At 72.5% G+C, this 57,044-nt stretch carries 51 protein-coding genes and 1 pseudogene (1 of these 52 only partly in view); 9 read left to right on the top strand and 43 right to left on the bottom strand.

Translation table 11 applies throughout. The features are described from left to right. Positions 1-165: 165 nt before the first annotated feature. The gene (locus tag IEY78_RS19505) at positions 166-1,095 is read left to right on the top strand and encodes a DMT family protein (RefSeq protein ID WP_189099994.1); all 930 of its coding nucleotides are present in this window, start codon (positions 166-168) and stop codon (positions 1,093-1,095) included. Positions 1,096-1,169: 74 nt separating this feature from the next. Here IEY78_RS19505 and IEY78_RS19500 read toward each other — a convergent pair whose 3' ends face one another. The 10 genes from IEY78_RS19500 to rpsB form a co-directional block, all read right to left on the bottom strand. After that, positions 1,170-2,246: an ABC transporter ATP-binding protein gene (locus tag IEY78_RS19500; RefSeq protein ID WP_189099992.1), complete on the bottom strand. Its 1,077-nt coding sequence runs from the start codon at positions 2,244-2,246 to the stop codon at positions 1,170-1,172. Beyond that, positions 2,247-3,914 carry an ABC transporter permease gene (locus IEY78_RS19495; RefSeq protein ID WP_229700050.1) on the bottom strand — a complete coding sequence of 556 codons (1,668 nt, stop codon included), beginning with the start codon at positions 3,912-3,914 and terminating at the stop codon, positions 2,247-2,249. Positions 3,915-3,952: 38 nt separating this feature from the next. Continuing rightward, on the bottom strand, positions 3,953-5,023 hold the full coding sequence (locus IEY78_RS19490) for a thiamine ABC transporter substrate-binding protein (protein WP_189099988.1): 1,071 nt from the start codon (positions 5,021-5,023) through the stop codon (positions 3,953-3,955). A gap of 259 nt (positions 5,024-5,282) precedes the next feature. After that, complete coding sequence (gene rlmN, locus IEY78_RS19485) at positions 5,283-6,389, bottom strand: dual-specificity RNA methyltransferase RlmN (RefSeq protein ID WP_189099986.1); 1,107 nt, start codon at positions 6,387-6,389, stop codon at positions 5,283-5,285. 191 nt (positions 6,390-6,580) lie between these two features. After that, positions 6,581-6,946 carry an RNHCP domain-containing protein gene (locus IEY78_RS19480; RefSeq protein WP_189100063.1) on the bottom strand — a complete coding sequence of 122 codons (366 nt, stop codon included), beginning with the start codon at positions 6,944-6,946 and terminating at the stop codon, positions 6,581-6,583. Positions 6,947-7,546: 600 nt separating this feature from the next. Beyond that, positions 7,547-8,713: a phosphatidate cytidylyltransferase gene (locus IEY78_RS19475; protein ID WP_189099984.1), complete on the bottom strand. Its 1,167-nt coding sequence runs from the start codon at positions 8,711-8,713 to the stop codon at positions 7,547-7,549. After that, positions 8,713-9,270, bottom strand: coding sequence for a ribosome recycling factor (frr, locus tag IEY78_RS19470; protein ID WP_006602824.1), 558 nt, complete (start codon positions 9,268-9,270; stop codon positions 8,713-8,715). Before frr ends, IEY78_RS19475 begins: the two co-directional genes overlap by 1 nt. A 175-nt stretch (positions 9,271-9,445) precedes the next feature. Continuing rightward, the gene (gene pyrH / locus IEY78_RS19465) at positions 9,446-10,216 is read right to left on the bottom strand and encodes a UMP kinase (RefSeq protein WP_189099982.1); all 771 of its coding nucleotides are present in this window, start codon (positions 10,214-10,216) and stop codon (positions 9,446-9,448) included. Between the two features lie 162 nt (positions 10,217-10,378). Next, on the bottom strand, positions 10,379-11,215 hold the full coding sequence (gene tsf / locus IEY78_RS19460) for a translation elongation factor Ts (protein ID WP_189099980.1): 837 nt from the start codon (positions 11,213-11,215) through the stop codon (positions 10,379-10,381). A 108-nt stretch (positions 11,216-11,323) separates the two neighbouring features. Next, complete coding sequence (rpsB, locus tag IEY78_RS19455; protein WP_189099978.1) at positions 11,324-12,244, bottom strand: 30S ribosomal protein S2; 921 nt, start codon at positions 12,242-12,244, stop codon at positions 11,324-11,326. A 339-nt stretch (positions 12,245-12,583) separates the two neighbouring features. On the opposite strand from rpsB, the gene IEY78_RS35170 reads away from it, so the two are divergent. Next, positions 12,584-14,089, top strand: a complete 1,506-nt coding sequence (locus IEY78_RS35170) for a murein hydrolase activator EnvC family protein (protein WP_373294195.1) — start codon at positions 12,584-12,586, stop codon at positions 14,087-14,089. A gap of 371 nt (positions 14,090-14,460) precedes the next feature. On the opposite strand, the gene IEY78_RS19445 is transcribed toward IEY78_RS35170, so the two are convergent. From IEY78_RS19445 to IEY78_RS19365, 17 genes and pseudogenes are all read right to left on the bottom strand, one after another. Next, on the bottom strand, positions 14,461-15,000 hold the full coding sequence (locus IEY78_RS19445; protein ID WP_189100061.1) for a TetR/AcrR family transcriptional regulator: 540 nt from the start codon (positions 14,998-15,000) through the stop codon (positions 14,461-14,463). A gap of 123 nt (positions 15,001-15,123) precedes the next feature. After that, positions 15,124-15,960, bottom strand: a complete 837-nt coding sequence (gene whiG, locus IEY78_RS19440; RefSeq protein WP_189099976.1) for an RNA polymerase sigma factor WhiG — start codon at positions 15,958-15,960, stop codon at positions 15,124-15,126. Between the two features lie 389 nt (positions 15,961-16,349). Further along, complete coding sequence (dprA, locus tag IEY78_RS19435) at positions 16,350-17,639, bottom strand: DNA-processing protein DprA (protein WP_189099974.1); 1,290 nt, start codon at positions 17,637-17,639, stop codon at positions 16,350-16,352. Continuing rightward, positions 17,636-19,288, bottom strand: coding sequence for a YifB family Mg chelatase-like AAA ATPase (locus IEY78_RS19430; RefSeq protein ID WP_189099972.1), 1,653 nt, complete (start codon positions 19,286-19,288; stop codon positions 17,636-17,638). Before IEY78_RS19430 ends, dprA begins: the two co-directional genes overlap by 4 nt. After that, positions 19,288-19,644, bottom strand: a pseudogene (locus tag IEY78_RS35015) (YraN family protein); the annotation flags it as partial. The gene IEY78_RS19430 and the pseudogene IEY78_RS35015, both read right to left, overlap by 1 nt. 381 nt (positions 19,645-20,025) lie before the next feature. After that, on the bottom strand, positions 20,026-20,334 hold the full coding sequence (locus IEY78_RS19420; protein WP_189099970.1) for a DUF2469 domain-containing protein: 309 nt from the start codon (positions 20,332-20,334) through the stop codon (positions 20,026-20,028). Positions 20,335-20,372: 38 nt separating this feature from the next. Next, positions 20,373-20,888, bottom strand: coding sequence for an NUDIX hydrolase (locus IEY78_RS19415; protein ID WP_229700049.1), 516 nt, complete (start codon positions 20,886-20,888; stop codon positions 20,373-20,375). Positions 20,889-20,988: 100 nt separating this feature from the next. After that, positions 20,989-21,717 carry a signal peptidase I gene (gene lepB / locus IEY78_RS19410; RefSeq protein ID WP_189099968.1) on the bottom strand — a complete coding sequence of 243 codons (729 nt, stop codon included), beginning with the start codon at positions 21,715-21,717 and terminating at the stop codon, positions 20,989-20,991. A gap of 54 nt (positions 21,718-21,771) precedes the next feature. After that, positions 21,772-22,737 (bottom strand): signal peptidase I, encoded by a 966-nt coding sequence (gene lepB / locus IEY78_RS19405; protein WP_189100053.1) that lies wholly within the window; start codon positions 22,735-22,737, stop codon positions 21,772-21,774. Further along, positions 22,679-23,815 carry a signal peptidase I gene (gene lepB / locus IEY78_RS19400; RefSeq protein WP_229700048.1) on the bottom strand — a complete coding sequence of 379 codons (1,137 nt, stop codon included), beginning with the start codon at positions 23,813-23,815 and terminating at the stop codon, positions 22,679-22,681. The genes lepB (IEY78_RS19405) and lepB (IEY78_RS19400) overlap by 59 nt, the downstream gene beginning before the upstream one ends. Then, positions 23,808-24,572: a signal peptidase I gene (gene lepB, locus IEY78_RS19395; protein WP_189099966.1), complete on the bottom strand. Its 765-nt coding sequence runs from the start codon at positions 24,570-24,572 to the stop codon at positions 23,808-23,810. The genes lepB (IEY78_RS19400) and lepB (IEY78_RS19395) overlap by 8 nt, the downstream gene beginning before the upstream one ends. Before the next feature lie 95 nt (positions 24,573-24,667). After that, the gene (gene rplS / locus IEY78_RS19390) at positions 24,668-25,015 is read right to left on the bottom strand and encodes a 50S ribosomal protein L19 (protein WP_018087148.1); all 348 of its coding nucleotides are present in this window, start codon (positions 25,013-25,015) and stop codon (positions 24,668-24,670) included. Positions 25,016-25,148: 133 nt separating this feature from the next. Then, entirely contained in the window at positions 25,149-25,958 is an 810-nt protein-coding gene (gene trmD / locus IEY78_RS19385) for a tRNA (guanosine(37)-N1)-methyltransferase TrmD (RefSeq protein WP_189099964.1), read from the bottom strand. Continuing rightward, positions 25,958-26,515 (bottom strand): ribosome maturation factor RimM, encoded by a 558-nt coding sequence (rimM, locus tag IEY78_RS19380; RefSeq protein ID WP_189099962.1) that lies wholly within the window; start codon positions 26,513-26,515, stop codon positions 25,958-25,960. Before rimM ends, trmD begins: the two co-directional genes overlap by 1 nt. Positions 26,516-26,623: 108 nt before the next feature. After that, positions 26,624-26,863: an RNA-binding protein gene (locus IEY78_RS19375; protein ID WP_168481574.1), complete on the bottom strand. Its 240-nt coding sequence runs from the start codon at positions 26,861-26,863 to the stop codon at positions 26,624-26,626. Between the two features lie 2 nt (positions 26,864-26,865). After that, positions 26,866-27,306 (bottom strand): 30S ribosomal protein S16, encoded by a 441-nt coding sequence (gene rpsP / locus IEY78_RS19370; protein WP_006602842.1) that lies wholly within the window; start codon positions 27,304-27,306, stop codon positions 26,866-26,868. A 157-nt stretch (positions 27,307-27,463) separates the two neighbouring features. After that, positions 27,464-28,054: a hypothetical protein gene (locus tag IEY78_RS19365; RefSeq protein WP_189099960.1), complete on the bottom strand. Its 591-nt coding sequence runs from the start codon at positions 28,052-28,054 to the stop codon at positions 27,464-27,466. Between the two features lie 534 nt (positions 28,055-28,588). Here IEY78_RS19365 and IEY78_RS19360 point away from each other — a divergent pair. Both IEY78_RS19360 and IEY78_RS19355 read left to right on the top strand, forming a co-directional pair. Beyond that, positions 28,589-29,449, top strand: a complete 861-nt coding sequence (locus tag IEY78_RS19360) for a methyltransferase domain-containing protein (protein ID WP_189099958.1) — start codon at positions 28,589-28,591, stop codon at positions 29,447-29,449. A 97-nt stretch (positions 29,450-29,546) separates the two neighbouring features. After that, entirely contained in the window at positions 29,547-30,533 is a 987-nt protein-coding gene (locus IEY78_RS19355) for a phosphotriesterase family protein (RefSeq protein ID WP_189099956.1), read from the top strand. A gap of 80 nt (positions 30,534-30,613) precedes the next feature. Here IEY78_RS19355 and ffh read toward each other — a convergent pair whose 3' ends face one another. From ffh to nsdA, 5 genes are all read right to left on the bottom strand, one after another. Further along, on the bottom strand, positions 30,614-32,170 hold the full coding sequence (gene ffh / locus IEY78_RS19350) for a signal recognition particle protein (protein WP_189099954.1): 1,557 nt from the start codon (positions 32,168-32,170) through the stop codon (positions 30,614-30,616). Positions 32,171-32,289: 119 nt separating this feature from the next. Further along, on the bottom strand, positions 32,290-34,848 hold the full coding sequence (locus IEY78_RS19345; protein ID WP_189099952.1) for a [protein-PII] uridylyltransferase: 2,559 nt from the start codon (positions 34,846-34,848) through the stop codon (positions 32,290-32,292). A gap of 214 nt (positions 34,849-35,062) precedes the next feature. After that, positions 35,063-35,401 (bottom strand): P-II family nitrogen regulator, encoded by a 339-nt coding sequence (locus IEY78_RS19340; RefSeq protein WP_189099950.1) that lies wholly within the window; start codon positions 35,399-35,401, stop codon positions 35,063-35,065. Continuing rightward, the gene (locus tag IEY78_RS19335; RefSeq protein WP_189099947.1) at positions 35,398-36,738 is read right to left on the bottom strand and encodes an ammonium transporter; all 1,341 of its coding nucleotides are present in this window, start codon (positions 36,736-36,738) and stop codon (positions 35,398-35,400) included. The genes IEY78_RS19340 and IEY78_RS19335 overlap by 4 nt, the downstream gene beginning before the upstream one ends. A 359-nt stretch (positions 36,739-37,097) precedes the next feature. After that, the gene (nsdA, locus tag IEY78_RS19330; protein WP_189099945.1) at positions 37,098-38,582 is read right to left on the bottom strand and encodes a transcriptional repressor NsdA; all 1,485 of its coding nucleotides are present in this window, start codon (positions 38,580-38,582) and stop codon (positions 37,098-37,100) included. 508 nt (positions 38,583-39,090) lie between these two features. Between nsdA and IEY78_RS19325 the strand changes: the two genes are divergently transcribed. Beyond that, a complete protein-coding gene (locus tag IEY78_RS19325) occupies positions 39,091-39,759 on the top strand; it encodes a bifunctional DNA primase/polymerase (protein WP_189099943.1) in 669 nt (222 codons plus the stop codon). Positions 39,760-39,902: 143 nt separating this feature from the next. On the opposite strand, the gene ftsY is transcribed toward IEY78_RS19325, so the two are convergent. Further along, positions 39,903-41,132, bottom strand: a complete 1,230-nt coding sequence (gene ftsY / locus IEY78_RS19320) for a signal recognition particle-docking protein FtsY (protein ID WP_189099941.1) — start codon at positions 41,130-41,132, stop codon at positions 39,903-39,905. Positions 41,133-41,610: 478 nt separating this feature from the next. Between ftsY and IEY78_RS19315 the strand changes: the two genes are divergently transcribed. Both IEY78_RS19315 and IEY78_RS19310 read left to right on the top strand, forming a co-directional pair. Beyond that, positions 41,611-43,116: a purine-cytosine permease family protein gene (locus IEY78_RS19315; protein WP_189099939.1), complete on the top strand. Its 1,506-nt coding sequence runs from the start codon at positions 41,611-41,613 to the stop codon at positions 43,114-43,116. A gap of 95 nt (positions 43,117-43,211) precedes the next feature. Beyond that, positions 43,212-44,231, top strand: a complete 1,020-nt coding sequence (locus IEY78_RS19310; protein ID WP_229700047.1) for an LLM class flavin-dependent oxidoreductase — start codon at positions 43,212-43,214, stop codon at positions 44,229-44,231. Between the two features lie 129 nt (positions 44,232-44,360). Here IEY78_RS19310 and IEY78_RS19305 read toward each other — a convergent pair whose 3' ends face one another. The 4 genes from IEY78_RS19305 to IEY78_RS19290 all read right to left on the bottom strand — a co-directional run bounded on the left by IEY78_RS19305 (position 44,361) and on the right by IEY78_RS19290 (position 50,912). Next, positions 44,361-45,779, bottom strand: a complete 1,419-nt coding sequence (locus tag IEY78_RS19305; protein ID WP_189099937.1) for a sugar porter family MFS transporter — start codon at positions 45,777-45,779, stop codon at positions 44,361-44,363. A gap of 221 nt (positions 45,780-46,000) precedes the next feature. Next, positions 46,001-49,729 (bottom strand): AAA family ATPase, encoded by a 3,729-nt coding sequence (locus IEY78_RS19300; protein WP_189099935.1) that lies wholly within the window; start codon positions 49,727-49,729, stop codon positions 46,001-46,003. 317 nt (positions 49,730-50,046) lie between these two features. Beyond that, entirely contained in the window at positions 50,047-50,250 is a 204-nt protein-coding gene (locus IEY78_RS19295) for a hypothetical protein (protein WP_189099933.1), read from the bottom strand. A gap of 380 nt (positions 50,251-50,630) precedes the next feature. After that, complete coding sequence (locus IEY78_RS19290) at positions 50,631-50,912, bottom strand: acylphosphatase (RefSeq protein ID WP_189099931.1); 282 nt, start codon at positions 50,910-50,912, stop codon at positions 50,631-50,633. Between the two features lie 132 nt (positions 50,913-51,044). Here IEY78_RS19290 and IEY78_RS19285 point away from each other — a divergent pair, with 132 nt between their 5' ends. Next, positions 51,045-51,965, top strand: a complete 921-nt coding sequence (locus tag IEY78_RS19285; protein WP_189099929.1) for a CAP domain-containing protein — start codon at positions 51,045-51,047, stop codon at positions 51,963-51,965. Between the two features lie 111 nt (positions 51,966-52,076). Here the strand turns inward: IEY78_RS19285 and IEY78_RS19280 are convergent, their stop codons facing one another. Beyond that, positions 52,077-52,667, bottom strand: a complete 591-nt coding sequence (locus IEY78_RS19280; RefSeq protein ID WP_189100049.1) for a flavodoxin family protein — start codon at positions 52,665-52,667, stop codon at positions 52,077-52,079. A gap of 150 nt (positions 52,668-52,817) precedes the next feature. Here IEY78_RS19280 and IEY78_RS19275 point away from each other — a divergent pair, with 150 nt between their 5' ends. After that, positions 52,818-53,243 (top strand): winged helix-turn-helix transcriptional regulator, encoded by a 426-nt coding sequence (locus tag IEY78_RS19275; protein WP_189099928.1) that lies wholly within the window; start codon positions 52,818-52,820, stop codon positions 53,241-53,243. A 22-nt stretch (positions 53,244-53,265) separates the two neighbouring features. Here IEY78_RS19275 and mutM read toward each other — a convergent pair whose 3' ends face one another. The 5 genes from mutM to IEY78_RS19250 all read right to left on the bottom strand — a co-directional run. Further along, positions 53,266-54,192 (bottom strand): bifunctional DNA-formamidopyrimidine glycosylase/DNA-(apurinic or apyrimidinic site) lyase, encoded by a 927-nt coding sequence (mutM, locus tag IEY78_RS19270; protein ID WP_189099926.1) that lies wholly within the window; start codon positions 54,190-54,192, stop codon positions 53,266-53,268. Between the two features lie 92 nt (positions 54,193-54,284). Continuing rightward, positions 54,285-55,160 (bottom strand): ribonuclease III, encoded by an 876-nt coding sequence (rnc, locus tag IEY78_RS19265; protein ID WP_189099924.1) that lies wholly within the window; start codon positions 55,158-55,160, stop codon positions 54,285-54,287. 7 nt (positions 55,161-55,167) lie between these two features. After that, a complete protein-coding gene (gene rpmF / locus IEY78_RS19260) occupies positions 55,168-55,341 on the bottom strand; it encodes a 50S ribosomal protein L32 (RefSeq protein ID WP_003951102.1) in 174 nt (57 codons plus the stop codon). Between the two features lie 2 nt (positions 55,342-55,343). Beyond that, a complete protein-coding gene (locus IEY78_RS19255) occupies positions 55,344-55,940 on the bottom strand; it encodes a YceD family protein (RefSeq protein ID WP_229700046.1) in 597 nt (198 codons plus the stop codon). Between the two features lie 198 nt (positions 55,941-56,138). Next, on the bottom strand, positions 56,139-57,044 hold the 3' portion of the coding sequence (locus IEY78_RS19250; protein WP_189099922.1) for a F0F1 ATP synthase subunit B. Its footprint extends 252 nt past the window's final position; only the last 906 of its 1,158 coding nucleotides appear in the window; its start codon lies beyond the right edge, outside the window; its stop codon occupies positions 56,139-56,141.

Raw genomic sequence — 57,044 nt, 5'->3', positions numbered from 1 at the left:
CCGGCCGCGGGCGGCGGCCGCACTCCCCCGCCGGGCCCGTGGCCGTGCGGGCAGGACGTCCGTACGAGTGTGTTTGGCCGCGGCAGGCAACTCCGGTCCCCGATTGCACGTCTGCCAGTCCGGCAGTGCACGGACAACGGGGACAGCGGGCGAACGGAGCTCTTGGTGATCATCGGTCTTCTGACGGCCGTGGCGGCCTCGGCCGGCTACGGCACGGGATCGGTTCTGCAGGCGCTGGGCTCGCGCAAGTCCGCCCGCCGGGAGGCCGCCAAGGCCTCCGCCTCCGGCGTCACCCAGCACGGCGGCCCCAGCCTGGCGTCCACCGCGAAGGCGGCGGTGACCTGGGAGTTCATGCTGGGCACGGTGCTGGACTTCGTGGGGTTCGGGCTCGGTGCGCTGGCGGCCCGGCTGCTGCCGCTGTTCCTCTCGCAGACCGTGATCAGCGCCAACCTCGTGATCACCGCCGTGCTGAGCGTCAAGCTCCTGGGCCTGCGCCTCTCCCGCGCCGAGTGGACCTCGATCGCGGTGGTCTGTTCGGCGCTGGTGCTGCTGGCGACGGCCGCCGGGCCGGAGGGCGGCGGCCACACCCCGCTCGCCGCCCACTGGTGGCTGCTGGCCGCCTCCGTCGTGCTCGTCGGCGGCGGCACCGTGGTCGTGCGGCTGCTCGGCGCGCGGGCCGCGATCCTCGCGGGGCTCTTCTCCGGCCTGGGCTTCGGCGCGCTCGGCATCGGTGTGCGGGTCCTCAACGGCGTCGAGCCCTTCGACCTGCCGTCGCTGCTCGGCGACCCCGCGCTGTACGCGATCCTGGTCGCCGGTCTCGGCGGGATGTACCTGCACACCGTCGCCCTCCAGCTGGGCTCGGTGAACGGTGCCACGGCGGCGCTGGTGGTGGGCGAGACGGTGGTCCCCGGCGTGCTCGGGGTGCTGTGGCTGGGCGACTCGTCCCGGCCGGGCTTCGCCTGGGTCGCCGTGCTGGGCTTCGTGGTGGCGGTGGCCGGGGCCGTCGCGGTGGCCTGGTTCGGCGAGCCCGAGCCGGGGGCGGGGGCGGACCCGGCGCCGGCCGGTGAGGTGCCCGCCGGGACCGCGGCACGCTGAGTCACCCGGTTTCCGCGGCCCGTACGTCCGTCCCGCGGACGCCCGGGCCCGCCCGGCCCCGGCGTCCCGTGCGGTCAGTCCGCCGGTCCCCCGGCGTCCAGCACCACCACGTCCCGTTCGGCGAAGGAGAGCCCCACCCGCGCGCCCACCTCGGGCGCGTCCCGCAGGGGGCAGGCCGCCTCCAGCCGCGGTCCGGCGGCGGGCTCCAGCAGCAGCGAGACATGGGTGCCGCGGAACGTCCGGGCCTCGACCGTGGCGTTCAAGCCTTCCGGGGCGGCCGTCAGCCGGACCCCGGCCGGGCGGACGAGCAGCCGGCAGGGCCCGTCCGCGGTGCCGTCCGGGACCGGCACCGCGCCCCAGGGGGTGGCGGCCGCCCGGCCCCGCACCGTCGCTTCGACCACGTTGTCGAAGCCGAGGAAGCGGGCGACGAATTCCGAGGCGGGCCGCTGCCAGACCTCCAGGGGGGTGCCGCTCTGCGCGATCCGGCCCTCGTGCATCACCACGACCCGGTCGGCGAGCGCGAAGGCCTCGCCCTGGTCGTGGGTGACGGCGAGCACGGTCGTGCCCAACTCCCGGAAGAGTGAGCGCAGTTCGACGACGAGCCGTTCGCGCAGCCCGCGGTCGAGCTGGCCCAGCGGCTCGTCCAGCATCAGCAGCCGGGGGCGGGGTGCCAGCGCGCGGGCCAGCGCGACCCGCTGCTGCTCCCCGCCGGACAGCGAGGCGACGGCCCGCCGCTGGGTGCCCGGCAGCCCCACGAGGTCGAGGAGTCCGGCGACCGCCCGCTCCCGCTCGGCGCGCGAGACCCCCCGCATCCGCAGCCCGAAGGCGACATTGCCCGCGACATCGTGCTGCGGGAAGAGCTGGTGGTCCTGGAACATCAGGCCGACCCCGCGCCGGTGCGCGGGCACCCCCCGCTGCTCGCGTCCCTCCAGCAGCACCTGCCCGGCGTCGGCCTGCTGGAGACCGGCGACCACCCGCAGCAGGGTGGACTTGCCGCTGCCGCTCGGCCCCAGGACGCACACGATCTCCCGCGCGGCCACGTCCAGGTCCACCGCGTCGAGCGCGGGCGGCCCGGCCGCGGTGAAGCGGACGCTCACCCCGCCCAGCCGCAGCAGCTCCGGCTCCCGTGCGGTGGTGTGCTCTGCCGTCATCTAGAACTCCCCGGAGTGGTCGGCGGGACGCAGGCGCTCCAGTACCAGCAGGGCGCCGGCACACACGACCATCAAGAGGTTCGACAGCGCCATCGCCTGCCCGTAGTTGGTCTCCCCCGCGCGCCCCAGCAGGCGGGCCACGGCGACCGGCAGCGTCGGCCGGTCCGGCCGCGCGATGAAGACCGTCGCGCCGAACTCGCCCAGCGACACCGCGAAGGCGAAGCCCGCCGCGATCAGCAGCGCCCGCCGCACCAGCGGCAGGTCGACCTCGCGCCAGGCCCGCCAGGGCGAGGCGCCGAGCACGGCGGCGGCCTCCCGCAGCCGCACGTCGACGGCCCGCAGGACCGGCAGCATCGTGCGGACCACGAACGGCACGCCCACCAGCGCCTGGGCGAGCGGCACCAGCCACCAGGAGGCGCGCAGGTCCAGCGGCGGGGTGTCGAGGCTGATCAGGAACCCGAAGCCGACGGTCACCGCGGACACCCCGAGCGGCAGCATCAGCAGCACGTCGAAGCCGCGCACGAACCGGCTGATCGCGGGCGTCCGTCCGGACGGGCCGCGGCGCAGCCGGGGCAGCGTCAGCACCGCGGCGGCCAGCCCGCCCACCACTACGGCGATGACGGTGGCCGCTGCCCCGTAGGCCAGGGAGTTCCACAGGGCGTCCAGGGGGGCGACGGAGAAGGTGCCCTCGGCGCTCGCCGCGGAGCGCAGCGAGGTGTAGAAGACCGTGCTGTAGCCGTCCGGCCCGGCGAACGACCGCTCGACCAGTACCACCAGCGGCGCCAGCAGCAGGACGGCGATGACGGCGAGGGTGCCCCACAGCAGCGCCCACTGGCCGCCGCCGCGCGGCCGGCGGGCGGTCCGCGAGGCGTCCACCAGCCGCAGCGCGGACTCCCGGCGGCGCACGGTCCAGGCGTGCACCGCCAGCACGCCCAGGACCGCGGCGAACTGGACGAGGGTGAGCACCGCGGCGGTCGGCAGATCCAGGAAGTCCGCGGTCTGCCGGTAGATCTCCACCTCCAGCGTCGAGAAGGTGGGCCCGCCCAGGATCTGCACCACCCCGAAGGAGGTGAAGGTGAAGAGGAAGACCATCAGGGCGGCGGCCGCGACGGCGGGGCCCAGCGCGGGCAGCGTCACCCGCCGCCAGGCCGCGAGGCGCCCGGCGCCCAGCACCCGCGCCGCCTCCTCCTGCCGCGGATCGAGCTGCCCCCACAGGCCGCCGACGGTGCGGACGACCACGGCGTAGTTGAAGAAGACATGCGCCAGCAGGATCGCCCACACCGAGGTGTCCAGGCGCACCCCCCACAGCTCGTCCAGCAGCCCGCCCCGCCCGGCGAGCGCCAGGAACGCCGTGCCGACCACGACGGTGGGCAGCACGAACGGCACCGCCACCACGGCCCGCAGCAGCTGCTTGCCGGGGAACTCGAAGCGGGCGAAGACATAGGCGCCGGGCAGCGCGATCAGCAGGGTCAGCGCGGTGGAGGCGGCCGCCTGCCACACGGTGAACCACAGCACGTGTGCGATGTCCGGGTCGCCCAGCACCTCGCCGAACCGGCCGAACTGCCAGTGTCCGCCGTCCGTCAGCCCGCGCCCGACGATCGCCACGACCGGATAGGCGAAGAACAGCGCGAAGAAGGCGAGCGGCACGGCCAGCAGACCGAGCCGCACCGCCGTCCCCTTCACGGGCCCGCGGCCGCGGCGGCGGGCTACTTCAGAACGAGCGAGGACCACTGCTTGATCCACTGTTCGCGGTTGCGGGTGATCGTCTCCGGGGCGAGCGTCGCCGGCTTGCCGATGGTGGCGCCGTACTTGGTGAACACCTCCGGCACCGCGGCGTCCGTGCGGGCCGGGTGGACGAACATCTGGAGCGGCTCGTCCTCCTGGAACCGCTTGCTCAGAAGGAAGTCCAGCAGCGCCTTGCCGCCCTTCTCGTTCGGCGCGCCCTTGAGCAGACCGCCGAACTCGATCTGCCGGAAGCAGGTGCCGGTCGCGACCCCGGTGGGTGCCTGGCGGGGCGCCGGCTTCTTACCGAGCACCTCGGCCGGCGGGCTGGAGGCGTAGGAGACCACCAGCGGCTTGTCGCCCTTGCCCTTGCTCGCCGCGGAGCCCGAGAAGCGCTGGTTGTAGGCCTGCTCCCAACTGTCGACGACCTCGACGCCGTTGGCCTTGAGCTTCTTCCAGTAGCCCTGCCAACCGCCCTTGCCGTAGGCGGCGACGGTGCCGAGCTGGAAGGCGAGCCCCGGCGAGGAGGTCGCCGAGTTCTCCGTGACGAGCAGCCCCTTGTACCGGGGCTTGATCAGGTCGTCGAAGGTCTTCGGCGGCGCGATCTTGTGCCGGGCGAAGTAGCCGCGGTCGTAGTTGACGCAGATGTCGCCGTAGTCGAGCGGGGTGACGCGGTGCCGGGCCTTGTCCAGCTGGAGCCCGGCCGGGACGTGCTCCAGTCCCTTGGCCTCGTACGGGCTGAAGAGGCCCTCGTCCAGGCCGCGCGAGAGCAGGGTGTTGTCGATGCCGAAGAAGACATCGCCCTGCGGGTTGCCCTTGGACAGGATCGCCTGGTTGACGGCCTTGCCGGCGTCCCCGCCCTTGAGGACGCGGACCTTGTAGCCGCTCTGCTTCTCGAAGGCGGCGAGCACGGGCTTGGACACGCTGAACGAGTCATGGCTGACCAGCGTGACGGTCTTGGCGTCCGCACCGCCGGGGGCGCCGCAGCCGGCGAGCGCGGCCGCGCCCAGGGCGGCGGCGACGGCCGCCGCGGTGATTCTGCTGGTGGTGCTCACTGGATGTCCTCCTGGCTGGCCAGGACGAGACGCTGCCCTGCCCGCACCCCACGGCTCGTGGCGTACGGGGACGCACCGAGGAGACTGCGGGCAGGGCACAACAGCATGAGTGACGACCGAGCTTCCTACCCGGAATGACCCGGGCGAGGTTCAAGGGTCTGCGGGCACCGTAGGACTACGGCGCTTCCGCACTCTCAGCGCTGTGGCGCTCCCCTGTCGGAATGTGTATGTGTTCGATCACACGGTACCAGCGGGGCGGTCAGCGCTCCGAGGCCGCCAGCTGCCCGCAGGCCCCGTCGATCTCCTGCCCGCGGGTGTCGCGGACGGTCACCGGCACCCCGTGCGCCTCGATGGCCTGCACGAACGCCCGCTCGTCCTCGGGCCGCGACGCGGTCCACTTCGAGCCCGGCGTCGGGTTCAGCGGAATGAGGTTCACATGGACGCGCTTGCCCTTCAGCAGCCGTCCCAGCAGGTCACCGCGCCACGCCTGGTCGTTGATGTCCCGGATCAGCGCGTACTCGATCGAGATCCGCCGCCCGGACTTCTCCGCGTACTCCCACGCCGCGTCCAGCACCTCACGCACCTTCCAGCGCGTGTTGACGGGCACCAGGGTGTCCCGCAGCTCGTCGTCGGGCGCGTGCAGCGACACGGCCAGCCGGCACTTGAAGCCCTCGTCGGCGAACCGCAGCATCGCCGGCACCAGCCCGACCGTCGAGACGGTGATGCCCCGCTGCGACAGCCCCAGCCCGTCAGGCTCGGGGTCGGTCAGCCGCCGGATCGCGCCGACCACCCGCTTGTAGTTGGCGAGCGGCTCCCCCATCCCCATGAAGACGATGTTGGACAGCCGCGCCGGCCCGCCCGGCACCTCGCCGTCGCGCAGCGCACGCATCCCGTCGACGATCTGGTGCACGATCTCGGCGGTCGACAGATTGCGGTCGAGACCCGCCTGCCCCGTCGCGCAGAACGGGCAGTTCATCCCGCAGCCGGCCTGCGAGGAGATGCACATGGTGACCCGGTCCGGATACCGCATCAGCACCGACTCGACGAGCGTCCCGTCGTGCAGCTTCCACAGCGTCTTGCGCGTGGTGTCCTCATCGCACGAGATGTGCCGCATGACCGTCATCAGCTCGGGCAGCAGCGCACCCGCCAGCTTCTCCCGCGCCGCCGCCGGGATGTCGGTCCACTGCGCCGGGTCATGCGCATAGCGGGCGAAATAGTGCTGCGACAGCTGCTTCGCGCGAAACGGCTTCTCCCCCACCGCGGCCACCGCTTCGCGGCGCTCCACAGGGGTGAGATCAGCAAGGTGCCGCGGCGGCTTCTTGGCCCCGCGCGGCGCGACAAAAGTAAGTTCTCCGGGTGCAGGCATGGTGCGTCCAGTGTGGCAGATCGCCGGGGGCCGCCTCGGCGGGTACGGGGTGGGGGCCGTCACCCTCGGACTGCACCATCGTCGCTGGTCGTAGCGGCAACATGACCGTGGGTTCACCGGCCGGGGGTCCGGACCGCGTACTCCATGTGGCAGACCGGTGCGGCCCCCGCCGGGGCGGGGGCCGCGAGGCGTCAGACGAGCCTCCGGGGGCGGGCGGACCGCCCCGCTTCGTGGCGGCTGATCCCCGTGCGCATCACGGCGAGGACCTGGTCGAGGTCGTCGCCCTGGCCGGGGTCGTCGGCCATGCGGTTGCGACGGCGGACGCCGCAGCCGGTGCAGCGGTGGACGATCATGTAGCCCTTGGTGGAGTGGTGGTCGACGGCCTCCGGGCGCATCAGCGCCCGGCAGTCGCCGGCCCGGTCTCCGGGGCTGACGTCCACGTGCAGGGAGTACAGGCACCGCGGGCAGTGGTTGCGGTAGCTCCCGTTGACCAGGGGCGCGACCGCCGTGCCGCAGTTGCCGCAGGTGAAGCCGGTGTTCTCGGTGGTTCTGCTGATGGTGCTGCTCCTCGGCGAGTCGAAGGGATCTTCAACTCGGAGGCGCAGGGTTCCGTTGGCTCTCCCCCATGAAGGGGTCTCAGGCTCGGCTGGTGAGGGACGCGGTTCACCGCTCGCTTCCCGTGCGGGCGATTACTTCCGGCTCCAGCTTCATCAGGGCGTGCTCACATCCCTGAATCCGGACCACGACCGGGTTTGTCGGTTTGTCCCGGTCACTGTCACGCGGGCCTCCCCACGTGCCGCCGGTAGGTGTCGGTCCAGCCTCACTGACGTCGGCGCCGTCCCCCGTCAGGCAGCACCTGCAGCGGTAGAGCGCTTCTTGATCACGCCACCTCCTTGTCCGGGTCGCGGGGTGCGCCGAAGCCGCCGAACGGCTTCGGAGGGTGATGTCCACTTTATGCCGTGACGCCCCGGGACCGGTATGACTTTTCCGAAGGGCTGGGGAGGGCTCCGGAGGGCTGAGGGCGGCGGCACACCCAAACCCCGGCGCCCCGCCCGGCATCACCGGACGCCCACCTGCCCGCACGCCCCGCCCCTGCACACGACAAAGCGGGGGCGGACCGGAAGACCCGGCCCGCCCCCGCCACACCGTCCCGTGCGTCAGCCGGACCCCACGAACACCACGAACAGCAGCCAGACGACCGGCGCGGTCGGCAGCAGGGAGTCGAGGCGGTCCATGATGCCGCCGTGACCGGGCAGCAGGGTGCCCATGTCCTTGATGCCGAGGTCCCGCTTGATCATGGACTCGCCGAGGTCGCCGAGGGTGGCGCTGGCCGCGACCGCGAGGCCGAGCAGCAGGCCCTGCCACCAGGCGCCGTGCGCGATCAGGAACTCCATGCACAGCGCGCCGGCCACCATCGCGAAGAGCACCGCGCCGACGAGGCCCTCGCGGGTCTTGCCGGGGCTGATGCGCGGGGCGAGCTTGGTCTTGCCGAAGCGCCAGCCGACCGCGTACGCGCCGGTGTCGCTGACGACCGTCAGCAGCAGGAAGGTCAGCACCCGCTGCGGCCCGTCCGCCTCGGCCGCGAGCATCAGCGCCACGAACGTCGCGAGGAACGGCACGTAGAACGCGGCGAAGACCCCGGCGGTGACGTCCCGCAGGTAGTTCTCGGGCACCTCGGTCATCCGCCAGACGAGGACGGCGAGCGCGGTGAGCGCCATCGCCACCCAGGCGCCCTCGGCACCGCGGACGTACCCCGCGACGACCATGGCGGTGCCGCCGACCGCGAGCGGCACCAGCGGCACCTTGATGTCCTTGCGCTCGGCCAGCCGCGAGGTCAGTTCCCACAGGCCCACGACCACGGCGATCGCTATCACGCCGATGAAGACGGGCTTGTAGACGAAGAGCGACGCAACGATGATCACGCCGAGCCCGACGCCGACCCCTATCGCGGCACGGAGGTTGCGGCCCGCGCTCTTCTTCTTCGGCTTCTCTGGGTCCGGCGCGCTGTCGGACCCGGAACGAGAGGTGGGCATGGGCTCCTGCGGCTTTTCGTCGCGGAACAGGGGGCCGCTCAGGCGAGCAGCCCCCCGGTCGTCCAGGTGATCCCGGTTTTCCCGGATATCCCGATGTTCCCGGTTGTCGTCCTGGTGTCCGCCTGGCCCGGGCACAACGGGCATGGGCCGAGTCTGCGCCGCGTCGCCCCAGTCGTACACGGGACCCGCCGGGACGGGGGGCGCCACCCCGCGAAGCGAGGAGGCCGGTGCGTGGTCGGGTGGTCCCCATTGACCGGCGCCGGGCGGGGCCCCCCAGGAAGACTCGTTCATCAGACCTCGAGGAGCTCGGATTCCTTGTGCTTGAGGAGCTCGTCCACCTGCGCGACGTACTTCGCGGTGGTGTCGTCGAGCTCCTTCTCGGCGCGGCGCACCTCGTCCTCGCCGGACTCCTTGTCCTTGACGAGCTTGTCGAGGGTCTCCTTGGCCTTGCGGCGCACGCTGCGGATCGAGATCTTCGCGTCCTCGCCCTTGTTCTTGGCGACCTTGATGAACTCCTTGCGGCGCTCCTCGGTCAGCTCCGGGAAGGTCACCCGGATGATGTTGCCGTCGTTGCTCGGGTTGACGCCGAGGTCGGAGTCGCGGATCGCCTGCTCGATGTTGCGCAGCGCGCTCTTGTCGAACGGGGTCACCACGGCCATCCGCGGCTCGGGCACCGAGAACGACGCCAGCTGGTTGATCGGCGTCATGGCGCCGTAGTAGTCGGCCACGATCTTGTTGAACATCGCCGGGTGCGCACGCCCTGTGCGAATCGCGGCGAAGTCCTCCTTGGCGACCACGACGGCCTTCTCCATCTTCTCCTCGGCCTCGAGGAGGATCTCTTCGATCACCACTTGCTCCTGGTCTTTTCGGTAAGAAGCAGAGCCTCGCCCCTGCCGCACGTCTTCTCCTGCACGGTGTCCGACCGGCAGGCCGTTGTCCATCCCCGTACCGGGGTCTGCCCCGGGCCGGGAGTTGCCGCCCGTACCGGCCGATGCCCGTACGGAACCACGGCAGTTGGGGCCGTCAGGCCCGGGTGCCCTGATCGCTGACGAGCGTGCCGATCTTCTCACCCTTCACCGCACGCGCGATGTTGCCCTCGGCGAGCAGTTCGAACACGAGGATCGGGAGCTTGTTGTCCCGGCACAGGGTGATGGCGGTGGCGTCGGCGATCTTCAGGTCGCGGGTGATGACCTCGCCGTATTCGAGCGCGTCGAACTTGACCGCGTCCGGGTTCTTCTTGGGGTCGGAGTCGTAGACCCCGTCCACGCCGTTCTTGCCCATCAGCATGGCCTCGGCGTCGATCTCCAGGGCGCGCTGGGCGGCGGTGGTGTCGGTGGAGAAGTACGGCATGCCCATGCCGGCGCCGAAGATGACGACCCGGCCCTTCTCCAGGTGGCGCACCGCGCGCAGCGGGATGTACGGCTCGGCGACCTGGCCCATGGTGATGGCCGTCTGGACGCGGGAGTCGATGCCTTCCTTCTCCAGGAAGTCCTGGAGGGCCAGACAGTTCATGACGGTGCCGAGCATGCCCATGTAGTCAGAGCGTGCCCGGTCCATGCCGCGCTGCTGGAGTTCCGCGCCGCGGAAGAAGTTGCCGCCGCCGATCACGACGGCGATCTCGTATCCCTCGCGCACCACGGCGGCGATCTCGCGGGCCATCGCGTGCACGACGTCGGGGTCGACGCCCAGTCCGCCGCCGCCGGCGAACGCCTCGCCGGACAGCTTCAGCAGGAAGCGTTGCCGGCCGCCGTGACCGGCATGGTCGGAGTGCGCGCCGTCGGCACCGTGAATCATTGAGCTCTCCTCGTGCACATACGAAGAAGGCCATTGCCGTGGGTCTGGTCCAGATCCCTCTGCGGCAATGGCCTCCTCGTCACATCTGCGGTCGGCCGTTGAGCGGCCGACTGCGTACGACCCTAGCGGGGTCGCAGGTCATTCGCTGCCTTCGCGACAGGCTCAGGCGCCGACGCGGATGCGCGTGAAGCGCTTCAGCGTGACACCGGCCTCGTCCAGAACCTTCTGGACGGTCTTCTTGTTGTCCTTGGCGAACGGCTGCGCCAGCAGCGTGTTCTCCTTGAAGAAGCCGTTGACGCGACCCTCGACGATCTTCGGGAGGGCGGCCTCGGGCTTGCCCTCCTCCTTCGCGGTGGCCTCGGCGACACGACGCTCGTTCTCGACCACATCGGCCGGAATGTCGTCCTTGGAGAGGAACTTCGGCGCGAACGCGGCGATGTGCTGCGCGATGTCCTTCGCGACCTCGGCGTTCTCCTTGTCCAGCTCGACCAGGACGCCGACCTGCGGCGGGAGGTCGGGCATGGTGCGGTGCATGTACGCCGCGACGTAGCCGTCGGAGAACTGCGCGAAGCGGTCCAGGACGATCTTCTCGCCGAGGTTGGCGTTGGCCTCGTCGACGTACGCCTGGACGGTCTTGCCGGCCTCGATCTCGGAGGCGAGCAGGCTCTCCAGGTCGGCGGGCTTGGTGGCGGCGACGTGCGCGACGAGCGCGTTGGCGACGGCCTGGAACTTGTCACCCTTGGCGACGAAGTCCGTCTCGCACTTCAGCTCGAGCAGCACGCCCGCGGACGCGTCGTCGGCGATCACGGAGACGACGGCACCGTTCTCGGCCGTACGGCTCTCGCGCTTGGCGACGCCCTTCTGGCCCTTGACGCGCACGATCTCCACGGCCTTGTCGACGTTGCCGTCGGCCTCGTCCAGGGCCTTCTTGCAGTCCATCATGCCGGCGCCGGTGAGCTCGCGGAGCTTCTTGACGTCAGCGGCGGTGTAGTTCGCCATGGTCTGTGAATCTCTTCTCGAAATCTCGAAGTCGAAAGATCTACGGGTGGACGGCGGGGGCGGCGCCGGTGGCGCCCTCCCCCGCCGTCATCAGCCGGTTACTGCGGGTCAGGCCTGCTCGGCCGGCTTCTCGGCGTCGGCCGGCTTCTCAGCCTCGGCCTCGGCGGGGGCCTCGGCGACGGGGGCCTCGGCGACGGGGGCCTCGGCGGGCTTGTCCTCGGCCTTGGGGGCCTCGTCGTCAGCCTTCTTCTCGCCCTCGAGCAGGTCGCGCTCCCACTCGGCCAGCGGCTCGGCGGCAGCGGTCTTCTCGCCGGGCTTCTGGTCGCCGGTGGCGGCACCGGAGCGGGCGATGAGGCCCTCGGCGACGGCGTCGGCGATCACGCGGGTGAGCAGGGTGACGGAGCGGATCGCGTCGTCGTTGCCCGGGATCTTGTAGTCGACCTCGTCCGGGTCGCAGTTGGTGTCGAGGATCGCGACGACCGGGATGTTGAGCTTGCGCGCCTCGCCGACGGCGATGTGCTCCTTCTTGGTGTCCACGATCCAGACGGCGCTGGGCACCTTCTGCATCTCGCGGATACCACCGAGGGTCTTCTCCAGCTTGGCCTTCTCACGCGAGAGGACCAGGAGCTCCTTCTTGGTGAGGCCGGAGGCGGCCACATCCTCGAAGTCGATCTGCTCGAGCTCCTTCAGGCGCTGCAGGCGCTTGTAGACGGTCGAGAAGTTGGTCAGCATGCCGCCGAGCCAGCGCTGGTTCACGTAGGGCATGCCCACGCGGGTCGCCTGCTCGGCAATGGCCTCCTGGGCCTGCTTCTTCGTGCCGACGAACATGACCGAGCCGCCGTGGGCGACGGTCTCCTTGACGAACTCGTAGGCGCGGTCGATGTACGACAGCGACTGGAGCAGGTCGATGATGTAGATGCCGTTGCGCTCGGTGAAGATGAAGCGCTTCATCTTCGGGTTCCAGCGGCGGGTCTGGTGCCCGAAGTGGACGCCGCTCTCCAGCAGCTCCCGCATCGTGACGACGGCCATGGCCGTACTCCTTGTTGTTCTCGGTTTCACTGCGGCCGGGCGGCCGCGGTGCCTGACGCCCCGACGCGCCTGCCGGGAAGACACCTTGCGGAGCCGTCCGAGGACCGAGGAGCGCGGCCGTCGTGCTGCCCGAACGGGACTGGTGCACTGACGGCGGGGCGTGCGAAGTCGACCCGGTGACCCGGATCGCCACCAGAAGTGTACGGGACGGGCGACGCACCGGGCGACACGCACCTTTTCGAGCCCCGACCGGGTGACACGGTTGTCCACAACCGCCCGCTCGTCCACAGCCCCGGCCCAAGATCCCCACGCCTCCCCGCCCTGCGCCACCGTCGACCCATGCGACGACACACCCGACGAAATCCACCACTTCGATACCCACCGCTCCGATGCGGGCCGGTCGGCGGGCTCTCCGCCTTGGGCGGCTTCGGGCGGGAGGTACGGGCGAGGGTGGCCCCGGCCCGGAGGGGCCGGGCTCGAGGGGGCCGGGCGGGAGGGCTGTGGGTGCCGGGCTTCCGGTCTGCGGGGGCGTGGGCGCCTGGTCTCGGGGGTCCGAGGGCCTGGACGCCCGGCCTCGAGACTCGGGTGGCCGGGGCGCCGGGCTTTCGGTCCGCTGGGACCTGGGCTCCGGGCCTCGGGACTCCGGGAGCCGGGGCGCCGGGGGTCGGGATGCCGGGCTTCCGGTCTGCGGGGGCCTGGGCTCCGGGCCTCGGGATTCCAGGGGCCGGGGCGCCGGGTCTCGGAACTCCGGGAGCCGGGGCGCCGGGCCCGCTGCCCCCGGGAGGCCGGGCGCCGGACCCTCGGCTGCCGGACCCTCGGCCTCCGGTCCCACCCGAGGAACCGGCGGCTCACGGCCCAAGCTGTTTCTTCCCGGCCCGCGCCGTGGAAGTGCTGCTGGCCCCGGCCGCGGCTGCGGTACTCGCCGTCCTGGGCCCGGGCTTCACCACCGCTGCCGCCACCCCGGTGGCAGGTCCGGCGGCGGAGCACGGGGCCGCGGCAGCGGCCGGGCGGAGCGACGGCAACGCGTCCGCCGGCCACCGCGCTGAGCCCCCTGCCGAGGACCGGGCCTGGCCTGTGGCGGGACCGGCGGGGATACGGCCCTCGGTGCTGCGCGGCTGGGATCCTCCTCCGTCTCCCTGGGCAGCCGGGCACCGCGGCGTTGACCTGGGCTCATCCGCCGGCGCCGAGGTGCGGGCCGCCGCTCCTGGCCTGGTGGCGTTCGCGGGGACGGTGGCCGGCCGCGGCGTCCTGACCATCGAACTGTCCCACTCGGGCCGCCCTCCCTTACGCACCAGCTACGAACCGGTGGACCCCACGGTCCGCAAAGGGCAGCACGTCACAGCAGGTCAGAAGGTCGCAGTACTCCAACGCGGCCCGTTCCACTGCCGGGCCCCGTGCCTCCACTGGGGCCTGCGACGGGGCAAGACCTACCTGAACCCCCTGTCACTGCTCCCCCGCAGCATGCTCCTCGGCGGCCCATCACGCCTGCTCCCGATCTTCGGAGTCCCCGTCCCCTTGGACAACGGAGCGGCCAATCGTCCCCGGCCCCCGGAACCACCCGAACCAGCGGCTCACGCCCGACCCTCAACACCGACCCCAGCCGCCCTCCTGGGCACCCTCGGCCTCGCGGCCGCAGCCCTCTGGGCACTCGTCCGACTCCCGTCAACACGGTCCGCGAACAGGGGCGGCACGGGCGGCAGGGGCGGCAGGGGCGGCAGGGGCGGCAGGGGCGGCAGGGGCGGCAGGGGCGGCAGGGGCGGCAGGGGCAAGGAAAGCGTGCGGGCGAGGGCGGATAGCACCAGTAGCGGGGGTGGCGGGGCGCGCCGTGCAGGCGGGGGCGAGTAGGCCAGGGCTGATGCCGGTGGTCGGGATGCCCAGGGGGCGGCTTCGGTACCGGGCGTCGGACCACTGAGCGGGGAGCCACCAGAATGGCCCGGCGACCAAGGGGCGGGGGCACCGACCGGAGGGGTGGGGGCACTGGCCGGAGGGGTGGGGGCACCGGCCTGTGAGGCCGCCGCCGCAACAGGGCCTGAGACGCGAGGCCGCCACCGATGGGATACCGCCCGGTAAACCCACCGTGGTGGGCTGCCGCGGGCCACCACAAGCCAACGCGGGCCAACGCGGGACGGTACGACGTGCTGCCCGCCACTGGACACACGAGTGGGGGTGGGGTGGGGAGGGAGGGGTGGGGGGGCCGGGGGGGGAGGCCCCCCAGGTCAGCCGCGGACTCCGCGGAGGACCATCGCCACCGCCGCCTCCGTGATCTCCCCCGGGTCCTCCGCGGCGCCGAGTTCGATGCGGCGGACCGCGGAGTCGACGACGCCCTGGAGGAGCATGGCCGCGAGTCGGGGCTGCTCGTGGCCGAGGTCGGCGAGCGCTTCGACGATCATGGCGATGAGGCCGCCGTGCGCCGCGCGGATCTTCTCGCGGGCTCCGGCGTCCAGCTCGCCGGCCGAGATGGCGACGACGGCGCGGTGGCGGCGGTCGCCGACCAGGGCGAGTTGCCGGCGCACGTACGCCTCGATCTTCGCCTCGGGCGTGTCGGCCCGCTGCATCGCCGCTTCGACCTCCGCTGCCCATACCGGGAAGTCGACGGCGCACAGCTCCTCGACCACGGCGGCGCGCGAGCGGAAGTACTCGTACACGGAGGAGCGCGCGAGACCCGTGCGCTCGGCGAGGGCGGGGAAGGTCAGCGCTTCCGTTCCGCCTTCGGACAGCAGGGTGCGGGCGGCGTCCAGAAGGGCGCCGCGCTGCATCGTCCGGTGCTCGGCCACGGAGGCCGCTCGAATCCTTGGCACGCCACCACTCTACGGATGGCGCACCGGCCGCGGCACTCCGTATGGCGACATGGCGTGGGAAGGCCCGGCGCGGGAGGGGGATCAGCGTCCGACGTCGGCGAGTTTCGCCCGTAGTTGGAGGACGGATTTGGTGTGGATCTGGCTGACCCGGCTTTCCGTGACGCCGAGGACGTTGCCGATCTCGGCGAGCGTGAGGCCTTCGTAGTAGTAGAGCGTGACCACGGTCTTCTCGCGCTCGGGGAGGGTGTTGATGGCCCGCGCGAGGAGCCGGCGCAGCTCGCGGTCCTCGGCGATCTCCACCGGGTTCTCGGCGGCCGTGTCCTCGAGGGTGTCCATCAGGCTCAGCCGTTCGCCCCCCTCGCCGCCGACGTGCAGCAGCTCCTCCAGGGCGACCACGTTCGCCAGCGACAGCTGACTGAAGACGCTGTGGAGTTCCTCCAGTCCGATGTCCATCTCCGCGGCGACCTCCGCCTCGGAGGGGGTGCGGCGCAGTTGTGCTTCGAGGGTGGCGTAGGCCCGCTCGACGGCGCGGGCCTTCTGACGGACGGAGCGCGGGATCCAGTCGAGTGCGCGCAGTTCGTCGATCATCGCGCCGCGGATGCGGGTGATGGCGTACGTCTCGAATTTGATGGAGCGTTCGGGTTCGAATTTCTCGATGGCGTCGATCAGTCCGAAGACTCCGGAGGAGACGAAGTCGGCCTGTTCGACGTTGGGGGGCAGGCCGACGCTGACCCGGCCGGCGACGTATTTGACCAGCGGCGAGTAGTGCAGGATCAGCTGTTCCCGCAGCCGCCCGTCCCCTGACGCCTTGTAGGAGCGCCACAACTCGTCGAGCGAGGTGGGCGGGGCGGGGCGCACGCTGCCGCGTGCGGCGGGGGGTACCGCCGCACGGTCAGACCCGGAGGTGTGCTGGGGCATTCGTCGCCTTGAGCCGTTCTGCCGAGACACGGGTGGATGGATGCATCTGGGTTCAATTTGCCTGTGAGCGTAGCGTGACCGCAGCGTTGCGGTGTGCGATGACGGCAGGTTCAGGGGGCGCAGATACGTTCCGCTGCCCGCACCCGGGGGTTGCCTCGTACGGCGTGGCGACATCCGGACAAGGGGCCGGTCGCGGCCCTGCGGAGGACGGCGCGGACGGAGGCGGTGGCGCGGCGCGCGGGACGCCGTGCGCCCCTGCGCCGCGCCGCCGGTTCTCCGTGGGTCGGTCGCGTGCACCGAAGCGTGGCAAACCTGGATTCTGCGGTCATTCCCCTCACCCTTTCACCCGTTCGCCCCAGGTCAAGCACCGCCTCGCCGGTAACCGTGGGTCACTCGGCGCGTCGCGCCAACTCCCAGCGGTCGCCGCACCTTTGCACGAATCCGAGGGACAACAGCTCGAAGAGCTTGCCCTGGGTCGCCTCGCGGGGCGTGCCGGCTTCCTCGGCCAGGCGGCCGGTGTCCGCGCCGCCCCGTGCGGGCAGCGCCTCCAGTACGCGGGTGGCGACGGGGTCGAGGAGGTCGCGGGTGAGGGTGGGTCCCGGGCGGCCGGGGGCGAGGTCGCCGATGCTGCCGACGAGCTCGATGACCTCGTCGGCACCGGTGACCACCGCGGCCTCGTCGCGCAGGAGTTGGTGCACACCGACCGACAGGCTGCTGGTGACCGGGCCCGGTATGCCCATCGTGAAGCGCCCGAGGGTCAGCGCCCGCCGGGCGGTGACCAGTGAGCCGCTGCGCAGCTCGGCCTCCACGACGACGGTGCCGCGGGTGAGTGCGGCGATGACGCGGTTGCGCTGGATGAACCGGCTGCGGGTGGGGTGGTCGCCGGGCGGTAACTCGGCGATCACCAGGCCCTGTTCGGTGATCCGGCCCAGCAGTTCGGTGTGGCCGCGCGGGTAGGCGTAGTCGACGCCGGAGGCCAGGACGGCGATGGTCGCCCCGGTCGCGGCCAGTGCGCCGCGGTGGGCGGCGCCGTCGACGCCGTAGGCGGCTCCGGAGACGACCGTCCAGCCGCGGTCGGCGAGGTCCGCGCCGAGGGTGGTGGCGAGGTGCGCGCCGTAGTCGGTGCAGGCCCGGGCGCCGACGACGGCGACCGAGCGCAGTGCCCAGAGTCTGAGGTTGGCCGTGCCGCGTACCCACAGTCCGAGGGGGCGGGCGTCGCCGAGGTCGTCGAGCTGGCCGGGCCATTCGTCGTCGCCCGGGCAGATGAACCGGCCGCCGAGCGCGGCGACGGCGTCGAGATCCGCGGCGGGGCGGGCCCGGGCGGCGCGCAGGCGCAGGCCCTCGGTCTTGGCGGGGCTCGCGCCCGGGGGCGGCGGCGCGTCCGGGTCGGACAGCATGCGCCACAGTGCCACCGGGCCCATTTCGCGGACCCAGCGGCCGGCGGTCTCATCGCCGGGTTCGAGGATGCGGGTGAGGGCGGCCCGTGCGGTGCGCCGGGGTTCGTGGTCCGTGCCGCCGGGCGCGGACCGTGGCCGACTGGGCGCGCGCCGGGTGGTGTCCGGTGCGGTGGTGGACGGGGCGTGTCCCGGCTCCGCGGCCGGTCCGGGGGTGCGGGCCCGGGCGTCCTGGGCGGTGCCGGGCCGGTCCGTGGCAAAGCCCCATGCGTCTACTCCGTTCATCGCTTGCCCCTGTGGGCGCGGGGCCGGGCGGCGGTCTCGTTGCCGTCGGCGCCGGTCGTGGTCAGGGCGCCGCGGCGGACGCCGGTGCGCAGTTCCAGGGCCCAGTTGACGTCTTCGCCGGTGGGGCGGTCGCGGCCGGCGAGGTCGGCGGCAGTCCAGGCGACGCGCAGGACCCGGTCGAGTCCGCGGGCGGTGAGCAGGCCGCATTCGAGGTCGCGTTCGGCCTGGGCCAGCGCTCCGGGGTGGACCTGCCAGCGGGTGCGCAGCTCGTGGCCGGGGACCTCGCTGTTGGTGTTCCAGGGGGTGTCGGCCAGGCGGGCTGCGGCGCGTTCACGGGCGGTGTGCACGCGTGCGGCCACGACGGCGGTGGATTCGGCGCCGCGGCCCAGTGCGAGGAGTTCGGAGCGGGCGACCGGTTCCACGGCGATCCGCAGGTCGACGCGGTCCATCAGGGGGCCGGAGAGCCGTGAGCGGTAGCGCCGGATGGAGGACGGCCGGCATTCGCAGCCGCCGCCGGCGGTGCCGTGGCGTCCGCAGGGGCAGGGGTTGGCGGCGAGGGCGAGGAGGATGCGGGCGGGCATGCGCATCATGCCGCCGGCGCGGGCGACGGTGATGTGGCCGGATTCCAGGGGCTGGCGGAGGGCGTCCAGGACGCGTGGGCTGCATTCCGCGGCCTCGTCCATGAACAGCACGCCGTGGTGGGCGAGGGAGACGGCTCCGGGGCGGGGCAGGCCGGTGCCGCCGCCGACGAGGGAGGCCATGGTCGCGGAGTGGTGCGGTGCGCAGTAGGGCGGCCGGTCGACGAGCGGCTGGCCCGGCGGGAGGGTGCCGGCCACCGAGTGGACGGCCGTGACCTCCAGGGATTCCTTGGGGGACAGCGGCGGCAGCAGCCCCGGGAGGCGTTCGGCGAGCATGGTCTTGCCGGCGCCGGGCGGGCCTTTGAAGAAGATGTGGTGGCGCCCGGCGGCGGCTGCTTCCAGGGCGCGGCGGGCGCCGTGCTGGCCTGCGACGTCCGAGAGGTCGGGGGTGTGGTCGCCGGACGGCAGGCCCGCTCCGGCGCAGGTACCGGACACGGCGAGCCCGGCGAGCAGCGGGTCGGGGCGGCCTTCGTCGAGAGGTTCTTCGTGGGGTACCGGTTCGTCGGCGAGGACGCCGATGAGCTGGCGCAGGCTCCGGACGCCGAGGACCGAGATGCCGGGGACGAGGGAGGCTTCGGCGGCGGTCTGTTCGGGGACGACGACCTGGCGGTATCCGGCGTCGGCGGCCGCCAGGACGGCGGGCAGGACGCCGCGTACGGGGCGGACGCGGCCGTCCAGGCCCAGTTCGCCGATCATCATCAGGTCGGTGAGTTCGCGGGGATCGAGGCGTTCGGCGGCGCCGAGGACCGCGCAGGCCACGGCGAGGTCGAAGCCGCTGCCGCCCTTGGGTACGGAGGCCGGGCTGAGGCCGACGGTGAGTTTCTTCTGCGGCCATTCGGCGCCGGAGTTCACGACGGCGGCGCGGACGCGTTCCCTGGATTCGATGAGGCTCTTGTCGGGCAGGCCGACGAGGGTGAAGGCGGCGACGCCCGGTTCCAGGTCGGCCTGGACCTCGACGACGACTCCTTCGACGCCCACGAGGGCGACGGAGCAGGTGCGGGCGAATCCCATCAGGCCACCCCCCGGGCGTGCTGGACGACGGGGGCGCCGCGGGCCGGCAGCAGGATGCCGATGACGTCGATCCGTACGCCGCCGGGCGGTGGGCCGCCGTGCCGTTCCAGCCAGCGTTCCGCCAGCAGTCGCAGCCGGGCGGTCTTCTCGGGGCGTACGGCCGCCATGGGGTGTTCGTACCGGGCGGCGCGGCGGGTCTTGACCTCGCAGATCACCAGGGCGTCTCCGTCGGCGGCGACGATGTCGATCTCTCCGTCGCGGCAGCGCCAGTTGCGGTCCAGGATCCGCATGCCGGCCTCGGTGAGCCGCCGGGCGGCCAGGTCCTCGCCGTAGCGGCCCAGGGCACGGCGCCGGTTGCCGGTCGGGGCGGCTGCCGAGGGGCCGGTGTCCGGTGGCTGAGCGGCGGTCGAGGGGGTGCCCCTCCTGCGCGCCGCCGCCTTGGGCGGGCACGGTCGGGCTCGCTGTGCGTCCCGTCCTCTTGCCGGCCGCGGCTTCCGCGGCGGGCGGGTGGGCTGGCTGTCCTGTGCGGCCCTGCGGCCGGTCTGCATGGCGTTCATGCGGTACCACCTCCGGCACCGACTGTGACGCGCCCGCACGAAGCTGTTGGATCTTGGTGGACAACCGGCCGCCTGTGGACAACCTGCTCACCCGCACGGGTGACGGCGGGCCGTCGACCGGCAGGCCGCCCGCTCCCACCGGTCGGCTCGACGCCGGTCGGCGGCCCGCCGTCCGCCGGCTCAGCTCGCCGGAAGTTCCAGATCGCTCTTGTTCAGCTCCTCGATGTTCACGTCCTTGAACGTGAGCACCCGCACCTGCTTGACGAAGCGCGCCGGGCGGTACATGTCCCAGACCCAGGCGTCGGCCATCGACACCTCGAAGAAGACCTCTCCCTGCACCGAGTGCACCTGCATCTCGTAGTCATTGGTGAGGTAGAAACGTCGCTCGGTCTCGATCACGTATTTGAACAGCCCGACGACGTCGCGGTACTCCCGGTAGAGCTTCAGCTCCATCTCGGTCTCGTACTTCTCGAGGTCCTCGGCGCTCATGGCAGATCCCCTTCAGCCGTGCGTCCCCCTATTGTGCGTCAGACCCTCTGGGTCTCCAGGAGCACCGGCGCACTAGGGGGCCCGTCGACGAGCAGCGTGCGCAGCAGCTCGGCGAGTCTGGTCGGGTACACCGTCTCATGCGAGGCCGACAGTTCCTGAGAAGTCCACCACCTCAGCCCCGAGACGCTGCGTCGTTCCAGGTCAGTCTGCCCACCGGTGTCGGTGGCAGTCCGCTCCGTGCGCCCCAGGTAGTACCACTCGTCCTGCTCCCAGCGCCGCCCGTCGAACGGGAAGGAGCAGCGGCGCTTCCACAGGACCGGCCCGAGGACGGCGCCGGTGATGCCGGTCTCCTCGGCCAGCTCACGATGGGCGGCCTCCTCGTGGCTCTCCGTGCCCTCCAGGCCGCCCCCGGGGGTGAACCACCAGGTCTCGGTGGGACGGGCCGGTTCGAAGCCGTGGAGCAGCAGGATCCGGTCGTCGGGGTCGAGCAGCACAACGCGGGAGACCTGGCGCACCGCGGCTTCCACCGGCTCGTCAGGAGTCGGTTCCGCCACACGACGGTCAGCCGACCCATGTGTCTCCGCCCCACGACGCTCGCCCGCCCCGTCCGCCCCGGCCCCGCGGCAGCCGTCAGGCTCGTCTGCCTCCGGCCCCTCAGGCACGTCCGCGCGCCCCGCGCCGGGCGATCGGTCCGTAGGCGGCGCCGGCCAGGATGAGGACCGCGCCGGCGACCACGGTGAAGGTGATGGGCGCTATCGGGCCGGGCTGCGAGGTGCCGCCGGGGAGCGCGGAGAAGGCGGCCGGGCGCTGCATCACGCCGACGCTGCCGAGCGGCCAGGCGCGGGCGTCGACCCGGGCCTGGACGGCGCCGCGCGGGACGGAGCCGTGGTCGCCGTCGGTGAGGTGGACCCGCGAGTCCATGGAGTCGCTGCGGTGATCGCCGAGCAGGAAGAGCTGTCCGGCGGGGACCTTCGCCTTGAAGCCGATGGGCGAGGCGGGGCCACTGCCCTGCAGATACGGTTCTTCGACGGGCTTCCCGTTGATGGTCAGCCGGCCCTGCTTGGTGCAGCAGGCGACCTTGTCGCCGCCGACGCCGACCACCCGCTTGACCATCGGGACATCGCCCCACACGGAGTCCTTGAAGACGACGACGTCACCACGCCGTATCTCGGAGCCCTCCACCTTCTGGGCCAGGACCCGCGCCCCCGGGGCGATGGTCGGCGACATCGAATCGGTGGGCACCGTATAGGGGCGGTACGACAGCGCCGCCCATACGAAGCCGCCCAGGAACGCCACACAGCCGAGGGCCACGGCCAGACCGGACAGCGTGCTGCCCAGGGTCCGGCCGCGGCCGGACGTCGTGTGTTCCGTCGTGCTGCTCATCCCAGCGCTCCCACCCCGCGGGCCGGGCCCGCGTCGAAGATCCGGGACGGCACCTTACCTGGGGTTACGCGCTCCGGTCAGCCTCCGGCGACGCCGGATCACGATCGGCACCGCGCCGGCCAGGCCCAGGGCGGCCGGTGCGACCCCCATTGCCTTGTTGATCCCGGGCTGGTTGAAGGTGTCCGGTACGGGCAGGGTCGCCCAGCGGTTGATGGGCCAGGCGATGGTGAACGCCCGGCCGACGACCTCGTCCTCCGAGACCGTGCCGTTCCCCTTGAGGGTCTGGTGGTAGCGGGAGTCGAGGGAGTCGTCGCGGTGGTCGCCCATCACCCAGATCCGGCCCTTGGGGACGCGGATCGGGCCGAACGCGCGGTCACCGCAGGGGGTGGCGCCGGGGAAGATGTAGCTGTCCTCCTTGAGCGCCTTGCCGTTGACCTTGACCGGGCCGGTGCCGTGGCACTCGACGGTGTCGCCGCCGACCGCGATGACCCGCTTGATCAGGTCCTTCTCCTCGGCCGAGGGCATCAGGCCGATGAAGCTGAGGACCTTCTGGACCGGGTTGGGCTCGGGGGTCGGCGTCTCGTTCAGCCAGCCGCCCGGGTCGTGGAAGACGACGACCTCGCCGCGCTGCGGCTTGGAGCCGAACCACGGCGTGAGCTTGTCGACCAGGACCCGGTCCCCGCGCTGCAGGGTGTCCTGCATCGAGTCGGACGGGATGGAGAACGCCTGCACCAGGAAGGTTTTGATCAGCAGCGCGAGGAGGAGGGCGATGCCGATGAGAATCGGCAGCTCCTTCCAGAAGGCACGCGGCTTCTTGGCCTTCTTCATGCCGCTCACCTCGCCACTCGCCGACGTGTCCAACGTATCCGACGCGTCCGCCCCGGCTGCGTGCGGCGCCTGGGCCCGCGCTCCCGCGGATGACTGTGCCTGATGCACGGAACTCGCCGCCGGCTGCGGGGTCTCACCGCGCCGTGCCGGCTCTTCGGGCTCTTCGGTTCCGGACCGCGCGCCGACCGCCAAGTCCCCCACATCTGCTCCTCACTCCACGGACTCGCCCGCGCGTCAACCGGCGCAGGCCCACCACTCCCATAACGAGCGGGAGTTCCGCAGGGGTCGGGAGTACGGTCAAACTCTCGGAGGACACCTTATGCGGCGCACCCGCCGCGGACGCCTTGGCGCCCGGCGCGTCGTGCACCGTCGTGAAGGTGTCCGGCTCTTCGAGGCGCCGCCAGTGCCCGAACGGCCAGGCGATCACCACGGCCCGGCCCACCACACTGTCCTCGGAGACCGTGCCACGGTACGGCTCGTCCAGGTGAAAGCGCGAATCCGCGGAGTTCGAGCGGTGGTCGCCCATGACGAAGATCCGGCCGGTGGGGACGGTGACCGTGAACTTCAGTGTGGACGGCGGATTCCCCGGATGGACGTACGGTTCGGTCAGCGGGGTGCCGTTGACGGTGACCTTGCCCTGCTTGTCGCAGCATTTGACGGTGTCCCCGCCGACCGCCACGACCCGCTTGATCAGGTCCTGTTCATTGGCCGACGGCAGCAGGCCGATGAAGGTCATGGCGTCCTTGACCGGCTTGAAGGCTCCCCCGTCGTCGGTGGGCTTGGTCTGCTCGCCCTTGAGCCAGCCTCCGGGGTCCTTGAAGACGACGACGTCGCCGCGCTCGGGCTTCGACCCGAACCACGGCGTGAGCTTGTCGACCAGCACCCGGTCGCCGATCCGGATCGTCTGCTCCATGGAGCCGGACGGGATGACGAAGGCCTGGACGAGGAAGGTCTTCAGGACGAGGGCGATGGCCAGTGCCACGCCCACGAGGATGGGGATCTCCTTGAGGTAGGAGCGCTGCCGGCGGCGCTTGATGCGCCGGGCCAGGCGCCTGCGCTCGGCCCGCCCGCCGGTCGCCGGGCGGCCCGACGGGCCCCGGGTCGCGGAGCGTCCGGCCCGTGGGCCGGGGACGGTGCCGGGCTCCTGGGGAGCGTCGTACCCGCCGGAGTCGCCGTACGCGCCGTCGGCCTCCGGCTGCGGCCGGGCGGCCGCCCGCCCCCGCCGGCCGGCGTCCTTGCTCCCGTGACGGGGGCGTCCGCGGCTACCCACGTGGGCCTGCCGCGGCGGGTATCCGGTCGGCGGCGCCCGGTGCGCCGAGGGTGCGCCAGCGGCCCACCGGCCAGGTGATCAGGTCCGCGCGGCCGATGACCTTGCCGACCGGAACCGTGCCGCCGCCGGGGTCGCCGAGGTGGTCGCGGGAGTCGCTGGATCTGGCGCGGTGGTCACCCATGACCCACAACCGGCCCTGGGGCACCACGATGTCGAAATCCACCGAGGACGGCGCGTCCCCGGGGTGGAGATACGCCTCGCTCACGGGCTTACCGTTCACTTCGATCCGTCCCCGTTTGTCGCAGCAGGTCACGTGGTCACCGCCGATGCCGATCACGCGCTTGACGTAGTCGGTCCCGGCAGACGGGGCCAGTCCCAGCGCCGCACCGGCGCCGCGCAGCAGTCCCGTGACGGGATTCTCCCCCTGCTCCCTGTGAACGAACGATCCTCTGCCGTCGAACACCACCACGTCGCCCCGCGCGGGAGCGCCGCCGAATCGGTACGCCAGCTTGTTGACCAGCACCCGGTCCCCGATCTGGAGGGTGCTCTCCATCGAGGAGGACGGGATCAGAAAGGGCTGGGCGACGAGCGCGCTGAGCAGCAGCACGAAGGCCAGGCAGAGCGCGAGCAGGGTGGCCGGCCGGCGGTACAGGGTGGCCGCCCAGCCGCGACAACGCGCGAAGCGCGACCCCTGCTCCGGCCCCTGGTCGGGGGTGGGAGAGGGATCGCGCTCCGTGAGCTGTGCGTCGGTGTTCATCGGGCCCTGAGCCTATCCGGCCGGATCCGGACGCCGTACGCGAGCGTCGGTTTGCGTTGCCGCGGCGCAAAAAATCGCGCGCCGGGCGGCCCGGCTCAGTTGTCGCGCTTCTCCTTGATCTTCGCGGCCTTGCCGCGGAGCTCACGGAGGAAGTACAGCTTGGCGCGACGGACGTCACCGCGGGTCACGACCTCGATCTTCTCCACGATCGGGGTGTGCACCGGGAAGGTGCGCTCGACGCCGACGGAGAAGCTGACCTTGCGGACCGTGAAGGTCTCGCGCACGCCGGCGCCCTGGCGGCGGATGACAACGCCCTTGAACTGCTGCACACGGGAGCGGTTGCCCTCGATGACGCGGACGTGGACGTTGACGGTGTCACCCGGGCGGAAGGCCGGGATGTCGCTGCGCTTCGAGGCGGCGTCGACGGAGTCGAGAAGGTGCATGACCTACTGCTTTCTTCGCTGATGCCACAGGTCATCAACGGGATATCGGAAAGGATGTGTCGGATGCCGTTCCGTCGGGCGGGCGTCGTTCCCCCTGTGGCAGGGGCGCGCGCCGGACGCACACAGCAGCGGCCTATTCTTCCACGGCCTCGGTCGTCCGCCCAAATCGGCCGTCGGCGCCCGCCGACCAGCCGAGAGCGTCGAGCATCGCGCGGTCGTGCTTGCCGAACGCGGCGGGGTCGGCGCGCTCGATCAGATCGGGGCGGTTGCGGTCGGTGCGGCGGAACGCCTCGTCCCGCCGCCAGCGGGCGATCTTGCCGTGGTGCCCGCTGAGCAGCACCTCGGGGATGCCGCGGCCGCGCCACTCGGGGGGCTTGGTGTAGACGGGCCCCTCCAGGAGATCGGCCATCTCCCCGGGGGCGAAGGAGTCGTCCTGGTGAGAGGCCGCGTTGCCGAGGACGCCGGGCAGCAGCCGGGCCACCGCCTCGACCATGACCAGGACCGGTGCCTCGCCGCCGGCCAGGACGTAGTCGCCGATGGAGACCTCGCGCACGTCGACGCGGTCGCCGTACTCCTCGATGACCCGGCGGTCGATGCCCTCGTAGCGGGCCGGGGTGAACACCAGCCAGGGCTTGGCGGAGAGTTCGACGGCGAGCTGCTGGGTGAAGGGGGCGCCGCTCGGGGTGGGCACGACGATCACCGGCTCGCCCTCGCCGGACGCGAGGATCTCATCGAGCGCCTCGCCCCACGGCTCGGGCTTCATGACCATGCCCGGGCCGCCGCCGTAGGGGGTGTCGTCGACGGTGTTGTGCTTGTCGTGGGCCCATTCCCGCAGGTCGTGGATGCGCACATCGAGCTGTCCGCGCGCGCGGGCCTTGCCCACGAGCGAGACGTTCAGCGGTTCGAGGTACTCAGGGAAGATCGTGACGACGTCGAGCCGCATCAGCTGTCCTCGTCGGTGATGGCGCGGCCGGAGGCGATCTCGGCCTGGCTGTCGTCGAGGAGGCCGGGCGGCGGGTCGATGACCGCGCGCTGCGCGTCGAGGTCGATCTCCGGGACGATCTCGGCGACGAACGGGATCAGGACCTCGCCGCCGTCGGGCCGCCGGACGACCAGCAGGTCCTGGTAGGGCAGATGGGAGACCTCGGCGATCCGGCCGACGGTGGTGCCGTCGCGGGTGACGACGTCGAGGTCGATCAGCTGGTGGTCGTAGAACTCCTCGGGGTCCTCGGGGACCTCCTCGGGGTCGACCTCCGCGATCAGCAGGGTGTTGCGCAGCGCCTCGGCCGCCGTGCGGTCCCGGACGCCCTCGAAGCGCAGCAGCAGCCGGCCGCTGTGCACCCGTCCGGCCTCGATGGTCAGCGGTCCCACGGAGGACGGTTCGGTGGTGAGGACGGCGCCGGGGCCGAGCCGCAGCTCGGGCTCGTCGGTCCGCACCTCTACCGTGACCTCGCCCTTGATGCCGTGGGCGCGGCCGATCCGTGCCACTACCAACTGCACGCTGTTCTCTCCCTTGCCAGTGTCCGCGGCACCCGTCCGGTGTCCGTGGACGACTACGGGCCGGGGCGGGCCGGCGGCCCTCCCCGGCCCGAGCCGGTGTTCAACTTGTCAGCGGACCTGGTCCACGTCGACGAGGTCGACGCGGATGCCCCGTCCGCCGATGGCGCCCACGACGGTCCGCAGCGCGCGGGCGGTACGGCCGTTGCGGCCGATCACCTTGCCGAGGTCGTCGGGGTGGACCCGGACCTCGAGCACGCGCCCGCGGCGCAGGGTGCGCTCGGCCACCTGCACCTCATCGGGGTTGTCGACGATGCCCTTGACGAGGTGCTCGAGGGCTTCCTCGAGCATGCTCAGGCCTCGGTCGACTCGGAGGTGGACTCGGCCGCAGCCTCGTCCGCCTTCTTGTCAGCCTTCTTCGCCTTCGGGGTGATGGCCTCACCCTTCGGCTCGTCGCCGGACGCCTTCGCGGCGGCCTCGAAGAGGGCGCGCTTGTCGGCCTTCGGCTCGGCGACCTTCATCGGCGCCGGGGCGGGCAGGCCCTTGAACTTCTGCCAGTCGCCGGTGACCTTGAGGATGGCCATGACGGGCTCGGTCGGCTGCGCGCCGACACCCAGCCAGTACTGGACACGCTCGGAGTCGACCTCGATGCGCGAGGGGTTCTGCACCGGGTGGTACAGGCCGATCTCCTCGATGGCCCGGCCGTCACGGCGGGTACGGGAGTCGGCGATGACGATGCGGTAGTGAGGCGCGCGGATCTTGCCCAGACGCTTCAGCTTGATCTTGACTGCCACGGGAGTGGTGTCTCCTGGTCTTGACGTGGTGGGGCACAACGGGATGCCACGTGGGGTTGCGGTACTCGGGATGCCCCGATGGACGCGTCAGCCGGAGGAGAGAGGGGTCCTGTGCGACTGTCGAGTACAGCCAGCCATTCTGCCACACCCGACCGGGTCAGCCGACCGCGGCCACCTCGGGGATGCGGAAGGGCTTCCCGCAGCCGCCGCAGACGATCGGCGCCTGGGCGAGCACGGACGGGACGACCCGGACATTGCGCCCGCAGTCGCAGACGGCCTTGACCCGGACGCCGCCCCCGGAGGAGCCGTGCCGCGCGGCGGGGCCGCGGAAGCTGCGGGTGGTGTCCGTGGCGGTGGCGGCGGTGTGCGCCTTGAGGGCTCTGGCGAGCCGTTCGATGGTGGGGCGGTAGCGCCTTCTGGCTTCGGGGTTGAGCGTGACCAGGGAGAAGCCGCTGCTGGGATGCGGCTCGTCGACGTGGTCCAGGCCCAGCTCCTCGGCGATCGCCAGGAACCGGCGGTTGTGGTAGCGGCCGGCGCGGGAGGTGTCACGGACGCCGCGGGCGGCGGCGATGCCGTGGACGGCCTCGTGGAGCAGCCGTTCGAAGGAGAGTTCGGCGCCGCAGGCGGACGAGGACTCTCCGATCAGGGACTCGGGCGCGGCCAGGTCCGGCAGCTCGGGGTGGTGCCGTTGAATATCGGCCCAGGCGAGTGCCAGCTCGGCGGCGAGGACAGGCGGTGTCGTGCTCACGTCGTGACAACGAGCCGGGGCCGTCGAGTGTTCCGATTCCGGGGCATCTCAAATAATTTGCACGTACCAGTCAGTTTCCGGTCATGAGTCGTGCCGAGGGCGGGTGCGCCGATCTGCGCAGAAGCCACTCACCGGGCCGCAAGCCGGTACGTATCACCGCGTACGCCGCATGGCGTAGCCGGTCGTATACGGCGTGAGGATCACCGCGGCGATCGTACGGGGCGTACCCGTGCCCGCCGACACCGGCCCGTATGCCCGCGGGGCGCCGGCGGACGGGGGTGAACCGGAGGGCGCCCGGGAGCCCGGCGGCGGTCGTTGCCGTGGCGGAACGGCGCCGGGCGGGGCAGGCTGAAACGGCGCTCCAGGGCGCGCGGGCCCGGCGCATGGAGGGGCGCGCGGGAGACAACCCCGGCGCATCCCCTGGACGCCCGGACGAATGCGCAGTTGTCTGGTTCGCGGGGGCGCACCACGCGCGAACACGGGGGCGATCGGTACGGAACAGCTTCGGGTTCTCGGCGAATAGGGGCGCTATCGATGTCACCGACGCTCGTGCGGCACCAGCTTCCGCACTCCGGATCCATGCGCTGCGACGATCCGCCCGCTCCGGTCCGGTCACGGCGTACCCGTGACTGGGCCGAGATCCAGGAGCGGATGCTGATACCGCTGTACGAAGCCGCCTACGACCGCCTGGGCATCGGCTCGGGCACCCGGCTGCTGGGGCTGGGCTGCGGCTCCGGGCTGGCGCTGCTGCTGGCGGCGGGGCGCGGCGCGCAGGTCAGCGGGGTGGACGCAGACGAGTCCCGGCTGGAACTGGCGCGTGAGCGGCTCACGCCGGAGGGCAGGCCGGAGCACACCCGGCTGGTCAGTGGCGGTCTGGAGGCCGCGGCGCCCGGGGATGCCGCCTTCAACGTGATCACGGCGTTCCACCCGGTGGGCTGTGTGAGCACGGTCGAGGGGCTGACGGCCTCGCTGTCCGCGGCGGCCGGGCTGGCGGAGCGCGGCAGCGCGGTGGTGCTGGGCGGCTGGGGCCCGGTGGAGCGCTGTGCCACGGCCGGGGTGCTGCGGGTCGCGCAGCGGCTGGCCGATCCGCGGGGCGGGTGCGCGGGCGGCGCCGGCCTGCGGCCCAGCGGCCGGGACGATCTGGAGGAGCTGGCGGACCGGGCGGGGCTGCGGCCCGACGGTTCGGGCCGGGTGGCCTGCCCGTTCGGGTACGCGGATCCGGCGAGCGCGGTGCGCGGGCTGCTGTCGACGGGGCTGTTCGACGCGGCGCTGGCGGTGACGGACGAGCGGCAGGTGGCGAAGGAGCTGGCGGAGGCGCTGCATCCGTATCAGCGGGCGGACGGGACGGTGTGGATGCCGAATGTGTTCCGCTATCTGATCGCGCGGACGCGGTAGCCGCCGCTTCCCGGTCTTCGACGAGGGAAGGACGGCCGCCCATGGACGCGCAGCTGCCGACCGGTCATCCGCCGCCGGGACGGGGCCGGGTGCCTCGATGAGCGCGCTGCTGCAGACCGTCGCGGGCCCGCTGTCCGTCTCCGACGTGCGCGGGCCGGTGCTCGCCCATGAGCATCTGGCGCTGGATCTGACCCGGGGTGCCGGCAGTGCGGCGACCCTGACGCCGGGGCACCGGGCCGCGATCACCGAGGAACTGGTGTCGCTGCGCGAGGAGTTCGGGCTGGCGCTGGTCGTCGAGCTGACCTGCCGGGGCATGGGGCGCGATGTGGCCGCGATGGCCCGGATCGCCGCGGACTCGTCGGTCGCGGTGGTCGCCGCGACCGGCTGGTACTACGAGCCGGTGCGTCCGGCGGAGTTGACCCGCACCAGCCCCGAGCAGCTGGCCCGGACGCTGATCGGGGAGATCGAGCGCGGCTGCGGCGGCTCCGGGATCCGTCCGGGGGTGATCGGTGAGGTCGGCAGCCACGGCGAGCTGCCCGGTGAGGCGGAGGCGGGGGCGCTGCGGGCGGCGGCGCTGGCCGCCACGTCGACCGGGCTGTCGGTGGCCACCCATGCGCGGTTCGGCCGCGGTGGCCTCGCCCAGCTGGAGCTGCTGACGGCGGCCGGGCTGCCGCCGCACCGCGTCAGCATCGGCCATCAGGACCTGATCGACGATCCGGCGGTGCACCGGGAGCTGGCGGCGTCGGGTGCGTATGTCGCGTTCGACACCGTGGGCAGGGAGGGCTATCGGAGCGACCGGGTGCGGCTGCGGCTGCTGCTGGCGCTGCTGGAGTCGGGGTTCGCCGACCGGGTGCTGCTGAGCTGCGACGTCTGGCGGCACGGCTATCTGGTGAGCGAGGGCGGCATGGGCTACGGGCATCTGTTCCGGTCCTTCCTGCCGCGACTGCGGGCGGCAGGGGTGGACGAGGAGACGATCGACGGGCTGACGCGGCGCAATCCGCTGCGGTTCCTCACCGGGACGGACGGGGCGAGCGGTGCGCGGGAGGCGGAGGGGCGGGCTCCGGCGGGCGGCTCCGGGCGCTGAGTGCGGGAACGCGACGAGCCCCGGCCGCGTGCTGCCGCGGCCGGGGCTCGTGAAGAGCGGAGGGGTGAGGAGTCCGGTCCTCAGCCCATGAACTTCTTGAATTCCTCGGGGAGTTCGAAGTTCTGCGGGTCCTGGCCGCCCTGCGGCAGGCCCAGCGGGTTGCCGGACTGGGCGGCCTCGCGGCGCGCGGCCGCGGCCTCCTCCTCGGCCTTGCGCTTCATGGGGTTGCCGCTCTTGCGCTTGCCCTTGGCCTGCTTGACCTGCTTCTTCTTGCGGGCGCCGCCCCCCATGCCAGGCATCCCCGGCATGCCGGGCATCCCGGGCATGCCGCCGCCCTGGGCCATCTTCGACATCATCTTGCGGGCCTCGAAGAACCGCTCGACCAGGCTCTTGACCTGGCTGACGTCGACACCCGAACCCTTGGCGATCCGGGCCCGGCGCGAGCCGTTGATGAGCGTCGGCTCCTGGCGCTCGGCCGGGGTCATCGACTTGATGATGGCGGCGGTGCGGTCGACCTCGCGCTCGTCGAGGTTGTTGATCTGGTCCTTCATCTGCCCCATGCCGGGCAGCATGCCGAGCAGCTTGGAGATGGAGCCCATCTTGCGGACCTGCTCCATCTGGGCCAGGAAGTCGTCGAGGGTGAACTCCTTGGGGCCCTTCGCCAGCTTGGCCGCCATCTTCTCGGCCTCGTCCTGGCTGAAGGTCTGCTCGGCCTTCTCGATCAGGCTGAGCATGTCGCCCATGCCGAGGATGCGGGACGCCATGCGGTCCGGGTGGAACGCGTCGAAGTCGTCCAGCTTCTCGCCGTTGGAGGCGAACATGATCTGCTTGCCGGTGACATGGGCCACGGACAGCGCCGCACCACCGCGGGCGTCACCGTCGAGCTTGGAGAGCACCACGCCGTCGAAGCCGACGCCGTCGCGGAAGGCCTCGGCGGTGTTGACCGCGTCCTGGCCGATCATCGCGTCGACGACGAAGAGGACCTCGTCGGGGCTGACCGCGTCGCGGATGTCCGCGGCCTGCTGCATCAGCTCCTGGTCGATGCCCAGGCGGCCGGCGGTGTCGACGATGACCACGTCGTGCTGCTTGGTCCGGGCGAACTCGATGGAGTCCTTGGCCACCTGGACCGGGTCGCCGACGCCGTTGCCGGGCTGCGGGCCGTAGAAGGCGACCTCCGCGCGCTCGGAGACGACCTGGAGCTGGTTGACGGCGTTGGGGCGCTGGAGGTCGCAGGCGACCAGCAGCGGGGCGTGGCCCTGGCCCTTGAGCCAGCGGCCGAGCTTTCCGGCGAGGGTGGTCTTACCGGCACCCTGGAGACCCGCCAGCATGATCACGGTCGGCGGGTTCTTGGCGAACCGCAGCCGCCGGGTCTCGCCGCCGAGGATGCCGACGAGCTCCTCGTTGACGATCTTGATGACCTGCTGGGCGGGGTTCAGCGCCTGGGAGACCTCGGAGCCGGTGGCGCGCTCCTTGACCTGCTTGATGAAGGCCCGGACGACGGGGAGGGCGACATCCGCTTCGAGCAGCGCGATGCGGATCTCGCGCGCCGTGGCGTCGATGTCCGCCTCGCTCAGGCGGCCCTTGCCCCGGAGGTTTTTGAAAGTACTCGCCAAGCGGTCGGAAAGCGTATCGAACACGGCGGTCGTCGATCCTCGGGGTCGGGGGCGGGGTGCAGTCGGCTTCTAGGGTATCCGGCTCCGCAAGGGACACGTCCCTGCCCTGTGGACGGCCACCTGCGGCGGCGGGCGCCGTACGGCTACCCGAGGGCGCGCTCCACGGCCGCCGCCAGCTCATGGGCCGCGGTGTCCGCGAGCGGCGCCCCGTCCGGTCCGGTGACATAGAACGCGTCCACCGCGTTCGCCCCCAGGGTGCTGATGTGGGCGCTGCGGACGGTGACGCCGGCCGTCTCCAGGGCGCGGCCGATGCGGTGCAGCAGGCCGTGGGCGTCCTGGGCGCGGACCTCGATGACGGTCGCGGTGCGGGAGCTGCCGGTGACGGCGGTGACCCGGGGCGGCGGGGCGAGCACGGCGCGGGCCCGGCGGGCGTAGGCGCGTTCGCGCTCGGCGAGGCGGGTGGGGATGTCGAGGGAGCCCTCCAGCGCGCGGACCAGGTCGACGCGCAGCCGGTCGGCGTCGGGCAGCGAGCCGTACTCGGCGGCGACCCGCCAGCCGATCAGCAGGATCGGGTCCCCGTCACCGTCCTCGGGGTCGAGTTCGAGGAGGTCGGCGGCGCGGACGGTGAGCCGGTGCAGGGCCAGCACCCCGGCCGCGGCGGGCAGCACCCCGGTGGAAGGGGGGCCCATGGGGTTGGCCGAGGGCCGGTGGCCGCGCGAGGGGTGGGCGGGGACGGCCATGAGCAGTTCCACGCCGACCGGCTGCCGGGCGCGCTCGTCGGCGCCGGCGTCGTCCTCGGGCCCGGTGGGGGCCTCGGCGCGGGCGTGCAGCGCGAGGACCGGGCCGCTGGTGCGCCGGGCCTCGGCGGCCAGCCGCCGCTGTTCGGCGCTCGGCCCGTCGGCCGGGCGCGCCTCCTCGGCGGGCTCCCCCGCGAGCCTGGCGGCGACCCGTTTGACCAGGTCGGCGACGAGTCCGCCGCGCCAGGCGCTCCAGGCGGCGGGCCCGGTGGCCAGGGCGTCGGCCTCGGTGAGGGCGTGCAGCAGCTCCAGGGTGCCGGTGTGGCCGACCGCCTCGGCGACCGCGCCGACGGTCGCCGGGTCGTCCAGATCGCGCCGGGTGGCGGTGTCGATGAGCAGCAGGTGGTGGCGGACGAGGGTGGCGATGACCGCGGTGTCGCGGGCGCCGAAGCCGAGCCGGGCCGCCACGTCGCGGGCGATGGTCTCGCCGGCCACCGAGTGGTCGCCGGGCCAGCCCTTGCCGATGTCGTGCAGCAGGGCGGCGATCAGCAGCAGGTCGGGGCGGTGCACCCGGCGGGTGAGCGCGGACGCCCGCACCGCGGTCTCGATCAGATGGCGGTCCACGGTCCAGGTGTGGACGGGGTTGCGCTGGGGGCGGCAGCGCACGCGCTCCCAGTCGGGCAGCAGACGGGTGACGATGCCCTCGGCCTCCAGGGCCTCCCACACGGGCACGGTGTGGGTGCCGGCGCCGAGGAGGGTGATCAGCTGCTCACGGGCCTCGGCGGGCCACGGCACCGGCAGCGGGCGGGTGGCGGCGGCCGTGGCGCAGCGGCGGATCGCGTGGGTGGCCAGCGGCAGTCCGGCCTGGGCGGCGGCGGCCGCGGCGCGCAGCACCAGCACGGGGTCGCGCTCGGGCCGGGCGCTGCGGGCCAGCACCGCCTCGCCGTCGAGTTCGACGACGCCCTCGGCGAGCGGCGAGCGCTCGCCCTTGCCCGCGGTGCGGCCGTGCAGCAGCCCGCGCAGCACGGGCCTGACGGAGCGGGCGCGCAGCACCCGGCCGACCTCGCGCCAGGTGACGTCGGCCGCGTAGGAGATGGTGCGGGCGGATTCGTAGGTCTGCCGCAGCAGGGCGTCGGCGTCCAGCATGCCCAGGGACTCGGCGATCTGGGTGTGTTCCTGGAGGGAGAGCCGGTCGGTGGCGCGGCCGGTGGCCAGGTGGAGGGCGTCGCGGGTGTCGAGCAGCCGGGTGCGGGCGGCTTCCAGGCCGCCGCGCGGGGCGTCGGCGAGCCAGGAGGCGGCGACCGCCCGCAGCGCGGTGGCGTCCCGCAGTCCGCCCCTGGCCTCCTTGAGGTCGGGTTCGAGGAGGAATTGCAGCTCCCCGTGCCGCTCGGCGCGCTCCTGGCACAGGTCGTGGAGTTCGGGAAGCCGCTTGGGGGCGCTCTCGCGCCAGTCGGCGTAGGCGGTGCTGCGCAGCGCGGCGGTCAGTTCCGCGTCGCCGGCCAGGTGGCGGGCGTCGAGCAGGCCGAGCTGCACCTTCAGGTCGTCGCGGGCGGCCTTGCGGGCCTCGGCGGGGGTGCGGACGGAGTGGTCGAGGTCGAGGCCGAGGTCCCAGACGGGGTACCAGAGGTGGTCGGCGAGCGCGGCCAGGGCGCCGGTGTCGGCGCGGCCGTCGTGCAGCAGGAGCAGGTCGAGGTCGCTGCGCGGGGAGAGTTCGCCGCGGCCGTAGCCGCCGACGGCGACCAGGGCGGTGCCGGTCAGGCCGGCGGCGGTGGCGTGCCGGGTCAGCAGGCCGGCCAGCCAGTCGTCGGTCAGCCGGGCGAGGGTGGCGCGGCGGTCGGGTCCGGTGGGCGCGTCGTCCTGGAGGAGCCGCAGCCGGGCCGCGGGGTAGCTCCCTTCCGGGGTGGGCCCGCCTCCGGTGTCCGGCTCTCCGGCCGGTCCCGGCGTTTTCTCGACGCTGTCCGTCACCGCGCGCTCCTCGCTCGTGTGGTCCCCGTCGTCCCCGCCGTCGCCCTCGCCCCCCGTGGCGCCGCTTCCGCGCCGGCGGACCGTCCCCGCACGCCGTCCCAGTCTCTGCCGGTGCCCGGTGTGCGGCCACCGCTGCCGGGGCGGGCCGGCCGCGGTGGGCGGCCCCGGAGGCGGCGGGCGCCTCCGGGGGCCGCGGGCCGCAGCCGGGGCGCCGTCACAGCGCGTCCGGCCCCCGCTCGCCGGTCCGCACCCGTACCGCGTCGTCGACGGGGACGCTCCACACCTTTCCGTCGCCGATCTTGCCGGTGCGGGCCGCCTTGACGATGACGTCGACGAGTTCCTCGGCGTCGGCGTCCTCGACCAGCACCTCGATGCGGATCTTCGGCACCAGGTCGACGGTGTACTCGGCGCCGCGGTACACCTCGGTGTGCCCGCGCTGCCTGCCGTACCCGCTGGCCTCGGTGATGGTCAGTCCGTGCACGCCGAATGCCTGGAGGGCGTCCTTCACCTCGTCCAGCCGGTGCGGCTTGATTACTGCCGTGATGAGCTTCACGCGTCCACCTTCTTTGTCAGGGACTCACCGAGTCCCGGTCCCCTGCGGCCGACCGTGCCGCCGCCCGCGCCGGTGAAGTCGTACGCGGTCTCGGCGTGCGCGGCCTGGTCGATGCCGGCGACCTCCTCGTCCTCGCCGACCCGGAAGCCCATCACCAGGTCGATGACCTTGGCAAGGACATACGAGACGACCAGCGAGTAGAGCAGCACGCAGACCACACCGACGGCCTGCCGGCCGAGCTGTTCGAAGCCGCCGCCGTAGAACAGGCCCTTGGCCTTGCTCTGCACCCCGCCGGTGGCGAAGAAGCCGATCAGCAGCGAGCCGACGACACCGCCGACGAGGTGGACGCCGATGACGTCCAGGGAGTCGTCGTAGCCGAGCTTGTACTTCAGATTGACCGCCATGGCGCACAGCACACCGGCGATCGCGCCGACCGCGATGGCGCCCAGCGGGCTGACCGCGCCGCAGGCCGGGGTGATCGCGACGAGTCCGGCGACCGCGCCGGAGGCCGCGCCGAGCGTGGTGAACGAGCCGTGCCGGAGCTTTTCGTAGGCCAGCCAGCCGAGCATCGCGGCGGCGGTGGCGACCTGGGTGTTGACGAAGGCGACCGCGCCGATGCCGTCGTCGTTGCCGAGCCAGGATCCGGCGTTGAAGCCGAACCAGCCGAACCACAGCAGTCCGGCTCCGAGCATGACCAGCGGCAGGCTGTGCGGCCGCATCGGGTCCTTCTTGAAGCCGATCCGCTTGCCGACGACGAGGAGCACGCCGAGCGCCGCCGCACCGGCGTTGATGTGCACGGCGGTGCCGCCGGCGAAGTCGATGACCTTCAGTTCGTAGAGCCAGCCGCCCTCGCCCCACACCCAGTGGGCGACGGGGAAGTACACAACGGTCACCCACAGGGTGATGAACAGCGCCCAGGCGGTGAACTTCACCCGGTCGGCGAGCGCACCGCTGATCAGCGCGGGCGTGATGACCGCGAACATCAGCTGGAAGACCGCGAAGACATAGACCGGAATGGTGCTGGTGCCCCACAGCTCGGTCAGGCCGATGCCGCTGAGGCCGGCGAAGTTGCCGTTCCAGCCGATGAAGCCGCCGCTGTCGGTGCCGAAGGCGAGCCCGAAGCCGTACAGGACCCACAGGATGGTGACGATGCCCAGGCTGATGAAGCTCATCATCAGCATGTTGAGCACGCTCTTGACCCGGACCATGCCTCCGTAGAAGAAGGCGAGGGCGGGGGTCATGACCATCACCAGTGCGGAGCAGATCAGCATGAATCCGGTGTTGGCCGGGCTGAGTGTCGCCTTGTCTGCTGCGAGCGTCAGGATGCCTGGGGGCATCGGCGTCTCCTCGTCGTCGATGCGGCCCGTGCGGGCGTGTTTCTGGTGGGCCGACTTCGCGTTGAGGTTGTCGCAGCGCGGTTTCGGCCAAACCTTGCGGGTGTTTCCCCGCCGTGACGAAGAACGCCGTCGTGTTACGCCCCCGTGAACAGCGGGATCGATACCGCATTCACCCGTTCAACCCACCGAAACCACCAATTGCGCCCCCACGGCGCCCGGCCACCTCCGCGAGAGCGGCGCCGGCTCAGGCGCACAGAACAGCCCGGCCGCGGCTGCCGCCCGCGTGACCTGGCATGGGGGAGCCGAGTCGGGCTGTACGGGGCGGTGGCCGCGGCCGGTGTCGTGAGGGAGGCGCGCCGTCAGACGGCCTCCGCGGATTCCGGCAGCTGGCGGGTGAGCTCGTCGCTGAGCCGGATCACCTCGGCGACCTCGCCGAACTCCCGCGCCGCGGTGTCGACGGTCTTGCGCAGCCGGGTGTTCACCCGCTCCGAGCGGACCTGCCGGGCGAACGGGATGGCCTGCTGCGCCATGGCCGCGCAGGCCTCGGGCTCCTTCTGGAGCAGATGCACGGTGGCCATCCCGATGAGGTTGAGCGCATAGGAACGCTGGTGCTCGGCGTCCTTGCCGAACAGCTCCACCGCGCGCGCCATGACGGGCTCGGCGAGCGAGGCGTAGGTGGGGCTGCGGCCGGCGACATAGGCGAGGTCGCGGTAGGAGTGGGCGTTCTCCGCGTTCAGTTCGGCCTCGGAGAAGAAGCGGATCCAGTCCGGCTCGGGCTCGCCGGGCAGGGCGTCCGAGAAGGTGTCCTCGGCCATCCGCACGGCCCGCTTGACCTTGCTGGGCTGGCCCATCCCGGCGTAGGCGCGGGCCTCCATCGCATACAACATCGCCTGGGTGCGCGGGGTGGCCGTCTCCCGGCTGCCGTACTGGGCGAGGTGGATCAGCTCCAGCGCGTCGTCGGGCCGGCCCAGGTGGATCATCTGCCGGCTCATGCTGGAGAGGATGTACGAGCCCAGGGGCCGGTCGCCGGCCTCCTTGGAGGCGTGCAGCGCCAGCACGAAGTACTTCTGCGCGGTGGGCTGCAGGCCGATGTCGTAGCTCATCCAGCCGGCGAGTTCAGCCAGCTCGGCGGCGACCTTGAAGAGACGCTTGGCCACCGGCGCCGGCTGCGGCTCCTGGAGGAGGTCGGTGACCTCGTGGAGCTGGCCGACCACGGCCTTGCGCCGCAGCCCGCCGCCGCACTGCGCGTCCCACTGGCGGAACATCGCGGTCGTCGACTCCAGCAGGTCCAGCTCCGGCTCGGACAGCCGGGCGTGCCGGCGGAGCCGGTCGGGCTCCTCCGCGCCGGTCTGGCCCGCGGGCACCGGGACCAGCCAGCGCTGCATCGGCTCGATGAGGCTGGGTCCGGCGGCCAGGGCGAGCGAGGTACCGAGGAAGCCGCGGCGCGCCAGCATCAGGTCGCTGCGGGAGAACTCGCTGATCAGGCCGACCGTTTGGGCGCCCGCCCAGGGCAGGTCGACCCCGGAGACGGACGGGGACTGGTGCGCGGAGCGCAGCCCCAGCTCCTCGATGCCGACCACGCAGCCGAAGCGCTCGGAGAACAGCTCGGACAGGATCCGCGGGATGGGCTCGCGCGGCTGCTCGCCGTCGAGCCAGCGGCGCACCCGTGAGGTGTCGGTGCTGATGTGGTGGGCGCCCATCTGGCGGGCGCGGCGGTTGACCTGGCGGGCCAGCTCGCCCTTGGACCAGCCGCTGCGCATGAACCACGAGCCCAGTTGCGCGTTGGGTTGTTTGACGGCGTCGGTGCCGCCCGGTCCGCCGTTGCCGCCCACTGGAGCCCCCATTCCGTATCGCTGTGTCGGTGCCGTTGCCGGCTGTCCGCTGTTCGTTGCCTGCTGCCCGCTGTCCGCTCTTCGCAGCGAACCCGCCGCGGACTGCCGCCCGTTGCGGCGCGTGTCCGGGTACCTCTACCCGATCACGCTTTCCGGGCACACCTTTTGGCCTGGGCTCGACCCGTGCGTTGCCATCGGCATACCCGTGCGAAGTGTGCCTCGCGGGGTTCGTGCACCGAAAGTAATCCTACGATCACGCCCGCCGCGAGGGCGACCGAGGAAACGCCACCATTCGCCACCCCTTCGGATGAACTCCCCACCGGGCTCTCGCGATTGACTTGACACAGGTCGAACGCGGCCGGGCGGAGCGGAGCGCGCAAGGGCTCACACGGTGCTCCGCACCACCCGGCCCACCACTTCGCACCACCGGCACCGCGGACAGTCGACGGAGCGTGAACGGCGCCACGACGTCAACCCACCGACTCGTAACCACTGGCACGCACCACCCGTTGGAGGGGGTATGGGCTTCACGATCGGCGGCATCCGAGAGATTCGTTCCGGCTCCCGGCGCCGCGCCCGCTCGTCGGAGATCTCGGCGGTGGCGGAGTACACCGGGCTGTGGGGCTGGGACGTCGCCCCCGGCGCCCGGGCGGTGCGCGCGGGCAGCGGCCGGACGGACTGCTCGTGCGGCGCCGCCGACTGCCCCTCCCCCGGTGCGCACCCGCTGGCCTTCGGCGAGGAACTCCCGGCCGGGGCCACCTGGGAGAAGGCCGCCGTGGCGTGGGCGGAGACCCCGGGCGCCGCGATCCTGCTGCCGGTGGGCCGCTCCTTCGACGTTCTCGACGTGCCGGAGGCCGCGGGCCGGCACGCGCTGGCGCGACTGGAGCGCCTGGGCCTGCCGCTGGGCCCGGTCACCCTGACCCCGACGGGGCGCGCGCAGTTCTTCGTCGCCCCCGGTGCGGCCGCACAGCTCCCCGACCTGCTCTACCGCATGGGCTGGGACGACGCCGCGCTCGATCTGCGCTCCCTGGGCCCCGGCGACCACCTCACCGCACCGCCCTCCGACCTCGGCGGCCACGGTCCGGTGCGCTGGCTGCGCCCGCCCACCCTGGACACCGCGGACCGGCCGCCGCGGGCCCGGCTGATGGTGGGCATCCTGGCGTACGTCTGCCACCGCTCGGCGGCCTGAGCCCGCCGGCCGGAGCGGCTCCCGGGGACGAGTCGGGATCCCACCGTCCGTCATCGCCCCCCGGAACGGCCCCGGCCCCCGGTACCCGCCGTGTGCGGGTGCCGGGGGCCGGGCTGCCGGGGCGTGGCCTCCTCGTGGCGGCGTCAGTCGATCAGGGCGTCCACGAACGCCTCGGGCTCGAACGGCGCCAGGTCGTCCGCTCCCTCGCCCAGGCCGATCAGCTTCACCGGCACGCCCAGTTCGCGCTGGACGGCGACGATGATGCCGCCCTTGGCGGTGCCGTCGAGCTTGGTGAGCACCACACCGGTGATGTCCACGACCTCGGCGAACACCCGGGCCTGGACCAGGCCGTTCTGACCGGTGGTGGCGTCCAGGACGAGCAGCACCTCGCCGACCGGGCCGTGCTTCTCGACGACCCGCTTGACCTTGCCCAGCTCGTCCATCAGGCCGGTCTTGGTGTGCAGCCGGCCCGCGGTGTCGATGAGGACGACATCGGCGGACTCGGCGATGCCCTCCTTCACCGCGTCGAAGGCGATCGAGGCGGGGTCGCCGCCCTCGGGGCCGCGGACCGTACGGGCACCGACCCGCTCGCCCCACGTCTGGAGCTGGTCGGCGGCGGCGGCGCGGAAGGTGTCGGCGGCGCCGAGGACCACGGACCTGCCGTCGGCGACCAGGACGCGGGCGAGCTTGCCGGTGGTGGTGGTCTTGCCGGTGCCGTTGACGCCGACGACCATCACGACGCCGGGGATCTCGTCGCCGCCGTTGCCGATGCCGTTCGCGGTGTGCACGGAGCGGTCGGCGTCCGTGCCGATGAGGGTGAGGAGCTCCTCGCGCAGCAGCGCGCGCAGGCCCTCGGGGGTGCGGGTGCCGAGGACCTTGACCCGCTCGCGAAGGCGCTCGACCAGCTCCTGGGTGGGCACGACGCCGACATCGGCGGTCAGCAGGGTGTCCTCGATCTCCTCCCAGGTGTCCTCGTCGAGGTGTTCGCGGGACAGCAGGGTCAGCAGGCCCTTGCCCAGGGTGTTCTGGGAGCGGGAGAGCCGGGCGCGCAGCCGGACCAGCCGGCCCGCGGTGGGCTCGGGGACCTCGATCGCGGGGGCGGCGGGCGCCTCCGGCTCGGCGGCCGGTGCCTCGGCCGCGGGGGCCTCGGCGGTGGGCAGCGTGACTTCTTCGATGGTGCGACGGTCTTCGTCGCGGGGGGGTTCGGCCTCCTCGCCGACCTGGGGTTCGGCGGGGGGCGCGGTGACGGAGGACTGGGGGGCGGCCGGCGGGGACGGCGGCAGCTTCTTCTTCTTGCGGCCGCTGACGACGAGCCCGCTGATCGTGCCGAGCACGACCACGGCGATGATGACGGCAAGGATGACGGTTTCCATAACCCCTCCAGTATCAGCCACGCCCCGGCCCCGGGGACGGCACGCGCCGAATCCGGACGGGCCCCGCCTCGGGTGCGGGGTGGCCGGATTCAGCCCGTGGAGCCGCCTGCCGGGCGCCGCGCGGCGCGGCCGGAGGCGGACGGCCCCGAGGGGGACGAGGCATGGTTTCCGCCACCCGCCGGCGACCGGACGGGGCCGGGCCATCGGCGGCTCGGGGGGCGCGCGGCTCCCGGGCGTCCTCGCGTTCCGCCTGGCCGGGAGGGTCCGGCTGGCCTCTTCGACGAACCTGGGTGACACTCGTTGTCGTCGTGGGGTCCAACGACGCAAAGAGGCGGAAGTTGGATCAAACGACGATGGCGAGCGGCCGCGCAACGCGCGTAGAGTCCTGGCAACCATTTCTGGCCAGGCACCACAGCCGCTGCCTGCACCTCCTGTCCGGGGGTGCCCCCCAGATCCCCGCACGGAGACTCCAAGCACCATGGGCACCACGCCGTCCACTCCCGCTCCCGCGCCCGAAGGCGCCGTCGAGACCCGCGGCATCGAGCCGGTGCCCGACCACGAACGCCGGGGGCGGGTCCGTGAGCTCTTCCCCACCTGGGTCGCCGCCAACATCAGCGTGCTGCTGCTGACCATGGGCGCCGCGCTCGTGGTGAGCAACGGGCTGAACTTCTGGCAGGTCCTGCTGGTGGCCGCGATCGCCGCGGCCGTCGCCTTCGGGATGGTGGGCGTGCTGTCGGTCTCCGGCAAGTGGGGCGGCGCGCCCGGCGCGATGCTCTCGCGGGCCGCGTTCGGCGTGCGCGGCAACTACTTCCCCGGATCGATCCTGTGGGTCGCCCGCTTCGGCTGGGAGACGATCAACGCGGTCACCGGCGCCTACGCGGTGCTCACGGTGCTGCACCTGCTCTTCGGCATCGAGACCAACAACGCCCTGGTGGTCGTCACCCTGCTCGGCTTCGTGGCCGTCACCTATGTGGTGAGCGGCCTGGGCCGCAAGGCGCTGAACGTCTGCAACAAGTACTCGACGTATCTGTTCGGCCTGTTCAGCATCATGGTGCTGGTCTACCTGATCGCCACGATGGACTGGGACGCCGTCTTCGCGAAGAAGGCCGGCACCACCGCGATGGTGATCGCGGGCATCGGCACCATCGCGGCCGGCGGGATCAGCTGGGTGCCCACCGGCCCCGACTTCGCGCGCTACCTCCCGCACTCCGCGTCCGGCAAGAAGATCGTCGGCGCCACGGTCTCCGGTGCCGCGCTGGTGCTGCTGCCGATGGTGCTGATGGGCGGCGTGATGGCGGTCTCCAACCCGGGGCTGGCCGGCCGGAACACCGACCCGATGTCGTTCCTCGGCACCATCCTGCCGTCCTGGCTCGCGGTGCCGTATCTGATCACCGCACTGGTCGGCATGGTGCTGATCAACAGCCTGTCGATGTACTCCGCGGGCTTCACCGCCCAGACCATGGGCGTCAAGCTGCCGCGCGCCCTGGCGGTCAGCATCAATGCCGTCATCAGCCTGGTGGGCGGCCTGTTCATGATGCTGGTGGCCAAGGACTTCATCGGCCAGTTCATCGCCTTCCTGACGCTGCTGGCGGTCTCCTTCTCCGCCTGGATCGGCGTCTACGGCGTCGACATGGCCCGGCGGCGCAAGCTGGCGGTGCGCTACGACGCCGCGAGCCTGATGAACACCGGCCGCACCAGCCGCTACTGGTACACCGGCGGCTACTGCTGGCAGGCCATGACCGCCTGGGCCGTGGCCCTCGTCGCGGGGCTGTGCTTCACCAAGGTCCAGTGGTTCACCGGCCCGCTGGCCACCACCTGGATCGGTGAGAACGGCCTGGGCTGGGCGGCCACCATCGCCCTGGCCGCGGTGGTCTTCGCCGTGCTGCCGGCCGCCCGGGAGACCGTCCCGGCAGCCGGGGAGGGCGCCCCGGCGTCCGCGGACGAGCCGTCGGCGGCGGACCGCCACCCGGTCGAGGTGAACTGACTCCGCCCGTTCCCGGCCGGACCCTCCCTCTGGCAACCTGACGCACCGTCAGCTAGCGTCCCCTTCGCCCACCGCCGGCGAAGGGGACGTCTGCTGTGACCGACGCGACTGCTGTGCCCGAGGTGCCCCACCCGACCGTGACGGTCCTGCGTTGCAACCTGGTCGATCCCGCGCCCACGCCCGCCGCGCTGTCCGCCCGCTACCGCGCGGCCGTCGAGATGGCGGCGTTCGCCGACGACCGCGGCTTCACCATGGTCCAGACCGAGGAGCACCACGCCACCACCAACGGCTGGATCCCCTCCCCGCTGACCTTCGCGGGCGCCGTCTTCGGCGCCACCCGCCGCATCGGCGTCACCGTCTCCGCCCTGATCACCCCGCTGCACGACCCGCTGCGGCTGGCCGAGGACATCGCCTCGCTCGACCTGCTCAGCGGCGGCCGGCTGACCACCGTCGCCGGCCTCGGCTACCGGCCCGAGGAGTACGCGGCGCACGGCAAGGACTGGCGGCGGCGCGGCGCCCTCCAGGACGAGGTGCTGACGGCCCTGCTGGCGGCCTGGACCGGCGAACCCTTCAGCTACCGGGGCCGGACGGTCCAGGTCACCCCGCGCCCCTGCACCCGGCCGCACCCGCTGCTGCTGATCGGCGGCAGCTCACGGGCCGCGGCCCGGCGCGCCGCCCGCCTGGGGCTCCCCTTCTTCCCCAGCGCCCGCCTCCCCGCGCTGGAGGCCTACTACCACCAGCAGCGCGCGCATTTCGGCACCGAGGGCTGGGTGTGGCAGCCGCCCGAGCGGACCGCGCTGCTCCATGTCGCCGAGGACCCGGACCGCACCTGGGACCGGTACGGCGGCCATCTGCTGCACGAGGCGATGACGTACGCCTCCTGGCAGTCCGCCGGCAGCCGCTCCGCGGTCCGCTCGTCCGCCCGGGACGTCGCCGAGCTGCGCGCGGAGGGCGTCTACCGCGTCGTCACCCCCGACGAGTGCCTGCGCCTCGCCCGGCGGCCGGGCGGGGGCTCGCTGATCCTGCATCCGCTGTGCGGCGGGATGCCGGTCGACGAGGGCTGGCGCTCGCTGCACCTGTTCGCCGAGCGGGTGCTGCCGCGGCTGACGGCCTGACGGCGGGCGGTGGGCGGTGGGCGGCGAGCAGCGGCCGGCGGCGGGTTCGGGCACAAAAAACGGGTACTGCCCGGGGTCCCTGTTGACCCGGGGCAGTACCCAGTACTGAGGAGAAGGACTGGCGGGGGGTTAGCCCATCTCCTCCAACGCCTTGCCCTTGGTCTCCTTGACGTACCTCAGCACGAAGGGGATCGAGAGCAGGGCGAAGACCATGTAGATGACGTACGTGCCCGAGAGGTTCCAGTCCGACAGGCTCGGGAAGCTGGCCGTGATGGCCCAGTTGGCGATCCACTGCGCGGAGGCGGCGACGCCCAGCGCGGCGGCACGGATCTTGTTCGGGAACATCTCACCGAGGAAGACCCAGACCACGACGCCCCAGGAGAGCGCGAAGAAGAGCACGAAGCAGTGGGCGGCGATCAGGGCCACGGTGCCTTCGGTGGTAGGCAGCGTGCCGGCCGCGGTCTTGGCGGAGAACGCCCAGGCCTCCAGGCCGAGCGCGACGGCCATACCCACCGAGCCGATCAGCGCCAGCGGACGGCGGCCGATCTTGTCGACGAAGATCATCGCGATCACGGTGCCGATGATGTTGATGATCGACGTGGTGAAGCTGTAGAAGAACGAGGCGCTCGGGTCGATGCCGACGGACTGCCACAGCGCCGAGGAGTAGTAGAACGCGACGTTAATGCCGACCAGTTGCTGGAAGACCGAGAGCCCGATGCCGACCCAGACGATCGGCAGGAAGCCCATCCTGCTGCCGAGCAGGTCCTTGAAGGACGACTTGTGCTCGCGGCGCATCGCGTCCTGGATCTCGCCGACCCGGGTGTCGAGGTTCACCGAGCGGCCCTCGACCTCACCCAGCACCTCCTTGGCGCGGTCGACCTTGCCGACGGAGATCAGGTAGCGCGGCGACTCGGGGATCACGAAGGACAGCAGGCCGTAGAGCACGGCCGGGACGACCATCACGCCGAGCATCCACTGCCAGGCCTCCAGGCCGGCGATCTTGCCGCGCTGCTGGCCGTCGGCGAGGTTGAGGATGCCCCAGTTGACGAGCTGGGAGATGGCGATGCCGACGACGATCGCGGCCTGCTGGAACGAGCCGAGGCGGCCGCGGTAGGCGGGCGGCGAGACCTCGGCGATGTAGGCCGGGCCGATGACCGAGGCCATACCGATCGCGAAGCCGCCGATGACGCGCCAGAAGGCGAGGTCCCACAGGGCGAACGGCAGCGCGGACCCGACGGCACTGATGGTGAACAGCACGGCGGCGATCTGCATCACCCGGATGCGGCCGATGCGGTCCGCGACCCGGCCGGCGGTGGCGGCGCCGATGGCGCAGCCGATCAGCGCCACGGCGATCACCTGGGCGAGGACGGCGGACCCGACGTCATAACGGCTGCGGATCGCCTCGACGGCACCGTTGATGACGGAGCTGTCATAGCCGAACAGGAAGCCGCCCATCGCGGCAGCCGCGGTTATGAAGATGACATGGCCGAGGTGTTCGGGGTGGGCCTTACGGCCTTCCGGGACCGTCGGCTGCGCGGTGCTGGTCAACGTGAACTCCAGTGGCCCGGCTGCGCTGCCGGGCATCGGGGGCTGGCCCTTCAGTGGTGAAGATGGTTGGGGGAACCCACCACTTGAAGGTAAAAGCAACGTTGCAGAGACTATGCCTTCAAGTTTCGAAGTCAATAGGCCGTGATGAATTTGTTTCGCCACCGTCCGGGTGGTCATTCATTCAAGTTATGAACTGATGGGTCGTCGGGCACTCCGCGCGATCACCGAAGGCGCTGACTGATGACCTTGGAAACCCCGTCGCCCTGCATCGACACCCCGTAGAGCGCGTCCGCGACCTCCATTGTCCGCTTCTGATGAGTGATCACAATCAGCTGCGAACTCTCCTGGAGCTCTTCCATGATCCCGATCAGCCGCTGGAGATTGGTGTCGTCGAGCGCCGCCTCCACCTCGTCCATCACGTAGAACGGACTGGGCCGCGCCTTGAAGATCGACACCAGCAGGGCCACCGCGGTCAGCGACCGCTCCCCGCCCGACAGCAGCGAGAGCCGCTTGACCTTCTTGCCCGGCGGACGCGCCTCCACGTCCACCCCGGTCGCCAGCATGTCGCCCGGGTCGGTCAGCACCAGCCGCCCCTCGCCGCCCGGGAAGAGCCGGGCGAAGACGCCCTCGAACTCGCGGGCGGTGTCGTGGTACGCCTCGGTGAAGACCTGCTCCACCCGCTCGTCGACCTCCTTGACCACCTGCATCAGGTCGGCCCGGGTCTTCTTCAGGTCGGCGAGCTGCTCGCTCAGGAACTGGTGCCGTTCCTCCAGCGCGGCGAATTCCTCCAGCGCCAGCGGATTCACCTTCCCGAGTTGCTGATACGCCCGCTCGGCCGACTTGAGCCGCTTCTCCTGCTCGGCCCGTACGTAGGGGACCGGCTGGTTGCGCGGATCCTCCGGGTCGTCCGGGAGCACCTCGCCCTCGGCGGCCGGGGACGGGGGCACCGGCTGGTCGGGCCCGTACTCGGACATCAGCCCGGCCGGCTCCACCCCCAGCTCCTCCAGCGCCCTGCTCTCCAGCTGCTCGATCCGCAGCCGCTTCTCCGCGCCGAGCACCTCCCCGCGGTGCATCGAGTCGGTCAGCTTGTCCAGCTCGGACGCCAGCTCCCGGCCCTGGTTCCGGGCGGCCACCAGCGCCTGCTCGCGCTCCTCCTTGGCCCGCTCGGCGGCGCCGCGCTCCTCCTCGGCCCGTACGGCCGACACCTCGACGTGCGCCAGCAGCTGCCGGGCGCCCGCGGCCACCGCGCCGGCCACCTCCGCCTCGTGCCGCAGCCGGGCCCGCCGCCGCTCGGCCCGGGCCAGCGCCTCGCGCTCGGCCCGCGCCCCGCGGTCCAGTCCGTCCGCCCGCCCGGCGAGCGCCTTGACCCGCTCCTCGTGCGTACGCGCCTGGAGCCGGGCCTCCATCTCGGTCTGCCGCGCGTTGGCACCGTCCGCGGCCAGCCGGTCCCGTACGGACGTGTCGGGCTCCTCGTCCCCGGCACCCGGATCCTCCTGGGCCACCGCGAGCCGCTCGGCCAGCTCCTCGGCCTCCTCGACGGCCCGCGCCAGCGCCTCCTCGGCCCGGGCGGCCGCCGCACCGGACCGCTCGGCCTCGCCCGCGGCCGCCCGGGCCTGGCCGCCGAGCCGGCCCAGATCGCCCGCGACCTTCGACTTCTCCCGGTCGGCCGCCTGCCGCCGCTCCGCCAACTCCTCGACCAGCGCGGCACACTCCGTACGGCGCTCGGCCGCGTCCCGCTGCGCCCCGGCCAGCTCCTCGCAGCGCCCGGCCAGCTCCTGGAGTTCGGCCGCCGCCTCGTCGACGGAGGCCTGCACCTCCAGCAGACTCGGCGCCCCGGCGGAGCCGCCCTGCGCGAAGTGCGCCCCGAGCAGGTCGCCCTCGCCGGTCACGGCCGTCAGCTCGGGCCGCGCGGCCACCAGCTCCTCGGCGTCCTCCAGCGTGCCGACCACCACGACATCCCGCAGCAGGCGGGCCACCGCGGCCGACAGCTGCGCGGGCCCGCTCACCAGCTCGCCCGCCGGTACGGGCGCGGAGCGCGGGCCGGGCACCCGGTGCACGGCCGCCCCACGGGCCTGTGGCACCCCGCGCACCCCCTCGGACCCGCCCGGCAGAGCCCCGCCCGGAGCCCCGCCAACACCTGCGGCCTCCACCGTCACGGGGACCTCCACGGCCCGCGCGGGCCCGGGCACCCGTCCCGCACCGCCACCGCTTGTCCCGGCCCCCACCGCCCTCTCGGTCCCCACCACCATCGCCGCCCGGCCCGCGTCCTCGGCCCGCAGCAGCCGGATGGCCTCGGCGGCGGAGCCCGGGCCGGTGACGGCGAGGGCGTCCGCGGCCGCGCCGAGCGCCGCGGCCACCGGGACCTCGAAGCCGGGGGTGACGGCGAGCAGTTCCGCCGCCGGTCCGAGCAGCCCGCCGAGCCGGTCCGCGGCGGCCAGCAGCGCGCCGCTGCCGTCCTTGCGGCGCAGCCCCAGGGCCAGCGCGTCGTGCCGGGCGGCGGTCGCGGCCCGGCTGCGCTCGGCCGCGGTCAGCGCCTCGCGCGCGGCGGTCAGCGCGGCTTCCGCTTCCGCCAGCTCCCGGCGGGCCGCCGCGTGCCGCTCACCGAGCGCGTCGTCGTCCGCGTCCAGCCCGTCGACCTCGGCCTTGAGCTGCTCGTACTCCTCCCGCGCCGCACTCGCCCGGCCGCGTGCGGCGTCCCGGGACTCCACGAGCCGGCCGATCTCCGCCTGCGCCGAGGCGGCCCGGCCGCGGGCGGCGGTGACCTGCCCGCTCAGCCGGGCCAGCCCCTCGCGGCGGTCGGCGATGGCCCGGGCCACGTCCCGCAGCCGCCGCTCCTCGTCCGCCAACTGCCGCTCCAGTCCGGCACGGTGTTCGACCGTGTCCTCCAGGGCCCGGCTCGCCGCCTCCAGCGCGGCCGTCAACTCCGCCTCCTGCTCGCGGATCCGGGCCGCCTCGCGCTCCATCTCCTGCGGATCGCGCCCCTGCCGCTCGTCCGGCGGGGCCGCCGAGGCGCTCTTGACCCGCGCCTCGGCCAGCGAGATCGTGCCGCGCACCCGCTCGGCGAGCTGGGACAGCTCGTGCCAGGTCCGCTGCGCGCGCTGGAGCCGCGGCGTGAGGGTGCGGACCTCCTCCTCCAGCGCCGCCTCCCGCTGCCGGGCGTCGCGCAGCCGGGCCTCGGCGGACTGCTTGCGTTCCTTCAGGGCCGCCTCGTCCGCGATCTCGGCGCGCAGCGCCCGGCGCAGGGTGACGAGGTCGTCGGCGAGCAGCCGCAGCCGGGCGTCACGCAGGTCCGCCTGGATGACGGCGGCGCGCCGGGCCACCGCGGCCTGCCGGCCCAGCGGCTTGAGCTGGCGGCGCAGCTCCTCGGTCAGGTCCTGGACCCGGGCGAGGTTGGCCTTCATCGCCTCCAGCTTCCGCAGCGCCTTCTCCTTGCGCTTGCGGTGCTTGAGGACGCCGGCGGCCTCCTCGATGAACGCCCGGCGGCCCATCGGGTCGGCGTGCAGCACGGAGTCGAGCTGGCCCTGGCCGACGATGACATGCATCTCCCGGCCGATACCGGAATCGGAGAGCAGCTCCTGGATGTCGAGCAACCGGCAGGTGTCCCCGTTGATCTGGTACTCGCTGCCGCCGTTGCGGAACATGATCCGGGTGAGGGTGACTTCGGCGTACTCGATCGGCAGCGCGCCGTCGGAGTTGTCGATGGTGAGCGCGACCTCGGCCCGGCCGAGCGGCGGCCGCCCGGTCGTCCCGGCGAAAATGACGTCCTCCATCTTGCCGCCGCGCAGCGACTTGGCACCCTGCTCGCCCATGACCCAGGACAGCGCGTCCACGACATTGGACTTGCCGGAGCCGTTGGGGCCCACGACGCAGGTGATGCCCGGTTCGAAGCGGAGTGTCGTGGCGGAGGCGAAGGACTTGAAGCCTCGCAGGGTCAGACTCTTGAGGTGCACGCCGTTGGACTCTACCGGCCGCTCCCGGACGGGCGGCTCCAACATTCCGGGGCCGGTCACCGGCCCCGCATCACCCCCCGTACACCGCGCCGTTCCATTTCGGTTTCATGGCGGAAAGCGCAGGGCACATCATGCGGTAAGGAAGGGGCGGGCACGGCCGAAGGGACCGCAGGGTCCGCGGATCGGCCGTCGGGGAAGATCCGGGAGACGACGAAACCGGGACACGACGAAGGGACGCCGAAGCGTCCCTTGAAGATCTTGAAGAGAACGGTGCCTCAAGCGGCTGGCGAGCAGCCCTGCCGGCCCTGGGGGCGGGGTCAGGTGAGCGCGGGCTCCGCCTGGGGTACGTCGATGTCGAGCAACGAGTCGTCGCGACGTGCGGCAGCGGACAGCATGTCGTTTTCGGCCTGCATCCGGATCAGTTCGGATTCCAGGTCTTGAACGCGCTGCTGAAGCCGTCGCATCTCGGAGAGGACTCGGGGGTCGGAGCCGCCGACGTAACCGAGAAGCGCCTTTGCCATGATGGATGGTCCTCCACAATGAGTGACCGACCGAAGCGGTTGGGTCGTGAGGGATTCGCACCCGCGGTGCTTGTCATTCCTGGTGTACTCAATGCCAAACAGCTAAGGTGCGCGGGGATTCCAGAGTCTCACCAAACGGTTTGACGGTCAACACGATCACGCCCCGTATCCTCGGGCACCTGAGAGTGCGCGGCCGCGAGGGCGCTGCGCCGACTCCCCAGAAAGGTCCCGCGGGGGCGTGGAGATCATCCGTACAGCGGCAGCCTTGCACGGGTCGGCCGAGTTGGCAACCACCAGGCCTTATCTCCCGTGAGCTGCGGACACGTACGCGTCCCGAAGATCGCCTCTGACGGTCGTGCGGCCGGTTCCGGCGGGGCCCCTCAGCGGATCTCGAAGCCGTCGTAACCGCCGCGGGGCGTGTCCCATATCTCAGTGACTCCGTCGACCCGCCCGGGCGTGTCTCCGGTCCGGAGCCACTCCAGCAGCGCGTCGCAGCGCTCCTTCGGCCCCTCGGCGACGACCTGGACCCGGCCGTCGCCGAGATTGACCGCGAATCCGGTGAGTTCCCCGATGCGCAGGGCGTTGGCGCGGGTGAACCAGCGGAATCCGACCTCCTGGACCCGGCCGCGCACCCACGCGGTCACCCGGACGGCTTCATTCATGTGTGCACGCTAACCGGCCAATTGCTCAGCGGTCACATCCGCCCCTGGGGGCATCGCGTACAGTCCTCCGCCAGCGAGGCTCACTCTTTCGGGTGAGTCGGTTCGACGCTGAGGACGGAAGGACGAACGCGGATGGGCCGCCATCGACGCTCTGCTCCCCCAGCCCCTGAAGCCCCTGGTGCGGGGCATGGTGACGCTCCGACGGCAGTGCACATCGAGGCGTCCGCCGCCCGGCGGCGCGGTCATCGCGCGGGGCGCGGCCGCGAAACGGCCTCGGTGCGCGCCGGACTGCTCTGCGTCTCGGCCGCGGTGGCGATGGGCGCGGTGGCGGCCGCCTCCGGGCTGATCCCCGGCCACGGCGAACTCGACGGCGGCGCCGGCGGCGATCAGGGCGACCGCGCCCGGGCGGACGCGCTGCCGGAGGCCACCGCGCCGCCGGCCGGCGGCTCCGCGGACCCGGGCGACCGGGCCGGCCACGAGGCGAGCCGCGGCGGCTCGCGCCCCGCGGCTCCCGGCACCGGCCGCCCCTCCTCCCCCACCACCGCTCCGACGTCCCCCGCGCCGCACCAGTCGTCCGCCTTCCCCACCGGCGGACCCGCGCCGCACCGGCCCGCCGGGCCGTCGTCCGCCGCCGCGCCCGAGCGCTCCGCGGCGCCGTCGAAGAAGGCCGGTGCGGGGTCCTCCGCCGCGTCCCAGGTGCTGTCCCTGGTCAATCAGGAGCGCGACCGGGCGGGCTGCTCGCCGGTGGCGGCGGACGGGGAACTGACCGGTCTGGCGCAGCGGTTCAGCGACGACATGGCCCGGCGCGGCTTCTTCGGCCACACCGACCCGGACGGGGACTCCCCCTGGGACCGCGCCCGGGCCGCGGGCGTCCCCGACCTGGGCGGCGAGAACATCGCCCGCGGCCAGGCCGACGCCCGGGCCGTCATGGACTCCTGGATGAAGAGCCCCGGGCACCGCGCCAACATCCTCAACTGCGAGTACAAGACCCTGGGCGTCGGCGCCCACTTCGGGCCGGGCGGCCCGTGGTGGACGCAGGACTTCGGGTTCTAGCCGGGGACGGCCCCACCACCACGGGAGACGCCCGCCCCACGCCGTGATCCGTCACGGCGCGGGGCGGGCGTCCTGCGTGCACCGGCGGGTAGCCGGTTCGGTGGCGGCCCGTCAGGCGGCGAGGGCGGCCCGGCCGGCGGCGAAGATGCGTGCCTGCTCGGCGATCCGGCGCCCGAGGTGCTCGGCGGTGGCGATGTCGGCCTTGTGGACGCCCTCGGCCCCCTGGTCGTTGGGCGACTGGGCACCGGCCCCCAGGAAGAAGCCCAGGCGGTTCAGGTCGTTCTCGGAGGCGGTGGAGGAGTTCCAGCCGGGCAGCAGGTTGAGGCTGACCCAGCTCATGCCGTGCTGGGCGGCGAGCACGGTGAAGAACTGCAGGGTGTGCAGCTTGTCGCCGCTCTTGGAGGCGGAGTTGGTGAAGCCTGCCGCGAGCTTGTCCTGCCAGGCGCGGGTGGCCCAGCGCTTGGCGGTCGCCTCGGCGAAGGTGTGGAAGGCGCCGGAGGCCGTGCCCATGTAGGTCGGTGAGCCGAAGACGATCGCGTCGGAGGCGTCGAGCTGCTCCCACTGCGCCTCGGTGATCTCGTCGACCTTGATCAGGTGGACGGTGGCGCCCGCCGCGGCGGCCGCGTCCCGCACGGCCTCGGCCAGTACGGCGGTGTGGCCGAAGCCGGAGTGGTGGGCGATGGAGACGACGGGGGCGGGCAGGGCAGGGGTGGTCACGGTGTTCTCCTCCAGATCACGGCATCCCGGGGCGGTCGGTGCCCGGGAGCGTCGGCTGCGATGAGGAAAAGAGAAGCACTAACTTTTAGAAAGCGCAACCCATAAGTTAGCGCTGCGCGGGCGTATGGTGTCCCCATGGCGATCGAGAGCAGTGCCGCGACGGCCGGGGAATCCGCCCCCGGCTGTCCGGACGACCTGGCGTATGACGTGTTCGCGCGCGAGTGCCCGTCGCGTGAGGCGCTCAAGCACATCACCGACCGGTGGGGCAGCCTGACGCTGGGCGCGCTGCTCGACGGGACCTTCCGCTTCAACGAGCTGCGGCGCCGGGTCGAAGGGGTCAGCGAGAAGATGCTGGCGCAGACCCTGCACGCGCTGGAGCGCGACGGGCTGGTGCACCGCGAGGCGCAGCAGTCCAACCCGCCCCGGGTGGATTACGCGCTGACGCCCCTGGGGAACCAGGTCGCGCGCCAACTGCGGCTGCTGATCGACCTGGTGGAGGACCGCATGCCGCAGGTCCTCGCGGCCCGGGAGCACTACGACGCCCGGCACACCGCCGGCTGAACCGCCCGCCCGCGCCCCGCGCTCAGGCCCGCGGCGGCCGCTGGCAGCGGGGGCAGAAGTAGCTGGAGCGGTTCATCCAGGGACGGCGGCGGATGGGCGTGCCGCAGCGGCCGCAGGGTTCGCCCTCGCGGCCGTAGGCGTCCAGGGAGCGGTCGAAGTAGCCGGACTCCCCGTTGACGTTGACGTAGAGGCTGTCGAAGCTGGTGCCGCCGACGGCGAGCGCGGCGTTCATCACGTCCCGTACGTGGCCGAGGAGTTCGGCGGTGCGCGGCTTGGTGAAGGTGGCGGTCGGCCGCTCGTAGTGGAGTCTGCTGCGCCACAGCGCCTCGTCGGCGTAGATGTTGCCGACGCCGCTGATCAGCGTCTGGTCGAGCAGCGCCCGCTTGATGGTGGTCCGGCGGCGGCGCAGCGCGGTGTGGAAGGCGGCGTCGTCGAAGGCGGGGTCCAGCGGGTCGCGGGCGATGTGCGCGATCACGTCGGGCAGCTGGTCGGGGTCGCCGGGGACGGTGTCGTGCAGCGAGAGGCCGCCGAAGGTGCGCTGGTCGACGAAGCGGAGCTCGGTGCCCAGGGCGTCGGCGAAGCCCAGCCGGATCCGCAGGTGCTTCTCGTCGGGGGCGCCCTCGGGCTGGACCAGCAGCTGGCCGCTCATGCCGAGGTGGGCGAGGATCGCCAGCCCGTGGGTGACGGACGGGGTGGCCATCGGGGGGAGGCCCTCGGCGGCGGTCTGGGCCGCCGGGCCGCCGCCGGTCACCGGGAGCCAGAGGTACTTGCCGCGCCGGCGGGCGGCCCCGAGGCGCAGTCCCGTCAGCCGGGCCGCGAAGTCGGCCGCGCCGGCGGTGTGCCGGCGGATCGCGCGGGGGTGGCGTACCTCGACGGCGTCGATCGTGCGGCCGCCGACCCAGCGCTCCAGTCCGCGGCGTACGACCTCGACCTCGGGCAGCTCGGGCACGGCGGGGCTCCTCGGGAACGGTGGCGGCGAAAAGACCTCTGACCCCGTCCGGAGCGGCGCGGGGCCGCCCGGAAGGGGTCAGAAGCGGGGTTTCAGTGTGCCGACGACGGGCTGTCGCCGGCGGCCGGGGCCGCGTCGGGCCGACCGGGTGCTGGCGACTCCTCGTCGCCGGAAGCCGCCGCCTTGGCCGCCTCGTCCGCCGCGGCGCGGATCGCACGCCACGCGGACTCCGCCGCCTGCTGCTCGGCTTCCTTCTTGCTGCGGCCGGTGCCGGTGCCGTACGAGACACCACCGACGCGGGCAGCAGCAGTGAAGGTCTTCTCGTGGTCCGGGCCGGTCTCGGTGACCAGGTACTCCGGGACGCCGAGACCCTCGGTCGCGGTGAGTTCCTGGAGGCTCGTCTTCCAGTCCAGGCCGGCGCCCAGGCTGGAGGACTTCTCGATCAGCGGGTCGAAGAGCCGGTGCACCAGCTCACCCGCCGCGTCGAGACCCTGGTCGAGATAGACCGCGCCGATCACCGCTTCAAGGGTGTCGGCGAGGATGGAGGCCTTGTCCCGGCCGCCCGTGCCCTCTTCGCCCCGTCCGAGGCGGATGAAGGCGCCGAGGTCGAGGCCGCGGCCCACCTCGGCAAGCGCACGCGAGTTGACCACCGCGGCCCGGAGCTTGGCCAGCTGGCCTTCCGGGAGATCGGGGTGGATGCGGTACAGCGTGTCCGTGACCACCAGGCCGAGCACCGAATCCCCGAGGAATTCGAGCCGCTCGTTGGTGGGCAGACCGCCGTTCTCGTATGCGAACGAGCGGTGCGTCAGCGCACGCACCAGAAGGGCGGTCTCGAGCTTGTACCCGAGCCGCCCTTCCAGAAGCGTGTGGGACGAGGCCGTGTCCGCCGGAGTCGGTTCATCCCCGCGTGTGCGGGAAGTCGAATTGGCGTCTTGCGCCTTCTTGGGGCTAGACACGGAGCCTGTCACCAGCCGCTCAGACCTCGAGGACCTGGCGCTTGTTGTAGGTGCCGCAGCTCGGGCACGCGATGTGCTGCTGCTTCGGCTCGTGGCAGCGCTCGCACGCCACCAGGGTGGGGACCGCAGCCTTCCACTGCGACCGGCGGTGGCGCGTGTTGCTGCGCGACATCTTCCGCTTCGGAACAGCCACGGCTACTTCTCCTGCTTCTCGTCGACGCCCGCTTCGGCGCCGCCCATGTTGTCCTTCTCGCCGTCCTTGGCGGTCCCGGCGAGTCCCTGCAGTGCCGCCCAACGGATGTCGACGGCGTCGTGGTGGTGGTCCGGGTCGTCCGCGAGCCGCACTCCGCAGTCGGAGCACAGGCCCGGGCAGTCGTCCTGGCACACCGGCTGCATCGGCAGTGCGAGCACCACCGCATCACGCAGCACGGGTTCGAGGTCGAACAGGTCGTCCTCGAGGAAGAGGGTGTCCTCCTCGTCCTCGGCGTCGTCGCCGGCGTCCTCATGGACCCTGGCGTCGGCGTCGGGGTAGGCGAACATCTCCTGGAAATCCGCGTCGAGCTCTCGCTCCAGCGGCTCCAGACACCTTACGCACTCCCCCGTGACGGTTGCACGGCCGGTGCCTGTGACAAGCACCCCGTCCATGACCGACTCCAGGCGGAGGTCGAGCTCGATCGACGCGCCCTCGGGCACACCGATGACCTCGTTGCCGAGGTCCCGGGGGGCCTCGACGGAGCGGGAGGCCCTCTTCAGCGCACCGGGACGCCGGCCCAGCTCGCGCGTATCGAACACGAGAGGGGAACGGTGGTCGAGGCGGGCGTTGATGGCTTCCTGCTTTCTACGGGGATTGCGTGCCGCCTGAATCCCAGAGCTGGGATTCCGGGCAGCAGTGATCGCGGACATACGCGCGACCGAAGAGCCAGGATACTGGACGGGCCCCGATAGGCCCAATCCGCTTCCGGCCGGAGTGCGGGCCGCGGGCCGCGGGGCCTACTGGCGCCCCTCCTCGTACTGCCGGAGCTGGTCCAGGTCGATCATGCTGGTGTCGAAGAGGCTGGTCTCGTCCAGCGCGCCGGGCTGCGCCGCGTGGCCGTGCGGGGCGTGCTGGGGCTGCTGGGGCACCTGCTGCTGCGGCATCTGCTGCCCGAGGTAGGCGTTCGGGTCGTAGCCCTGCTGCTGGGCCTGCTGCTGCCAGTCGTAGCCGTAGGGGTCGTGGTGCTGCGGGGCGTACGGGTCCTGCGCGGGCTGCTGGTAGCCGTAGACGTCCTGCTGGGGGTAGGCCGCCGGGTCCGTGTAGTAGCCCTGCTGCTGAAGCTGGGGCTGGAGGGGCTGCTGGTGCTCCTGGGGCATCACGGGCTGCGGCGGCGCCTGCGGCATCGGGGGTGCCTGGGGCGGCTGCGGCTCGCGGTCGGCGGCGATCCCCGCCAGGCCGGCGAGGTACTCGGCGTCGGCCTGCGGCTGCCCGGACCGCGGGTCGTCCTGCGCCGCCAGGTGCAGGGCCAGCTCGTCGATCGCGCGGGCGCCCTGGAGCTTGTCGCGGCCCCGGCCGACCGCCTCCAGCGTCTTGGTCAGCACCGCCTGGAACGCGCCGAACTTGGCGTCCACGTAGGCGTCGGCGCGCTGCCGGAGGGTCTCCGGGTCGGAGCTGCGCTCCGGGGCCCGGGTGCCGTCCTCGTCGGGGTAGCCCTGGTCGTCGAGGTCCGGGCCGCGGCCGAGCAGCTTCTCGCGGCCGCGGTCGACCGACCCGATGGTCTTGGTCAGCACGACCTCGAAATTGGCGAGCTTGCTGTCGACGTAGTCGTCGGCCTCGGCGCGGATCTCCTCGGCCTCTCGGCGGGCCTCCGCGAGGATCCGGTCCGCCTCGTCCTGGGACTGCCGGGCGACCTCGGTGTCGGA

It is taken from the genome of Streptomyces kronopolitis (genome assembly GCF_014646275.1).
In the GTDB taxonomy this organism is placed as follows: Bacteria; Actinomycetota; Actinomycetes; order Streptomycetales; family Streptomycetaceae; genus Streptomyces; species Streptomyces kronopolitis.
The sequence above is the reverse complement of the archived record's forward strand: the minus strand, read 5'-3'. Positions and strand labels throughout refer to the sequence as shown.

What these genes read in the sequence shown, in the direction of transcription:
- IEY78_RS19500 (WP_189099992.1), bottom strand. Translation starts at nt 2,246, where the DNA reads ATGACGGCAGAGCACACCACCGCACGGGAGCCGGAGCTGCTGCGGCTG.
- rlmN (WP_189099986.1), bottom strand. Translation starts at nt 6,389, where the DNA reads ATGCCTGCACCCGGAGAACTTACTTTTGTCGCGCCGCGCGGGGCCAAG.
- IEY78_RS19475 (WP_189099984.1), bottom strand. Translation starts at nt 8,713, where the DNA reads ATGAACGAGTCTTCCTGGGGGGCCCCGCCCGGCGCCGGTCAATGGGGA.
- pyrH (WP_189099982.1), bottom strand. Translation starts at nt 10,216, where the DNA reads ATGATTCACGGTGCCGACGGCGCGCACTCCGACCATGCCGGTCACGGC.
- tsf (WP_189099980.1), bottom strand. Translation starts at nt 11,215, where the DNA reads ATGGCGAACTACACCGCCGCTGACGTCAAGAAGCTCCGCGAGCTCACC.
- rpsB (WP_189099978.1), bottom strand. Translation starts at nt 12,244, where the DNA reads ATGGCCGTCGTCACGATGCGGGAGCTGCTGGAGAGCGGCGTCCACTTC.
- IEY78_RS35170 (WP_373294195.1), top strand. Translation starts at nt 12,584, where the DNA reads ATGCGACGACACACCCGACGAAATCCACCACTTCGATACCCACCGCTC.
- IEY78_RS19445 (WP_189100061.1), bottom strand. Translation starts at nt 15,000, where the DNA reads ATGCAGCGCGGCGCCCTTCTGGACGCCGCCCGCACCCTGCTGTCCGAA.
- whiG (WP_189099976.1), bottom strand. Translation starts at nt 15,960, where the DNA reads ATGCCCCAGCACACCTCCGGGTCTGACCGTGCGGCGGTACCCCCCGCC.
- dprA (WP_189099974.1), bottom strand. Translation starts at nt 17,639, where the DNA reads ATGAACGGAGTAGACGCATGGGGCTTTGCCACGGACCGGCCCGGCACC.
- IEY78_RS19430 (WP_189099972.1), bottom strand. Translation starts at nt 19,288, where the DNA reads ATGGGATTCGCCCGCACCTGCTCCGTCGCCCTCGTGGGCGTCGAAGGA.
- IEY78_RS19420 (WP_189099970.1), bottom strand. Translation starts at nt 20,334, where the DNA reads ATGAGCGCCGAGGACCTCGAGAAGTACGAGACCGAGATGGAGCTGAAG.
- lepB (WP_189099968.1), bottom strand. Translation starts at nt 21,717, where the DNA reads ATGAGCAGCACGACGGAACACACGACGTCCGGCCGCGGCCGGACCCTG.
- lepB (WP_189099966.1), bottom strand. Translation starts at nt 24,572, where the DNA reads ATGAACACCGACGCACAGCTCACGGAGCGCGATCCCTCTCCCACCCCC.
- rplS (WP_018087148.1), bottom strand. Translation starts at nt 25,015, where the DNA reads ATGCACCTTCTCGACTCCGTCGACGCCGCCTCGAAGCGCAGCGACATC.
- trmD (WP_189099964.1), bottom strand. Translation starts at nt 25,958, where the DNA reads ATGCGGCTCGACGTCGTCACGATCTTCCCTGAGTACCTCGAACCGCTG.
- IEY78_RS19375 (WP_168481574.1), bottom strand. Translation starts at nt 26,863, where the DNA reads ATGCTCGAGGAAGCCCTCGAGCACCTCGTCAAGGGCATCGTCGACAAC.
- IEY78_RS19360 (WP_189099958.1), top strand. Translation starts at nt 28,589, where the DNA reads ATGTCACCGACGCTCGTGCGGCACCAGCTTCCGCACTCCGGATCCATG.
- IEY78_RS19355 (WP_189099956.1), top strand. Translation starts at nt 29,547, where the DNA reads ATGAGCGCGCTGCTGCAGACCGTCGCGGGCCCGCTGTCCGTCTCCGAC.
- IEY78_RS19335 (WP_189099947.1), bottom strand. Translation starts at nt 36,738, where the DNA reads ATGCCCCCAGGCATCCTGACGCTCGCAGCAGACAAGGCGACACTCAGC.
- nsdA (WP_189099945.1), bottom strand. Translation starts at nt 38,582, where the DNA reads ATGGGGGCTCCAGTGGGCGGCAACGGCGGACCGGGCGGCACCGACGCC.
- IEY78_RS19325 (WP_189099943.1), top strand. Translation starts at nt 39,091, where the DNA reads ATGGGCTTCACGATCGGCGGCATCCGAGAGATTCGTTCCGGCTCCCGG.
- ftsY (WP_189099941.1), bottom strand. Translation starts at nt 41,132, where the DNA reads ATGGAAACCGTCATCCTTGCCGTCATCATCGCCGTGGTCGTGCTCGGC.
- IEY78_RS19315 (WP_189099939.1), top strand. Translation starts at nt 41,611, where the DNA reads ATGGGCACCACGCCGTCCACTCCCGCTCCCGCGCCCGAAGGCGCCGTC.
- IEY78_RS19295 (WP_189099933.1), bottom strand. Translation starts at nt 50,250, where the DNA reads ATGGCAAAGGCGCTTCTCGGTTACGTCGGCGGCTCCGACCCCCGAGTC.
- IEY78_RS19290 (WP_189099931.1), bottom strand. Translation starts at nt 50,912, where the DNA reads ATGAATGAAGCCGTCCGGGTGACCGCGTGGGTGCGCGGCCGGGTCCAG.
- IEY78_RS19285 (WP_189099929.1), top strand. Translation starts at nt 51,045, where the DNA reads ATGGGCCGCCATCGACGCTCTGCTCCCCCAGCCCCTGAAGCCCCTGGT.
- IEY78_RS19275 (WP_189099928.1), top strand. Translation starts at nt 52,818, where the DNA reads ATGGCGATCGAGAGCAGTGCCGCGACGGCCGGGGAATCCGCCCCCGGC.